The organism is [Haemophilus] ducreyi, assembly GCF_900109315.1.
Lineage (GTDB): Bacteria > Pseudomonadota > Gammaproteobacteria > Enterobacterales > Pasteurellaceae > Haemophilus_B > Haemophilus_B ducreyi.
In genome coordinates, this window is the sequence record NZ_FOJC01000004.1 from 1 (window position 1) to 57671 (window position 57671).

A 57671-nucleotide genomic window follows, 5' to 3' on the forward strand; every position below is an offset into this window, starting at 1 on the left:
CCAGAAGTGATTTATGAAAGAATCAAGGGGCAACAAGTAGAAGTAGATGACCCATCATCGTTGTATGCGAAAGTGAATAGAAACAGACGTTTAGATAACGTAGAAGGTTTTTATACACCGGAACAGTTACGGACAAGAAGTGACAAGTTAGCAGAGCAAGTGAGTCGTGTATCGACAACAGAGCCAGTGTATGCGGACTTGCGCTTCAAATCGGCGGAGGATGATTACGCACCGGCGCTACCGGCGAGACCTGAGCTAGGTAATGCGGCTGGCTTTAGAAAAGCGAAGGTAAAAGGTGAAGAGAGTGAATCTACATGGAGTCGTTTGAAACACTTATTTAGCAGAGACAGTAACAAAACGAAAGTAGAAGAGGTAGAAAATGAATATAAATCTCAAACTAATGGAGAAAATTCATTAGAAATTAAGACGATTGAACATATACCGACCCGCTTGAAAAATCTCGAGTCTCCACGTGAAGCGCAATCTGATTTAGGGGAGAATGCATTAATCTATGGTTTACAAAGAGGCAGACAAGCATTAATCAGTAAAGCGAATGCGGCAGATAAAGAAGGCAAAAATGCGATATTAGCAGACAGTTACATAGGCAAACTGAATCTTGGTTTTGAATTTGGAGAATTAACAAAATTTGCAAAACAAGTGAAAGATGGCAAAGTAACCGAGCAAGATATACAAGATATCGCTTCATTTAATGACGAAACAGCTAAATTAGCGCGAAGAAGCGAACCAAAAAATCGTATTAACGATGCTAATGTAGATGATAACCAACGAATTATTCGTGAGTTAATAAATAATGAAGCGGCAGTTGATGCATTAAAACGGATAGCTACGCTAAGTGACCAAGAAAAAGCGATGCACAGTACATTAAGAGCAAACGAAAAATTTGATATGGATGAACTAGAGGAGTCCCCTAACTATACTACTGCGGAAAATAAATCGATTCGTGATTATAAAGATACCCAGAAAGCATTAAATGATGCACGTATGGACTTCTTTACCGAGAAGACGAAATTTATCGCGAAAGAAACGCTAGAACGAGGAGGACAGCTTTACTTTGCATTAGATGGTTTAGTGACAAATAGCCCAGGTTTTAGAGCTGATACGCAGATTAATATGGATAAATTGAAAGATGTTTTTAATCCTAATCATGAACATTATGATTCAGTGACATCGAGAGAATTACGCTATCTCTATGAGAATTATAAAGATAATCCTAATTTAAAATTTACGCTGAAAGACCATGTAATTGCGAATCCGTTAAAAACATTGAAGACTTCTATATCAGAGTCTGACTTAAAGAGTTCTCCACGTAGAGCTAGACAAGAAGGTCCGAGCTTATTGCAGAGAGTAAGAAATTTATTTGATAAATCTTCTTCTAATAAGCGTTCTGAAAAGGATACAGAGCAAACAAGTGTAGGTTATCGTAATACTAATATCGATATAATTAACGATAAGACAAAAGGAGTAAATCATATAGTTGAGAATGGCGTAGAAGTAGCGCTTACCAATACTGACTATAAACCGCTAAAATTACCGAATGTGGAAGCAGCTTTTAAACAAACTAAATTAAAGGCTGAAAATATTGATCCTCATATAGAAGCAGTGAAAAAATTAGAAATTATTGCATCAAGTGCTAATTCGATACCTAAAGAGCATCTATTAAAGGCATTAATAGAAGTTACGGAAGGTAAAACAGATGAAGATATTAATGTTTATCAGAAATTATTTAATACTCGTCAAAATATTTCAAATGAAGTAGCACCTACATATTCCCTAAGGAATCTAGATGGTAAAGATGGTAAACAGATCTTACGATCCGTTGCTGAAATATATAAAAATCTTCCGTTAAGTGATACATATCAAGCGGTAAGAAATTATGTAAACAATAGGCTAATTGAAAAACTATCTTCTAACCGATTATTATTAGAACATTTAGCTAATTCGAAAATTTCTGGTAATGAATATGCGATCAAATATATATTTGATACAGTTAGCCGGGCTAAACAAGAGATCTTTGAGCAAGAATTAAATACCGAATTAGCACCAGTGTCTCTTGATATTATGAGAAGAAAAGCAGCAAATATTCTATCTTCAGAACATGGTTCTTACAAGGATGGTATGTTATCAATATATGATAAGCCCGTAAAAAGCGCATTTCATTCACGTTTAAAGAATAATGGTGAAGTTTTAAATACTATTGTGCATGAATTGACTCATCATGAACAGGATGCGTTAGCTAAAATAATTGATAATAAAGGTTATGATGCTAAATTATTCGATAAAAATAATATACTCTATATCACGGGGGGGTTAGGATACCCTAAGCAAGCGTTAGAGAGAGATGCATTTTTATCCGGTGATTCAGTCAGTGAAGCATTTATGAAAAAAGCAAAGGAATATCATGAACGTACTAAACAGGAGAGAAAAGATGCTAAAAAAGATGAGGCTAGAATAGCTAAACTATATAAGCAATGGGAGCAAGAAGAAGCTAATAAAAAATCTGCTTCATTAAATGGTTCTTCGCAATCATTAGATTCAAGATCTGAAGTAGAATTTAATAGAGTATCGCATAAGTCGGTTAGATAGACTTACTAAAGTCTCATGTTAGCTACTGAAAAAATGCCTAGCAGCGTAATGCTAGGCATTTTCTTTTTGTGTCAATCAGGTTCTTATAGAGCTTATTTTTCAGTTACAAAGATTTGATTTTAAGAATATCGTCCAATACTGTAAGAAAAATGAACTAGATAGAACGCTTTCAAATAAATAACGCCTTGATATACAAGGCTTTATTTAAAAATTGGAATAACTATAAATTAGTTAAAGTGATGATTTTCTATTCCCACTCAATAGTCGCAGGAGGTTTGCCTGACACGTCATATACGACGCGAGAAATGCCATTTACTTCATTGATGATGCGGTTTGAGATTTTACCTAGTAATTCATAGGGTAAATGTGCCCAATGAGCGGTCATAAAATCAATGGTTTCTACCGCACGTAGAGATACGACCCAGTCGTATTTGCGTCCATCCCCCATTACGCCTACAGATTTCACGGGTAAGAATACGGTAAATGCTTGGCTCACTTTGTAATACCAGCCTGATTTATAAAGTTCTTCAATAAAAATGGCATCTGCATTGCGTAATAAATCGCAGTATTCTTTTTTGATTTCACCTAGTACACGTACGCCTAAACCGGGCCCTGGGAAAGGGTGGCGGTTGAGCATTTCAGCAGGCAGGCCTAATGTGAGGCCAATTTTACGTACTTCATCTTTAAAAAGCTCACGTAATGGTTCGACTAAGCCAAGCCTCATGTAGTCTGGTAAGCCACCTACGTTATGATGTGATTTGATCACGTGTGCTTTGCCTGTTTTGCTTGCTGCTGATTCAATGACATCAGGGTAGATCGTGCCTTGTGCTAACCATTTTACGTCAGTGAGTTTTTTGGCTTCATCATCAAATATATCAATAAATACTTTACCAATAATTTTTCGTTTTGCTTCTGGATCATCAATACCTTTAAGCGCTTCTAAGAAACGTTCTTCCGCGTTAACGCGAATGATGTTTAAGCCAAATTTATCGCCAAACATTTCCATTACTTGATCGCCTTCATTTAAGCGGAGCAAGCCGTTATCGACAAATACGCAATGTAAATTTTTACCGATTGCGCGGTGTAATAGTAGGGCAGTGACTGATGAGTCTACGCCACCGGATAGTCCTAAAATAACTTGGTCATTGCCTACTTTTTGTTTAATTTTAGCAATGGCATCTTCAATAATATTTTCAGGTGTCCAGCTACGTGCACAACCACAAATATTTTCTACAAAATTAGTCAGCAATGCTAAACCGCTTTTTGTGTGTGTGACTTCAGGGTGGAATTGTACGCCGTAGAAACGTCGTTTTTCATCAGACATAGCTGCAATAGGGCAAGTTGGAGTTACTGCAGTAGTTTGAAAGCCTGTGGGTAGGCGTGTGACTTTATCGCCATGACTCATCCAAACATCTAATTTAGGTTGTGAAGTGGTTAAATCATCATTTAATTTTGCGAATAATTGATCTGCATGTTGTAATTCAACAGCGGCATAGCCAAATTCGCGCTGTTCAGAAGCTTCGGTTAAACCGCCTAATTGCATTGCCATAGTTTGCATACCATAGCAGATGCCTAATACGGGTACGCCTGCGTTAAAGACATATTCAGGTGCATGTGGGCTATTAGCTTCGGTGGTACTTTCAGGGCCGCCCGAAAGAATGATGCCGGTTGGGTTAAATTCGCGGATCTGTTTTTCTGTTACGTCCCATGCCAAAAGTTCACAGTAGACTCCAATTTCACGTATGCGACGTGCAATTAATTGCGTGTATTGTGAACCGAAATCTAAAATTAGGATTTTATGATTGTGAATGTTATTCATTTTGTTTTTCTGTTAATAAAATAGTGTAGGTGAATGTCTAAGGTTTCTTACTGATGGAGAGAATATAAAGCATAGTAAGAATGCGTTTATTACTTTAGTGAGCGGTCAAATTTGCAGAAAATTTGCAAAAATGACCGCTATTCTATCATTGATTATCCCATATGGTAGTTAGGGGCTTCTTTGGTAATAGTAACATCGTGAACATGGGATTCTTTGATTCCCGCACCGCTTATTCGTACGAATTGTGCTTTAGTGCGTAAATCTTCAATAGTTGCAGATCCAGTTAAGCCCATACAAGAACGCAAGCCACCCATTTGTTGATGGATAATTTCTTTTAAATAACCTTTGTAAGGAATACGTCCTTCAATACCTTCTGGCACAAGTTTATCGGCTGCATTATCTGATTGGAAATAGCGATCTGATGAACCTTTAGACATTGCGCCTAATGAGCCCATGCCTCGATAAGATTTAAATGCGCGGCCTTGATACAGTTCAATTTCACCGGGCGCTTCTTCTGTACCCGCAAACATTGAGCCAACCATTACACAGCTTGCGCCTGCTGCAATAGCTTTTGAAATATCGCCAGAATAACGGATACCTCCGTCAGCAATAATAGGGATATCACGATCTCTTAACGCTTCAGCCGCTTCAGCAATTGCAGTAATTTGTGGAACGCCCACGCCCGTTACAATTCGTGTAGTACAAATTGAACCCGGGCCGATACCTACTTTTACCGCGCTTGCACCGGCATCAGCTAAAGCAATTGCGCCTTCTGCAGTCGCAACATTACCAGCCACAATAGGAAGATCCGGATATTTGGCACGTGTTTCACGTACGCGTTGTAATACACCTTCTGAATGTCCGTGTGATGAATCAATTAATAATACATCTATACCGGCTTTAACTAGGGCGTCTATACGTTCTTCATTACCCGGCCCCGCGCCTACTGCTGCACCCACGCGTAATCGTCCAAATTCATCTTTACAAGCATTGGGTTTTTGTTCTGCTTTTTGGAAGTCTTTTACGGTGATCATACCTTTTAATTTAAATGCATCATCAACCATTAGTACTTTTTCTACCCGATGTTCATGCATTAAAGCTAAAATTTCTTCGCATTTGGTATTTTCTTTGACTGTAACTAAGCGGTCACGATGTGTCATTACTTTAGAAACCGTTTGGGTTAGGTCTTGTACAAAGCGCGTATCGCGTCCGGTAATAATCCCGACAAGATTATTTTCATTATCTACGACCGGATAGCCCGCAAAGCCATTTTTCTTCACAAGCTGTGCTAATTCAGCTAATGTTAATTCCGGTGACACGGTAACAGGTTCAGAAACGATACCGCTTTCAAATTTTTTTACTTTACGAACACGATCAGCTTGGTGTTCAATCGACATATTTTTGTGAATAAACCCAATGCCACCTTCTTGTGCTAATGAAATCGCTAATTTGGTTTCAGTAACAGTATCCATCGCTGCGGATAGTATTGGAATATTTAAACGGATTGTTTTTGTTAGTTGAGTAGAAAGGTCGGCAGTATTTGGAAGCACTGTAGAATGTGCTGGGACGAGTAAAACATCATCAAATGTGAGGGCTTCTTGTTTGATGCGTAACATTGCAATAATTCCTTAAAGCTGAGTAAATAGAACAAAAAGTGGTTTAGAAAAATTGCGAGCAGATTATACAGATGAATTTCAGGGTTGTAAATTTTTAAATTATATAATGAGCGCTTAACGGTCAAAATTTGAGATATTTTTACCTAAGTTCTCACCGATTAAAAAAATTTAACGTTCATTTGTTTTTTCGCTCTTGAAACAAGCCAAGGTGTCCTTATTTATGGTAAGATTAATTTTACATAAGTGTAGAAAGAGATTTTAATAATTTTATGGGCAAAAAAAGAAGTGCTAGCTCATCACGTTGGTTAGCTGAGCATTTTAAAGATCAGTTTGTGCAAAAAGCACATAAACAAAAATTACGTTCGCGCGCTTATTTTAAATTAGATGAAATTCAACAAAGTGATCGTTTATTTAGACCCGGTATGACCGTCGTTGATTTGGGGGCGGCCCCAGGCGGGTGGTCACAATATGCAGTTACTCAGATTGGTAATCAAGGGCGTATTATTGCTTGTGATATTTTAGATATGAATCCAATTGTCGGTGTGGATTTTTTGCAAGGTGATTTTCGTGAAGTAAGCGTATTAAATGCTTTACTTGCACGTGTTGGCGATGAAATGGTCGATGTGGTTATGTCGGATATGGCGCCCAATTTTAGTGGTATGCCTTCGGTAGATATTCCACGCGCAATGTATTTAGTTGAGCTGGCTTTAGATATGTGTCGCCAAGTTTTAGCACCTAAAGGCAGTTTTGTTGTCAAAGTTTTTCAAGGCGAAGGCTTTGATGACTATTTGCGTGATATTCGTTCAATGTTTACCACTGTGAAGGTGCGTAAACCTGAGGCTTCTCGTGATCGTTCACGTGAAGTATATATTGTTGCAACAGGCTATAAAGGCTAGATTTTTTTAATAAATAATAGAGGAAATTAACCTTGAACGATATGGTTAAAAATATTGTCCTTTGGGTAGTCGTAGCGATTGTGCTAATGACTGCATTTGAGGGGTTTAATTCAAATTTTAATAATAGTAATACTGTTTCTTATTCCACATTTTTAAATGATATTAAATCGAATCAGTTAAAAGAGGTGAATTTTAAACGTAACGATGAAACTATTTCGGTCATTAAAAACGATGGTACTGAATATAAAACCGTTATGCCGATGAATGATCAGTATTTATTATCCGATTTAGCTAAAACTAATGCGACAATTACTGGCCAACCTCAAGAGCGTCGTGGCGTATTATTTCAAATTTTTATTTCTTGGTTTCCGATGGTTATGCTGATTGGCTTCTGGCTATTTTATATGCGTCAGATGCAAGGCGGTGGTCGCGGTGCGATGGGATTTGGTAAGAGCAAAGCCAAAATGCTTACGCCTGAGCAAGTTAAAACGCGTTTCAGTGATGTTGCGGGTTGTGATGAAGCCAAAGAAGAGGTGAGTGAGGTAGTTGACTTTTTAACTGAACCAAGCAAATTCCAAAAATTAGGTGGACGTATCCCTAAAGGTATTTTAATGGTGGGGCCTCCAGGTACAGGTAAAACATTGTTAGCAAAAGCAATTGCGGGTGAAGCGGGCGTGCCGTTCTTTACTATGGCAGGTTCTGACTTTGTAGAAATGTTTGTGGGCGTTGGTGCTTCTCGCGTTCGCGATTTATTTGATCAAGCAAAGAAAAATGCGCCTTGTATTATTTTTATAGATGAAATTGATGCGGTAGGCCGTAAGCGTGGTGGCGCAGGCTTGAGTGGAGGCCACGATGAACGCGAACAAACGTTAAATCAAATGTTAGTTGAGATGGATGGTTTTGAGGGATCTGAAGGCGTTATTATTATTGCGGCAACTAACCGTGCAGATGTCCTTGATGATGCACTAACGCGCCCGGGTCGTTTTGACCGACAAGTGACCGTTGATTTGCCAAATGTAAAAGGTAGAGAGCAAATTTTAAAAGTCCACATGAAAAAAGTGCCACTTGCATCAAGTGTTGATCCAATGATTGTAGCGCGTGGTACGCCGGGCTATTCAGGTGCACAATTAGCCAATTTAGTGAATGAAGCGGCTTTATTTGCTGCACGTAAGAATAGAACCGTTGTTACGATGGATGATTTTGATAAAGCCCGTGATAAAATTAATATGGGGCCAGAACGTCGTTCTAATACGATGACGGAAAAAGAATTAATGAATACTGCTTATCATGAAGCGGGGCACGTGATTGTTGGTTATTTGATGCCAGAACATGACCCACTAAATAAGGTAACCATTGTCCCACGTGGGCAAGCGCTTGGATTTGCACAATTTTTACCAGAAGGTGACCGCGTGAGTGAAACCTTTACTAAGCTAGAAAGCCAACTTTCAACGTTGTTTGCTGGACGTATCGCGGAAGGGCTTATTTTTGGTGACGATAAAATTACCACCGGCGCTTCATCTGATATTCATCGAGCAACCCAAATTGCACGCGCTATGGTTACTCAATGGGGCTTTTCAAAAGAATTAGGACCGCTATTTTATCAAAATGAAGATGGTATGGGGGCGATTAAAGGGGTGTCAGAAGCTTCGCAAAAATTAATTGATCAGGAAATGCGGATTATTATTGATCGTAATTATGCTCGTGCTAAGCAAACTCTAGAAGAAAACATTGATATTTTGCATGCAATGAAAGATGCACTATTGAAATATGAAACATTAGATCGAAAACAAATTGATGATTTAATGCATCGTCGTCCTGTTGGCGAACCGGAAGGGTGGAATGATGATAAAGAAGAAAATTCTTCGAATGATTCTTCAGATGCTACATCAGCGAGCAATACACTTGAAGACGCTAAGCCTAATATAGATGCAGACGTTGCGGATAATCGGGTAGATGCTTAACTAAAAGCCATGATAATAGCCGAGATTTATCTCGGTTTTTTCTTTATATATTAGGTGGTTTTAATTGTGTTTAGATGATATAAATCAATTTAAGCGGTTAGCATATGCAAAAATTTTGCAGAATCTAACCGCTTTTTAATTTTAGTTTGCTAGAATAAAGTGCTTTATAATAAAGTGGGGTAAAAATAGGATAATATGAAAAATAAAATATTAGGCAGTGCATTAATGATTGCCGGCACAACGATTGGTGCGGGAATGCTTGCAATGCCATTAACTTCAGCAGGAATGGGCTTTGGCGCGACCTTGTTTTTGTTGATTAGTTTGTGGGGATTATTAGCTTACACTGGATTATTATTTATGGAAGTCTATCAAACTGCACCAAAACGTGATGTCGGTGTGGCTAGTTTAGCTGAGCAATATTTTGGTATTGTTGGACGTGTACTTGCGACTGCTACTTTATTAGTTTTACTTTATGCTTTATTAGCCGCCTATATTACAGGCGGTGGCTCATTATTATCCGGTATTTTGCCTGAAATGATGGATAGTCAATTAACCAACAAGATCGCTATCTTATTATTCACTACTTTATTAGGTACTTTTGTCGTGGTGGGTATTAAAGGGGTAGATGGATTAACTCGCGTGCTATTTATTGGCAAAATTATAGCGTTTTTACTTGTATTAGCAATGATGTTACCAAAAGCAAAAATTGAGAATCTATTTGCTATGCCACTGGATAACTTATTGGTTATTTCTGTGGTGCCAATTTTTTTCACATCATTTGGTTTCCACGTAATTATGGCAAGCATTAATAATTACTTAGAGGCGGATATCGGTAAAATTCGCATTGCAATTTATATTGGTACCGCTATTCCATTAATTGCTTACTTATTATGGCAATTAGCAACACATGGCGTATTAACGCAAGCCGAATTTGTTGAAATTTTAAAGTCAGATCCAAGCTTAAATGGTTTAGTAAAAGCAACTAGTCAAATTACAGGAAGTACATTTTTAGGTGAAATGTTACGTTTATTTTCTGCCTTAGCATTAATTACTTCATTTTTAGGCGTTGCTATGGGTATTTTTGAATGTATCGGCGATTTATTAAAACGGATTAATTTACCCACAAATCGTTTAATATTAACATTAGTAACCTTTATTCCTCCTTTATTATTTGCTTTATTTTATCCTAATGGTTTTATTGCAGCATTAGGTTATGCCGGTTTATTATTTGCTTTTTACGGAATGTTATTACCAATAGGACTTGCATGGCGATCACGTAAATTACACCCTAATTTACCTTATCGAGTATCGGGGGGTAATAGCGCATTGCTGATAGCATTATTAATGGGCATTATTATTATGATTATTCCATTTTTAATTCAATTTGGTTATCTACCAAAAGTAATGGGCTAATTCACACCTAAAGCGGTCTAAATCAGCAATATTTTTGCAAAATTCGACCGCTTTTATGTAGTTAACAATATGATCGTTTCCTTTAAAACTGAAATTCTTGCCTTTAATCAGCAACAAAAAAACGCTTTTACTACTGATAACGTTACTAAATTATTGCATCAACGAAGAGATTATTACGATCAATTATTAAATTCATTATGGCAACAATTTGGTTTCGCAGAACGTGATGATCTTGCATTAATTGCGGTGGGGGGCTATGGTCGGCGAGAAATGTTCCCATTGTCCGATTTAGATATTTTAGTTTTATCACAGCACCCCGTAGATGAAATCAGTCGTGCTAGATTAAATGAATTATTTAATATTTTATGGGATAGTAAATTACAAGTCGGAGCCAGTATTCGTTCAATCGCGCAGTGTATTGAAATTGGCCAACAAGAATTATCCGTTGCAAGCAATATGTATGAAGGGCGTTTACTGACAGGCAATAAGCAGTTATAGCATAGTTTAATTGAAAAGTTATATGCAGAAGATTTTTGGCCTATTGAAACGTTTTTTAAAGCAAAAATGGAAGAGCGTGCTGAACGTTATAGCCGCTATCATAATACTGGCTATAATTTAGAACCGGATATAAAACATAGCCCTGGTGGTTTACGTGATCTACATTTAATTTATTGGATCTCAATGTGACAATTTGGCACCTTTTCACTGGATACTCTACTCAATAAAGGGATTTTATTTGCTGAAGAATACCGCGAATTAAGCAAGGCACAAGCGGTACTGTTTAAAATGCGTTTTGCCTTACACTTACAGCTTAAACGTTATGATAACCGCCTATATTTTGATCGCCAGCTCTGTTTAAGCAAACAATTAGGTTATCAAGGAGAAGGTAATCAGCCGGTTGAAACAATGATGCGTCATTATTTTCAAGCGACACAATCGATTTCTCAATTAAGCCAATTATTAATAGATAACTTTCAATTATCGGATCGTAATCCGCATCATTTAGCTGAAAAACAAGCGCTTGATAGCTATTTTTATCTACAAGGCCATCAACTCAACTGCCAAAATCGTCGTTGTTTTACACAACAGCCTAGTACTATTCTAGATCTGTTTTATTATCTCACTGAATATCCTAACGTAAAAATTGATGCTAAAACATTGCGGTATTTACGGCTTGCATTGCAAAAACTCACGGAGCCGCTATGCCAAAATCCAATGGCGCGTAAACGTTTTATCGCACTTTTTTCACAGCCTAATGTTATTGCCAGAGCTATTGTACCCATGCATCAACTAGGCGTATTGTCAGCTTATTTTCCCCAATGGCAAGCTATTGTTGGCTTGATGCAATTTGATTTATTTCATCTTTATACGGTTGATGAACATACCATCAGAGTCATGCAAAAGCTTGAAAGCTTTTTGGCGCCGCAAACAGCAGAGGATTATCCACTTTGCTGTCAACTGTTTCAGCAATCCGATCATAAACCAATACTTTATTTAGCCGCATTATTTCACGATATTGCCAAAGGCCGAAAGGGTGAACATACGAATTTAGGTGCTGAAGAAATCTATCAGTTTGCTTTATTACATGATTTCTCAGCGCAACAAGCACAACAAATGGCGTGGTTAGTGCAACAGCATTTAACCATGTCGATTACTGCCCAACGGCGTGATATTCATGATTCATCTGTCGTCCAACATTTTGCAAAAATTGTAGGAAATTCGACCGCTTTAGCGGATTTAATGTGCCTAACAATTGCCGATATTTGTGCCACAAATGCTAATCTTTGGAATAATTGGAAGCGAACGCTATTTAGTCAGCTATATCAATTTACCTTGAAAGAACTAGATAGATCCCTAGATTATCAATATGTTAGCCAAGCACATCGTGCCGAAGCATTTGCATTGCTTAACGCGCATTTATCAATAATGGAACAACAAAAATTACACGCTTTTTGGCAACCTTGTCCCAAAAGTTATTTTTTACGTAACACCCCGACTCAACTAGTTTGGCATGCGCAAGCGTTTATTCAAAAAGCTGAAAATGAACCGCTTGTGTTAGTCAGCAATCAATATGCGCGTGGTGCTACTGAAATTTTTGTACATTGTAGCGACCAACCGCAACTATTCGCGCATATTGCACAAGTTCTTAGCCGCAAAAAAATTAGCATTCACGATGCACAGATTATGACGAGTAAAGATAAAAAAGTATTTGATAGTTTTATCGTGACTGAAGTGCATGGATCTGCATTAACCGAAAATCGTTGTCGTGAAATTAAACGCGCTTTATTAGAAATGCTTTTAAATAACAAAAGCAGAATATTTAAATTAATCAAAAAACCGGTGAAACACCAATCATTTAGCGCTAATACCAAAGTTTCTTTTCTGGTAGATACACAGCCACAGCAAACCTCATTTGAATTATTTACATTAGATAGAGAAGGGTTATTAGCTCAGGTAAGCGCGATTTTTAATCAATTAGATCTAGTGTTAATTAATGCAAAAATCACGACTATTGGTGAACGGGTAGAAGATTTATTTGTGGTAACCACCAAACAAAATACTGCACTAACAACGCAACAAAAGAAACAACTTAAATGTAGTTTATTAACTGAATTAGCGCATTAATGCTAAAAATAGCCCGCTTAGTTAACTAAACAAGCTATTTTTAGTCCATTATGACTTAAATAAGCCCGAAGATCCATCTGAGTAATTGCGTGGTTGATTATCTTCATCACCATTAGCATCATTTTTTAGTCGTTTAAAAAATTCAACTTGGTTTGACTCGGGTAATAACTGTTCGGAATTTTGTGCAAAATGAGTATAAAGTTTTTTATAATCTTCCGCTAAATTCGTCAACAAATTCGCTGATTGTTCAAAGTGTTGCTCAAGTTGCTGTTTTTGTTCTTCAATTTTTGCTTCAGCCGAAGCTAATTCGCTTTTTACCTGAATTTGTTGTTGAACATTTCCTTTAAAAAATCGCATAACTAATACACCACATAGTGTTCCGATAAGAAATGCTATACTGATTGAAAACCAAATTTCAGTTGTCCATTGTTTCATTATTAAACCTTTTATATTGTGTTAAATAGCTATTTTCTACCACGTTATCTTTCTTAAGAAAAGCATTCTTTCATAACAAAATAATAAAATTTGACATTCCACGCATTTTAGTGAAAAGACATAAAAAATGTTCGCCTTTTATTTCAAAAGCATGTATAATTTTACTACCCTGTTTTACTTGGATTTTCCCGCCAAGTAAGTTTGGTCAGATTTTGGCTCGAAGGGGTCGGATTCTACCGTCATATAGGTAATCCCTTATTTTATAATAAGCGGATTGGGTTATAACTTAAATATTGGTATTTAATTAATGAAAACTTTTGTAGCAAAACCAGAAACAGTAAAACGTGACTGGTATGTAGTAGATGCGACAGGTAAAACTTTAGGTCGTTTAGCTACTGAATTAGCAAGTCGCTTACGCGGTAAGCATAAAGCTGAATATACTCCACACGTAGATGCAGGTGATTACATCATCGTTATCAATGCAGAGAAAGTAGTAGTAACAGGCAAAAAAGAAACTGATAAAATCTATTACTGGCACACTGGCTATGTAGGTGGTATCAAAGATGCAACCTTCAAAGAAATGATTTCGCGTCGTCCAGAAGCAGTGATTGAGATCGCAGTAAAAGGTATGTTACCAAAAGGTCCTTTAGGTCGTGATATGTTCCGTAAATTAAAAGTTTATGCAGGTAACGCTCACAACCACGCTGCACAACAACCACAAGTTTTAGACATCTAATCACGGAGCATCGAAAATGACAGCAGCAAATCAAAACTACGGCACAGGTCGCCGCAAAAGCTCTTCAGCTCGTGTATTTATCAAACCGGGCAGCGGTAATATTACCATTAACCAACGTTCTTTAGAAGTTTACTTCGGTCGTGAAACTTCACGCATGGTCGTTCGTCAACCATTAGAACTCGTTGAGTTATTAGATAAATTAGATTTATACATTACTGTTAAAGGTGGTGGTATTTCTGGTCAAGCAGGTGCAATTCGTCATGGTATTACACGTGCATTAATGGAATACGATGAGACTTTACGTCCAGCATTACGCGCAGCGGGCTTTGTTACTCGTGATGCTCGTCGTGTTGAACGTAAAAAAGTGGGTTTACACAAAGCACGTCGTCGTCCACAATACTCAAAACGTTAATTTATACGTTTTTCGGTATATGAAAATATCATTAATAGAAGGCAGGAATATCCTGCCTTTTCTATTTGCTAAATTATCAATGTATTTTTAAATTTATTTAGGCCTTATTTATGCTTACGATAATTTCTCCAGCTAAAACATTAGATTTTGCTACAACCAGTCCCTCTTTTGCTTATTCTCAACCAGTATTGACCGCTCACAGCGAACAATTGATTAATTTGTGTAAACAGCTTACTCCCGCAACGTTAAGTTCATTAATGTCGATTAGCGATAAATTAGCTAGCCTTAATGTTGCGCGTTTTATAGAATGGCAATTAGCACACGATCAACAAAATTCAAAGCCCGCTTTATTTGCATTTAAAGGTGATGTTTATACCGGTTTAGATGCACAAACATTAACAGAGGCACAAGTTGAATATGCTCAAAACCATTTACGTATTTTATCCGGCCTTTATGGATTATTGAGACCATTAGACTTAATGCAACCTTATCGGTTAGAAATGGGCACTAAATTAGCTAATCATAAAGGTAAAGATCTTTATGCATTTTGGGATAATATCATTACTCACGAACTGCAAATGGCAATCGATAAACAAGCGGATAATATTTTGATTAATCTTGCATCGGATGAATATTTTAAAGCTTTAAAAATAGATCAATTACAGGCTAAGGTGATTAAGCCGATTTTTTTAGATGAGAAAAATGGGAAATTTAAACAGATTAGTTTTTATGCGAAAAAAGCACGTGGTATGATGGCACGCTTTATTTTAGTAACAAAACCAACCACGATTGAACAATTAAAAACATTTGATTATGGCGGTTATTGGTTTGATGAAAATGATTCAACATCAACGGAGCTTATTTTTAAACGAGAAGCACGCTAATGCGGTTATTATTAATCATATTTTGTTGTTTTTTAACCGCTTGCCAAATGCTTAAAAAAACATTTGTGGTACCGGAAAGTATCCCTTTTCAAGGGAAATCCTACTTTAAAGTTACGGATAATATGTTAGAGGGTATGCGCCATTTGCTTTTTTTACCGGCAGAGGGTAATCAACATCCTGAGAATTGGCATAATGCTATTTTTATTTTTTTAGATCAAAATAAAACCTCAACGATAATGCAAAGAATGGCATTGCGTAAAAAAGTATTTTCAAATCAACAAGATACCATTGCTCAAATAAAAATAATAGAAAATGAATTATATAGCGCGATAATTTATCCACCAACTGAACGTTTTAATGATATCTTATTAGAAGTTTCTCGTGGTCGTGATTCAGCCTGTGGTTTTGCGCAAATCCAAGTGGCAAATAAGCGGGCAATTTTAACAGAAAAAAATGCAAATTTAACCGCTTATCAAGCAGAATTAAATTCGCTAGCGCAACAACTTTCAACATTAGCTTGGCAAGTGGCTTGTCAATAAACACTAAACCGTATTATTAGGATTTTTATGGAACAACAATATGCAAAGTTAGTGAAGCGGGCGGCAAATGTCGCCATTATTGTTGCATGTTCATTAATTTTAATTAAAACATTCGCTTGGTGGAAAACCGGGTCTATTTCAATTTTAGCCTCAATGACGGACTCAATGGTTGATTTATTCGCGTCAATGACTAATATTTTGGTATTACGTTTTGCATTACAACCCGCAGATAAAACGCATACTTTTGGACACGGCAAGGCAGAATCATTGGTTGCCATTGCACAAAGTGCGTTCATTACGGGCACAGCCGTTTTTTTACTGTTACAAGGTATTCATAACCTGAATAACCCCGTGTTGATTGAAGATTCTCAATTAGGCGTTATAGTCAGTATTATTTCTATTGTATTTACCGCAGCTTTAGTATTTTATCAGAAGAAAGTGGTGAGTATTACACAGAGTCCTGCTATTCAAGCAGATTCATTGCATTATCAAACAGACTTATTTATGAATGCCGCTATTTTAGTGGCTATGTTATTAAATATATATGGATTCATTTATGCAGATGCTATTTTTGCAATTGGCATTGCACTTTATATTAGCATTAATGCCTTTAAAATGTTTTGGGAAGCCGTACAAGTGTTACTGGATAAAGCTTTACCAGAAGAAGATATTAATCAAATTTTAACCATTGTTGCTAACCAGCCACAAATTATCGGTATTCATGATTTATTAACGCGTCAGGCTGGCGCTGTACGCTTTATTCAACTGCATCTTGAATTAGAAGATCACCTTTCTTTACTAGAGGCTCACACGATTACTGACAATTTAGAACAAAAAATTCTTGCAGCTTTTCCACTTTCTGAAGTAATTATTCATCAAGAACCAACATCAATTGTTCAACAGGAGCTTGTTTTAGGACAAGTAAAAAACTATGTACCAAGTTATCGCTAATTTTTCATTTCAAAATTTTGAACATGACCCTGTTATATTGATAAATCAAATCATCAATCAATGGCTTTATAATGGACAAATTATTGGCCGTGAATTCTCGGTGACCTACCATACACAGCCTAGCGCGCATTTTCAAGTTCGCCTCGCTACGCCAGAACAAATAAGCTTAATGCCAGAATGGAATAACATTCAAGTGACGGAAGCCTTATCGCAAGCGGCAGAAAAAGGCATAGAATTTGAATCTTTTGAAATTATTGGTCGAGATTATCAAGCAGAACAAACATCTGAAAATAGCAACGCACGTTTTTATATTTTATATACCACCCATTTGGATAGCTGTTCGCCTTTGTATAATGGTGATGATTTTTGTCCAATTCCCTTATATAGGCTACTGCAAAAGGATCAATCATTAGCGCAAGCGCTCATTAAATGGCAAGAAAATTGGCAGGCTTGTGATCAATTGCAAATGAATGGAACAATTTTAGAACAGTCCGCATTAAATGAAATTAGTGAGATTGACAGCAATTTAGCTCAATTAGGCACTAAATTATGTAGAGAAGTTGAACGCGTTACACAAGTGCCAACGTATTACTATTTATATCGTTTAGGAACCGATGAAGCGGTTGAATATCAAAGAAAATGCAGTAGCTGTGGTGCAGAATGGCGTTTAACCGAACCATTACATCAAATTTTCCATTTTAAATGCGATAAATGCCGTTTAATATCAAATTTAAGTTGGCAATTACAAAAGTAATACGTTGTCACGCATTAGCTAATTTAAAGTGGGCATATTTCACCCACTTTCCTTATTCAGCCTATTCAACCCAACTAATAATATCTTCAGCAAGTTTGCGATATTTTGCTTTCATTTTTTGGGCACTATACCCAAATGTAACCATACACGAAACACCATATTCATTTGGATCAAATAATCCTTCATCCGCTAGAATTTGATGAACTGCATCATAATTAAACCCTTCGATTGGACAAGAATCAATGCCAATCATTGCAGCACCTGTCATCATATTCGCTAGTGCAATATAGGTTTGTTTGACACACCAATCAAATAATGTTCTTTCATTTTCTAATACTTTAATATCATTCATTTGGAATGATTTATAACGGGCAATCGTTTTTTCTAATTGTTCAGCAGTTAAGCCTCTTTTAGTCAGTGATGCACGGAAAAAATTACTATCATAGCGGGCATTTTTTTAGCTAAAATGATCACTAAATGGCTCATTTCGTCCATAGGATGTTTTATTCCCCAACTAAATGGCGCTATTTTAGCGCGTATAGTTGGATTCTGTAGTACGATAAATTTCCAAGGTTCTGAACCAACTGAGCTTGGCGATAATCGGGCTAGTTCTAAAATATATTGCATATCTTGTGGGCTAATTTTACGCGTAGCATCGTAATGGAGACACGCCGAACGAAAAGTAAAAGCATCTAATACTTGTTATTTTGAGATTTCAGACATAATTTCCTCGCTAAAATGTTAGGTTCAATATGTGAAATAATACGCCGTTAATGGAAGTAAATCTAATGCTTGAGCGATTAAAATACTGTTTATTTGATCATTCTAGAAAAAAAGTAGTTTTAAGTAATAAAATATCAGACCACATATAATATATTAAACCTTATTAAATCAACGCGTTATATTATCTTTACGTTTACTTTTTGTAGGCAAAGTATTATTATCTGTGCAATTTATTTTTGAGATAATTAGAGGAAAGAATGCAACATTTAGACAAATTGGTCGCGCAAGTGCTTGAGTCAATCAATACTGCGACTGATGTAGCGACCTTAGAAACATTAAAAGTAGAGTTTTTTGGTAAAAAAGGCCACTTTACTCAGTTAATGCAAGGCTTACGTGATATACCCGCTGAACAACGCCCTGCGGTTGGTCAGAAAATTAACGATGCTAAACAAATTGCACAAAATGCCTTAAATCAGAAAAAAGAAGCTTTAGAAAATGCTGAATTAAATGAAAAATTAGCAAAGGAAAGTATTGATGTTTCATTACCAGGCCGTAAAAGCGCATTAGGTGGTTTACATCCAGTATCTATCACGATTGACCGCGTGGTTAAATTCTTTTCAGAATTAGGTTTTACGGTTGCTAATGGTCCTGAGATTGAAAGTGATTATTATAATTTTGATGCATTAAATATCCCTACTCATCACCCCGCTAGAGCTGATCACGATACTTTTTGGTGTGATGCACAGCGTTTACTCCGTACACAAACCTCAGGCGTACAAATTCGTACAATGCAAACAACACAGCCACCTATCCGCATAGTTGCACCGGGCCGTGTATATCGTAATGATTACGATCAAACACATACGCCTATGTTCCATCAAATTGAGTTATTATATATTGATAAAAAAGCTAATTTTACTGAATTAAAAGGCTTAATTCACGATTTCTTAAACGCTTTTTTTGAAGAAGATTTACAAGTGCGTTTTCGTCCATCTTTTTTTCCGTTTACGGAACCCTCTGCAGAAGTTGATGTTATGCGCCAAAATGGTAAATGGTTAGAAGTATTAGGTTGTGGAATGGTTCACCCTAATGTCCTTCGCAACGTTGGCATTGATCCTGAAGAATACAGTGGTTTCGCAGTAGGAATGGGCGTCGAACGTTTAACCATGTTGCGATACAATGTCACGGATTTACGCGCATTCTTTGAAAATGATTTACGCTTTTTAAAGCAATTTAGATAAATAACGCAAGGTTATGATTAAAAGCGGTGGAAATTCACTAGTAGTTTGCAAATTTAAAAGGTATAAAATAAATGAAGTTTAATGAATCTTGGTTACGAGAATGGGTTGATCCTAAGGTATCTACAGCACAATTGTGTGATCAAATTACAATGTTAGGTTTAGAGGTTGATAGTGTAGAACCCATTTCCGGTGAGTTTAGCGGTGTAGTAGTGGCTGAAGTTGTTGAGTGTACACAACATCCAGACGCAGATAAATTACGCGTAACAAAAGTCAATGTCGGTGCAGAGCGTTTATTAAGTATTGTTTGTGGCGCGGCTAACTGTCATCAAGGGTTAAAAGTTGCTTGTGCTATAGAAGGTGCTATTTTACCGGGTAATTTTAAAATTAAAAAAACCAAACTACGTGGTCAGCTATCTGAAGGAATGTTATGTTCATTTTCAGAATTAGGCATTAAAGAGGATCAAAGTAGTGGCATCATTGAATTACCTGCTGATGCGCCTATCGGTGTTGATATTCGTGAGTATTTAAATTTAAATGATGTAGCAATTGAGGTTAGTTTAACACCGAATCGAGCGGACTGTTTAAGTATTGCCGGTATTGTACGTGAAGTGGCGGTGATTAATCAAATGGAAGTTAAATCACCGGTTATCAAACCGGTTCCTGCTACACTATCTGCGCCAATTGAAATTGATATACAAGCACCATCTGCTTGCCCTCATTATTTAGCACGAATGATTAAGAATGTTAATGTAAACACGACGTCACCATTATGGCTACAAGAAAAATTACGTCGTTGTGGCATTCGTTCGATTGATCCAATTGTCGATATTACAAATTTAAGTTTACTTGAATTAGGCCAGCCAATGCATGCTTTTGATGCCGAGAAGGTAAAGGCCCCTATTCAAGTCCGCCTAGCAAAAGATCAAGAGCAGTTAGTTTTATTAGATGGTACCACGGCGAAGTTACAAACGAATACATTAGTCATTGCTGATCAAAAAAATGTCCTTGCACTTGCTGGGATTATGGGCGGAGAAGCAAGCAAAGTAAATGCTGAAACAAAAGATATCATTTTAGAAGCGGCATTTTTTGCACCATTAGCGCTCACCGGCCGTGCACGTCAATATGGCTTACATACAGACGCCTCGCATCGTTTTGAACGTGGTGTAGACCCAACGCTTGCTCGTCAAGCAATGGAGCGCGCAACTGCATTGATCATAGAGATTTGTGGCGGTGAAGTCGCTGAAGTATGTGAAGCGATAAATACTGAATATTTACCAAAACAGCCGATCATTCGCTTACGTCGTACCAAATTAGATTCAGTGATAGGCCATTATATTGAAGATAGGCTAGTGACGGATATTTTAGTTCGCTTAGGGCTAAATGTGACATGCGAAAATGATGGCTGGATAGCCACTGTACCTAGTTGGCGTTTCGATCTTGAAATTGAAGAAGATCTAATTGAAGAAATTGCGCGCATTTATGGGTATAATCGTATTCCAAATAATGCATTATTAGCGCATTTAACGCTTAAAGGAAGCGCTCAGAAAGTATTAGAACCTAACCGGATTAAAACGGTTTTAGTTGATAATGACTATCAAGAAGTCGTGACTTATAGTTTTGTTGATCCTAAAATTCAACAATTGCTACATCCACAACAAGAAGCCTTAATTTTACCTAATCCAATTTCAAGCGAAATGTCCGCTATGCGCGTATCGCTATTAACGGGTTTGTTACAAACTGTGCTATATAACCAAAATCGCCAACAAAACCGTATTCGCATTTTCGAACAAGGGCTGCGTTTTATTCCTGATGCAAGCGCAGAATCAGCCGTTCGCCAAGAAGCTGTTTTTGCAGCCGTGATTGTCGGCGAAAAACATATTGCGAATTGGGAAGGTAAATCAAAAGCGGTTGATTTCTTTGATTTAAAAGGCGATTTAGAACAAATATTAGCGTTAACGGCAAATAAAGAATTAACATTTGTTGCAAAACAATTTCCGGCATTACATCCCGGTCAATCAGCAGCTATTATGCTAAATGAACAAGAAGTTGGTTTTATCGGCACGCTTCACCCAAGTATTGGGCAAAAATTAGGTATTAAAGGCACTCCAATTGTATTTGAGTTATTAGCTGATGTTGTTTCAGAACGTACGATTCCTGTTGCTAAGGAGATTTCTAAATTTCCAGCTAATAATCGTGATATAGCGATTGTTATTGATGAACATATTCCTGCACGTGAAGTTCTTGCTGCTTGTTATCATGCGGGCGGTGAACAACTCACAGCGGTTAATTTGTTTGATGTTTACCAAGGCGCAAATTTAGCGGTTGGTAAGAAAAGTTTAGCAATTAGTTTAACCATTCAAAATACAGAAAAAACGCTTACTGAAGAAGAAATTTCAGCTGTTATACAACTAGTCTTAGACGAATTAGCACAGCGTTTTCAAGCTTCTTTGAGAGATTAAAAATAAGGATATTTTATGACGCTCACTAAAGTTGAATTTACCGCAAGCCTCATATCCAAATATGGCTTTGATAAATCTGTTGCCAAACAATTTGTAGAGCAGTTTTTCGAAGAAATTAGGACCGCTTTAGCAAACGGACAAGAGGTTAAATTATCTGGATTCGGCAATTTTTCTCTTCGTAAGAAAAATGCTCGTCCGGGTAGAAATCCTAAAACAGGCGAAAGTGTTGCTGTTAGCGCCCGCAGAGTAGTGGTATTTAAACCGGGCCAAAAATTTAGAGAAAGAGTAGAAAACGTAAAAGTGAAGTCATAAAACAAAACATTCCATTGATATCATTAACTCAATGGAATGTTTTTTTATAAGTAAAGATATGCGTAAATTCAATAAAAAAATATTTCCTTTGTTAGCACTATTGAGCAGTGTATTTATATTATCTGCTTGCTCTAATAGTGAGTATGAAAATAGTGCATCACATAAAATCGCTAAGAGCCAATATATTAGTTTATCTGATTCACAAGCGGTTATTAGACAATTAACTCAGCAACAAAAAGAATGGCAAGGCACTCGTTATCGATTAGGTGGTAATAATAAAGCGGGGGTTGATTGTTCCGGCTTTATGCAAGTTACATTTCGTAGGCTATTTAATATTGATTTGCCACGCACTACAACAGATCAGCTAAAAAAAGGTAACAAGATTGCTCGTAATAAAATCAAAGCCGGTGATTTAGTCTTTTTTAAAACCGGTCGCGGCCCGAATGGTAAACATGTTGGCGTTTATGTAAAAGATGGGAAGTTTTTACACGCTTCAACAAAAGGTGGAGTAATTTACTCAAATATTAACTCAGCTTATTGGCGTAAAGCATTTTGGCAAGCCCGTCGGTTATAATAAAAATAGGGTATAGCACTTATTTTCTAGAAAAAAAGCAGATAAACTGAAATTAGATTTGCAAAATTGAATAAATTGACGTATTGTATCATCTATCAATAATAAGTGTTGTGTTAAACAACCCATTTCATAAATTTGCTTTCCGAGTAGCCCCTAATTCAGGGGTTTTTTTTATCTATCTTCTTAATTGTTTATGTTATTTTTGGAAATATGCTAATAAAGGATCGGGATTTTCAATATAGGAGATTAAGTCTTTTTTGTGCGGTTGGGCAATATAAGGAATTTGTCCTAGCAATGGAGCGGTAATTTTTTTACTTAATAATTCAATCAGTTCAGCATAATGGCGTAAGCACGGATTAATTCTATTTGCTACCCAACCTATTAGATTAACACCTTGTTGCTGAATAGCCTGAGCCGTTAATAATGCGTGGTTAACACACCCTTCTTTAATACCTACAACTAACACCGCAGGCATATTATTTTTGTGTACCCATTCAGCAAAGCTGAGATCTTTATTAATCGGCGTTAGCCAACCATAAGTGCCTTCTACCACTACATTAGTGGTAATTTTGTTGTAAATTGCTAAGATCTGTATCTAACTTTTCCTCTTGAATATGATGTACCGCATCAAGCGCGGCAAAAATTGGCGTGCTTGAGTGTGTAAATGTATAACTATTGATATCACGATATGCGACAGGTTGAGGGCAGCTGTCTAATATGATGAGCACATCTGAGTTATCTTCACTAGTATAGTCTGTTTGATTGGGTTCAGTTGTCAGATCATCATCGCCACCACATGCAATCGGCTTATAACCAACAGCGGAAAAATTATGCTGTGCTAAAATTTGAAGAATCGCTCGGGTAACAATGGTTTTTCCAACATTAGTATCTGTACCAGTAATGAATAACGAAGGCATCTTTTTTCTCTTAACAAAATAATTACAAAATTGTCTATATTTTAATGCTTTTTTTAAGGTGTAATGATGTTCTTGATCAAATTTCCTTGATAAATTCCTTGTTTTATCGCTGAACAAGCAATTAATGGACTATTCCATTCATACTGACTTGTCACTAAATCAATATTGAGGTGTTCAATACGCAAAATTTTATTTAACTTCAATTTTAACTGTTCAAACAATGCTTTTTTTACACTCAGTAAAGGCGAGCTCAACATAATTTTTGAGCTAGAAAAGATATTGATAAGGTTCATTAACAAATAGGCAAGATTATCCGTAATATGATCTAAAATAGCCAATGCTGCTGGATGATGATGATTAATTTTCTCACATAATAAATCCATTTTTTGCTGATAATGTTGCAATGTATTAGGTAGGTATTGGTCAATTAAACGGTAGATAGCCGGAAAGGTAATTTGATTATTTAATTGATAACGTGGAATGTCATCGCTATTTTGTGGAGCAGCTAGATCGCTTAACTCGCTGAATCTAGGCATTAACATTTTATCTACATTCATTTTTGATTGTTGATGTAATAATGTACCTCGTAATAATACGCTTAGATTTACACGTTCATCAAGTTGCAAAAAGATAACATTATTGTTACTAATTAAACTACCTAGGATCGATTCTGTTAATAACCATAATTGAAAATGTTCATTCAGTAAAATAGGACAACTGAATTGTTTTTTCAAGTAATTAACTAACTGACAATTAACCGCTACTTGCCCTATTTGGATAACTTGAGTGTGATCTGCACTTATCTGACCTAATACCGTAATCTAAATAGCTAAAATACGCTCTTCTTTCATAGGCGAATGCCAAAAAAGATCTTTTAAACAATCTATTAGATATTCTGCTAGTTGATCGTATAATTCAACGGTTAAAGGATAATGCTTAGTTTGAATAGTTTTGCCATTTAATTCACAGAGAAAAACATTAATTTCATTTGGTGAAATCGTTAAACAAAGTAACTGCCAATAGAAATTAGATACTGCTAGACCTACCGCTGGACGGCCTCGTGAACTACTATTTTGAATAGTTCGTTCTAAAATAAATTTATGATCAATAAGCGATTTTGTTAGATTAGTAATAGAAGCGGGCGCAAAACTAGAGAGTTTTGCTAAATCGGTCCGTGAAATGAGTTCAAATTGTTCTATTAGTAGGCGGTAAATTGTACCAAGGTGCTGAGTTTTATTATTAGAAATCATAGTATAATCCTTATTATACAGCCAATTAAAAAAGTATGGCAAATTAAGCTTTATTGGGTAAATTTAAATACTCCATAAGATAATTATTTTGCTTCAATTATGCTGAATAACAATGAATTTGTCTTTATTATGTGAATTAGTTCACATAATTAATTCACTATGTAAAGAAATTTATGAGAAAAGTAGAAAATGAACTCAAGGATTGATTATAAATGGATAGATACTAATGAGAAACTAGCCACGATTTGTCAGCAAGCAAGTGATAAAACGACTATAGCATTAGATACAGAATTTATTCGTACTCGATCTTATTATCCTAAATTCGGTTTAATTCAATTGTTTGATGGTGAACAAACTAGTTTGATTGATCCTACAACAATTAGTGATTTTTTGCCTTTTATTGATTTATTAGCAAACCCTAATATTGTAAAAGTATTACACGCGTGCAGTGAGGATCTGGAAATATTTCAACATCAGTTTAATCAAGCGCTTACTCCATTAATAGACACGCAAATTATGGCGGCTTTTAGTGGTCTTGGTCTATCGATCGGGTTTGCAAAGCTAGTGAATCATTATTTAAACATCGAATTAGATAAAGTCGCATCTCGCACTGACTGGCTAGCTCGTCCGTTAACTGAAACACAGTTACAGTATGCAGCCGCAGATGTATATTATTTATTACCTATTTATCAAAAATTGCAAGCAGAGCTTGCTCAAACTAACTGGCAAGAGGCGGTAAATCAAGAATGCCAACTTTTAGTGAATAAGCGTAATAAAACATTAGAATTGAATGATGCTTATAAAGAGATAAGCTATGCTTGGACTTTAACTAGACAGCAATTAGCTATTTTGAAATTATTAGCAAAATGGAGAATAGAAGAAGCCAGAAAACGCGATCTGGCCTTGAATTTTGTCATAAAAGAACAAAGTTTAATTGAAATTGCCAAATCACAACCTAAACATACATCACAATTATTAACTTTTATGCATCCAAATGAAGTACGTATTCATGGCACAAAAATATTATGGCTAGTTGAACAAGCTAAAATAATCTCAGAGCAAGATTATCCACCCTTAATTACACGTTTAGTTGATCAACCACATTATAAATATAATTTAAAAATAATGCAGAAAAAGATCTCTGAAATTAGACCGCCTGATTTACCACAAGAATTACTAGCAAGTAAACGGCAGTTAAATCAACTGTTGAAATGGTATCACAAAGGGCAGAGCCAACAATACTTACCTGAATTATTAAGCGGTTGGCGGGCTGAATTTGGCAAACAGATATTAAGCGCGCTCATAAAATAACGTATTTATTATCATTAGACCTAATTATACAAAAATCGTACAATTAGATTGTTGGCACACATTATCAAGCACAAAAAATGGAATATAAAAAATCAGCAAAAGCGCTAGATCAAATTGATTTAAACATTTTAAATGAGCTACAGCGTAACGGAAAAATATCAAATATAGAACTATCTAAACGTGTTGGTCTTTCACCAACGCCTTGTTTGGAACGCGTTAAACGTTTGGAAAAACAAAATGTGATTATGGGTTATCGAGCATTATTAAACCCAGCTTTGCTCGAAGCGCCATTATTAGTCTTAGTAGAAATCACGCTAGTACGCGGTAAACCAGATGTATTTGATGAATTTAATTATGCCATTAAGCAATTAGATGAAATTCAAGAATGTCACTTAGTCTCTGGTGATTTTGATTATTTACTGAAAATACGGGTAGCGGATATGGCAGAATATCGCAAATTACTAGATACAATCTTATTACGCTTGCCTGGCGTAAATGATACGCGTACTTATGTAGTCATGGAAGAAGTCAAGAAAACCAATTATCTATTATTAAAATAAGGAGTGACAGTGATCGAACGATTTAAATCAAATTTAAAAGGAAAGCAGAATTTAATCAACTTTGGATTTATTTTAATTGGCTTATTTGGTTGTTATTTACTGATTGCTTGGGCAAGTTATAGTCCTTTAGATAATGCGTGGAGTACAGCAAGCAGCGTAACTCATGATACTGTTTTGAATAAAACAGGTAAATTGGGCGCTTGGCTAATAGATTTACTCTATGCGTTTTTAGGTAACGTTGCTTTTGTCGTACCTTTTGTATTATTTAGTTTTGCCATATATGCATTGATCTTTCGTATCGCAGAACAATGGAAATGGCGAAACTTATTGCTACAGATAGGCAGTTTTATTTTATTATTGATAGGATTAAGTGGCATAGCCAGTGTTTTATTACCGAATTCTGCTTACTACCTAGCGGGTGGTTTTGTCGGTGGTATGTTACAAAGTTTATTGAATGGTATTATTGGCCAAGTTGGCTTGTTATTGCTTTCAACAGTATTAATGAGCATTGGTTTTTATTTCTGTTCTGGCCAACTACTTTTTTCATTAGGTATCCAATTTTACCAATGGCTTTTTATAAAAAAGCCTCAGTCGAATACGATATTAGATGCTGCTAATCTACACCTTAATGCACAAAATAATGAAACAACTAAATCAATTGTTGCAAGCCCATCTGAAAACGCTCACGTAGATCAATTAGTAACACACGAAAACGCAACGGAGCAACTTACTGATATTTCTGCATTTACTCGACCAACAATTCATGGTTTAAAATCGTCATCAACGTTAAACGCCGATGAAACTAAATATAATCAAGTTAATGCTCAACCATTAACTGATCCAATGATGTTTAAAATTGAAAAAAAGGTGATCTTACCTAAAATCAATATGCAACATCCTGAAAATGAATTAACAAACCTTTCAATGGAGCAAAATAGCATTGATAATCTAGAAATTAGATTACCAAAAGTGCATTTAAACACAGCGGTAACTAATCCAGAAATAAAAACGGTTGAGCATCACGTCCAAAATAGACCGCTTGAGATGCCGACACTGATACAGCCAGTGTTTGATCAACCAATAACCCCCACTATCACCCTGAATGTTGAGAATCAGCCATTAGACATAGAAAGTAATGAAGCACAATTGGCAGAAGAATTTGCAGCGGCTGAGAAGATGCGTTTAGCTAACATGGAGCAAAGAGCTAAAGCGGAAGGTTTAGAGGAAACATTTAATCAAATTATTACATCGCCAACGTTAACTGTATCCATTAACGAACCTAGTGAACAGCCAACGGAAAAAGATCTTAATCCAACACATCACGATAACGGCGCTAATTATCCTAAAGGTTATGGTAAAACATTATTACACCCATTATTACAACGAAATAATGTGGTTGAAAAACCAACGACACCGCTTCCTACACTAGAATTATTAGCCCAAAATCCGGTACAAACACAACAAATTACTGAGCAAGAAATTTTTGATACTTCCCACCGTTTAGAAAATGCATTAGCTAATTATAATGTCAAAGCCACGGTGGAAGATGTATTAGTCGGTCCGGTGGTCACCCGTTATGAAATTAAACCAGCGGCAGGCATAAAAGCGAACAAAGTAACCGCACTTGCAAATGACTTAGCACGTGAATTAATGTTTAAAGCCATTCGTATTACTGAAGTTGTGCCAGGTAAACCTTATATGGGGATTGAAACACCCAATACGCATCGCCAAACAGTTTGGTTACGTGATGTATTAGATAGTGAAGCTTTTCGTTACACTCAAGCAACATTACCGATGGCATTAGGTAAAGATATAAGCGGTCAACCTATCGTAGTGGATATGGCAAAAATGCCACATTTATTAGTAGCAGGGCAAACAGGTGGAGGTAAATCTGTTGGCATAAATACTATGATTCTCAGTTTACTTTTTAAACTAACGCCGGAACAAGTACGTTTTATTATGATTGATCCAAAGGTTGTTGAATTATCGGTATATAACGATATCCCACATTTGTTAACCCCTGTGGTAACTGATATGAAAAAAGCAGCAAATGCGCTACGATGGGCTGTTGAAGAAATGGAACGGCGTTATTTATTAATCAGCCATTTACAAGTCCGTAATATTGAAGGATATAACGATAAGATTGATCAGGCCAGCGCAATGAATTTTCCTATTCCTGATCCAACATGGCGACCTTCTGATAGCATCGGGCAATTACCCCCACCATTAACGAAATTAAGTTACATTGTATTAATCGTTGATGAATTTGCAGATTTAATCATGTCTGCCGGTAAAGAAGTAGAAGAATACATTATGCGAATTGCCCAAAAGGCACGTGCGGTTGGTATTCATTTAATTCTTGCCACTCAACGCCCCTCTACAGATGTTATTACAGGTGTAATTAAAGCCAATATTCCAAGCCGAATTGCATTTACTGTTGCCAGTCAAATTGACTCACGAACCATTTTAGATGCAGGTGGTGCAGAAGCATTATTAGGCCGAGGTGATATGTTATATTCTGCTTCAGGAAGCCCAGAAATTATGCGTATTCACGGAGCTTTCATGAGCGATGAGGAAGTACAACGAATAGCAGACAATTGGCGGGCAAGAGGTAAACCTCAATATTTAGATAGTGTGGTAGCTTCCCATGAAGATGAAAATGATAGCCGTACTAACACCATAACAGAACTCGACCCACTATTTGATGAAATCGTTGCTTACGTGATTGAAAGTGGCGTTACCTCAATTAGTGGCATTCAACGCCGTTTTTCGCTTGGTTTCAATCGTGCAGGAAGAATTATTGACCAAATGGAAGCTCAAGCGATTATTTCTGAACCCGGTAAAGGGGGAAAACGTGAAGTATTAGCGAGATAATACACATTCATTTTGCTTTACCAAGCGGTTAACTTTTCTTCAAATTTAGTCAATAAATGAAGAAAAGTTAACCGCTTGTTTTATTAAATCTTTTAATAGTTTAATTTCAATAGGTAATATTAAAGTTTTGAGCTAAAATTCTTTAATCTTCGCGAGGATAAAACCTACTATAGCAATAGGATTAGCCGCTTGTTTATTAAGTTAATTTTATATATTGTTAAATAACATTAATAATAAGAGAACATGTAATGCCTTATAAAAATGATGATCTTCGTATCACTAAAATTGAACAGCTATTACCCCCGATCGCTTTATTAGAGCGTTTTCCAGCCAGTGATGTTGCTGCGCATACTGTTGCTAGAGCAAGAGAAGCTATTCATAAAATTATTCACGGTGAAGACGATCGTTTATTAGTTGTTATTGTGCCTTGCTCAATTCATGATCCAGAATCTGCTCTAGATTATGCTAAACGAATTAAAGCATTACGTGATAATCCACAGATTAATCAAAACTTAGAGTTAGTAATGCGCGTTTATTTTGAAAAACCACGAACAACCGTTGGTTGGAAAGGGTTGATTAATGACCCCTATCTGAATGAAACTTATGCATTAAATGATGGTTTACGAATTGCACGAAAAGTACTGTCCGATATTAATGATTTAACCGTGCCTGCCGCGGGTGAGTTTTTAGATATGATCATTCCACAATATGTAGCCGATTTTATGAGTTGGGGAGCCATTGGAGCACGGACCGCTGAATCACAAGTTCATCGTGAGTTAGCCTCAGGTTTATCTTGTGCGGTAGGTTTCAAAAATGCCACTAATGGCAGTGTTAAAACCGCTTTAGATGCAATAAAATCTGCTGAAGTTTCACATCACTTCTTATCCGTGACCAAATTTGCTCATTCAGCTGTCATTTCTACCTCAGGTAATGAGGATTGTCACATTATTTTACGTGGTGGCGATAATGGCACAAATTATGATATTGCGTCCGTCAAAAAAGTGTGTGCAGATATTGAGAAAGCAGGGCGGCGTCCTCACGTAATGATTGACTTTAGTCATGCTAATAGCCAAAAACAATTTAAACGGCAAATGGAAGTTTGTACTAATGTATGCCAACAGATTGCAAATGGTTCATCATTAATTTCTGGCGTGATGATAGAAAGCCATTTAGTCGAAGGTCGGCAAGATCTTGTCGAGGGTGGTTTAGATAAATTAGTATATGGTCAAAGTGTTACAGATGCTTGTATTGGTTGGGAAGACAGCGAAACAGCACTGTTTGCCTTAGCTGAAGCGGTCGCATTACGCCGACAACGGACCAACAATAATGCTAATGATTTGGTTAATCATATAGTAAAATAGCCCGCTTATTTATTTTTGTTTATGGTACCTTCAAATGAATAAAACAATCCTTGCGCTTGACACGGCAACTGAAGCCTGTTCTGTTGCCTTATTACATAATGGCAACAGAACCACTTTAGATGAACTTAGTCCGAGAAGCCATACGCAACGCATTTTACCGATGGTAGATGAATTGCTTTCACAAGCCAATATTAGTATTAAACAGGTAGATGTATTAGCATTTGGGCGGGGGCCTGGTAGTTTTACAGGCGTTCGTGTTGGCGTAAGTGTAGCTCAAGGATTGGCGTTAGGTGCAAATTTGCCTGTTGTTGCTATTTCTAATTTATTGGCAATGGCACAAGCCGCTTATCAACAATTACGCGCAAATAATGTGATAGCCTTAATTGATGCAAGAATGAATGAAGTCTATTTCGCACAATATCAAAGAATCGGGGAACACTGGCATACTATAGTGGAAGAACAAGTTTGTTCACCTGAAACCGCTATAGCACAAATGCAAATTAATGATAATAGTGTAGTGGTAGGCACCGGTTGGGCAGCTTATCCGCAATTTTATACAGCAAAACTACCTCTTAGTGTGAGTGATATTAGCTTGCCTTCTGCAAAAGATATGCTAGAACTTGCGCTGAAAGCGGTTGAAAATGGCGAATTACAAACGGCATTAGATATTGAGCCTATTTACTTACGAAATGAAGTAACTTGGCAAAAATTACCCCACAAACGTTAACAACATTATAAGCGGTTATATTTTTACTAAAATAACCGCTTATTTAGTAATTTGCCTTAATTCACCTCGTTTTTCTTTATAGTGATAACGACAAACCGAAATATACTTATCATTCCCGCCAATCTGAATTTGCTCACCTGTTGTAACCGTTTCACCATTCTCGTTCACACGAATGACAAAATGCGCTTTTTTTCCACATTCACAAATTGTTTTTAACTCTTGCAATTCATCCGCCCAAGCTAATAAATACTGGCCCCCCTCAAATAACTCTTTTTGAAAATCAGTTCGTAGCCCATAACAAAGCACAGGAATGCCTAATTCATTAACCACATCCGTCAATTGATGAACTTGCTTTTTAGTTAGAAATTGCGCTTCATCAATCATAATACAGTGTAATGTTTTAGCCTTAATGGCTTGCTCAACTTGCTCTAGAAAGTTTGTATCTGTATAAAATAGTATTGCTTCTTGCGAGATACCAATACGTGAACAGACTTTGCCTATCCCATAACGGTCATCAATTGCCGCAGTATAAACTAACGTATTCATACCGCGCTCTTGATAATTATAAGAAGACTGAAGCAAAGTAGCCGATTTACCCGCATTCATTGCAGAATAATAAAAATAAAGTTTTGCCATATATTTTACACAAATAAAAAACGGCTAATTTTATTAGCCGTTTTGCTTGAACAAGCTATACATTATCAATTTGGCCTAAAAGTGAACGTAAACGTTCTTGGAAGTTCTGTTGTTCTACTTTTAATTGTTCGTGTTCTTGACGTAATCCATCTCTTTCTTGAGTAAGATTGTTATTTTTTTCTTTTAACTCTTCAACTTCTAATTGTAGCAATTGGATTGTTTCGACCGCTTGTTTAATTTTTTCTTCAAGTTGATCAATAATTGATAATGACATAATTTTTTCCTCTTAAAATAATACTTTATATACTGAAATATATCAGGAGTCGATACCAAGATTATACCTCACTCAAACCTTTATTTCATTTAAAAGTTAAATTTTTTCTTCATTTTTATTATTTTTAAGTAAATCGAGTTAATTTCTTGACTTTTATAGTATTTAAGCAGGGTTATCAATATCAATAAACTCAACCTCTAAAGCATAGTTTTTTACTAACCATTCACCTAATGCTTTTACACCATAACGTTCTGTTGCGTGATGGCCGCAAGCGAAGAAATAAATGCCTTGTTCACGGGCTGAATGCGTCGTTTGCTCTGAAATTTCACCCGAAATAAACGCATCAATGCCTTTATTGGCGGCTAAATCAATATAGTTTTGACCACCGCCTGTGCATAAAGCAACGGTTTTAATCACTTTTTGTGGATAACCCTCTACAAAATCACCACAAAAAATAGGCTTACGCACTAATGTTTTTTCAATTTGCCTTGCAAATTCACTGGCTAAAATAGCTTGTTTCAATTCGCCATAAACCGGAATGGAATTTGAACAATTCTCCAACGGCTGTAAATTAACAATACCCAATTTCTCAGCGAGTTGAGCATTATTACCTAATTCAGGATGAACATCTAACGGCAAATGATAGCTAAATAAATTAATATCATTCAATAATAACTGCTTTATCCGCTTGCTTTTCATTCCACGAATACAAGGCGATTCATTTTTCCAAAAATAGCCATGATGCACTAATATTGCATCCGCTTTCTTAGCAATTGCTTGTTCAATTAACGGCAATGAAGCAGTTACACCGGTGATAATGCGTTGAATATTGGTTTTACCTTCTACTTGTAAACCATTTGGGACAAAGTCTCTAATAGCATAACTATTTAATTTTTGATTAATAATCTGTTCTAGTTCTATATGGGTGAGTGCCATAATCTTTCCTTGTATTGAGAAAAAGCGGTCTATTTTTTGCAAAATAGTTCACAAAAATAGACCGATTTACCTAAAATGTATTAAATTATTCAAGCCAGAGTGGTAGTCTAATTTCAACTCTTAAACCACCAAGAATACTTTTCATTGCTTCAACACGACCTTTATGTTGTTGAGCAGCATTTGCTACAATCGCAAGGCCCAAACCTGTACCACCACTTTGACGGTCACGTGCTTCACCAACACGATAAAACGGCCGGAAAATTTGTTTATATTCTGATTCTGGTACACCTTCACCATCATCATCAACTGACATAACCAATTCTTTATCATCAATGTAAATCAGTACAGTGATACTTTGTTTAGCATACTTTTGCGCATTACGAATTAAATTTTCTAAAGCACTGGCAAGAATAATTTCATTACCGTTAATAAAATAGCCTTCTACATTATCAATTCGTTGCTCAATAAATAAGTCTATTTGATTCTGTTCTGCCTCAAACTTTGCATCTTCTAAAATATCATCCCAAATTTTATTAATTGAGAAGACTTCTCGCATTAGATGTTGATTAATTTGCTGACGTGAAAGAGAAAGCAAATCATGTACCATCGTATCTAGTTTCATAATTTGGTTATCAATACGCGTTAACTCTGCAGAATCTCCGTTACGTCGACGGATTAGCGCCGTTGCTAATTGTAAGCGCGCGAGTGGTGTTTTTAACTCATGCGAAATATCAGAAAGTAGTCGTTGTTGATATTCCGTCAACTCCTGTAACGAAGTAATCATTTGGTTAAAACTACGACCTACCTCTCTAAATTCATGAATACCTTCCGTTTCTAATTTTGGGTTAATCGCCAAATTACCTGTGGCTACCGCATTGGCACAGATTCGTAATTCTTTTACTGGGCGCGCAATTTTCCACGAAAGCCAAAGTAGAATAGGCACACTTACAATTAATACGATCATAAGCATTAGCCAAGGCGAGTCAAAAATTCTGTTAAAAAACTCTTCCTGAGGATCCACTATCTGTGCAAAATATTGCATATATTCGCGCTTATTAGACTTAACCAAAAAAGGACCGGAAATTTCTAAACTACCAAAGCGACGTTGTAATGGTTCAAGTGGTGTTTGTGCACGATAAAGGAAAACTTGGAATGATTGAATTCTATTAGAGTCAGCTCCCGCTCCAACGAAAATGCGAGTTTTGGGGTCGAATAAAATAATATTAAAGCCACTTTGAGTGGCTACAGAAAGGCGACGTTCAAAAATTTCATCTAAATTATATTGTAATTCTGTTTGACGGCTTTCTTGAATAAAAAATTCATGCTCACCTTTTTCTAAACGTGAGAATGAACGCGCATCGAAATTAGGAATGGCTAAGGTAATAGCTAACATAATAGCAAATGTTAAGCCAAAATAGGCAAAGAGTTGGTAAGCTAGATAATTTCTAACAGATTTTATCTTTTTTAAAAATTTAGGCATATATTAAATACTTTAAAAAGAGAAAATCCCCCGAACTTGCGAGGGATTCGTTCAATCGACAATTATTTCTCAGTCACTAATAAATAACCACGACCACGTAAAGTTTTAAACCATGGGAGGTTATCATTACGTTCAGGTAATTTTTTACGTAAATTTGAAATGTGCATATCAATTGCACGATCATATGGTGTTAAACGCTTACCTAATATTTCAAGGCTTAATAATTCACGTGAAAGAATTTGGCCAGGGTTATGCATTAACATCTGTAATAATGCAAATTCTGTACCGGTGAGATCTAAGTCTTGATCTTCAAAAATGGCTTGTTGCCGACCGGGGTGTAATTCAACACCGCCAAAAGACAGTTGTTTATTGCTATCTTCTGATGAATGGTTTGATGGCATGACTACATCACTTAAGTTAGGCGCGACTGTACGGCGTAAAATCGCCTTAATTCGAGCAACTAATTCACGGTCATTAAATGGTTTTGGTAAATAATCATCCGCACCAAGTTCTAAACCTAGCACGCGATCAATTTCATCATCTCGGGCACTTAACATCAGTACCGGAATAGCATATTTTTGACGTAATTGTTTCAATGTTTCGATGCCATTTAAAATGGGCATCATTACGTCTAAAAGAATAAGGTCATAACTTTGCAGTTCTAATTCTGTGAGTGCATCTTGACCATTATGCACGCAATGAATATGAAAACCTTCTAATGAAAGTAGTTCTGCGAGTAGTTCTGTTAATTCTAGGTCATCATCAACGAGTAAAATTCTAGGCATAATCAATTCCTAATTATTATATTTATAGCTTTATTCCCCATACTAGCTATAATTCACAAAATTGTCAAAATTTGCACATTGCCTCTTGGATCTTCACCTGATTCCAAATCATATCGAGTTCAATGAGAGAACATTTATTTAAATGTTTTCCTTGCTTTTTGACTGCGATTTCAATTTTTTTAAAACGCTTTTCGAATTTAACATTCGCATTGCGTAAACAGTTTTCAGCATCTATTTGATAATGACGGCAGAGGTTGACTGTTGCAAAAAGGAAATCTCCTAATTCTTCTTCAAGCTTCGCTACATTAGCGGGATAATTTTTCATTTCATCTTTAACTTCAAGTAGTTCTTCTTCTACTTTTGCTAATACATCTTGAGGATTATCCCAATCAAAGCCAACTTTAGCACAACGTTTTTGTAACTTATTAGCTCGACTTAGTGCAGGAAGTGCAAAAGGCAAGTCATCTAAAATAGATTCAAATTGTTCATATTTAGCTTCCGATGCTTTCATTTCTTCCCAATTTTTTAGCGCTTCCTCGCTATTTGCAGCATTTTTGTCACCAAAAACGTGAGGATGCCTATAAATGAGTTTATTTTGAACATCATTTAGTACATCAAAAAATGTAAAAGTTCCCTCCTCCTTTGCTAATTGACTAAGAAAAACAACTTGCAATAATAAGTCACCTAATTCTTCACGCAACGCGGTGCGATTTTGTGTATGAATAGCTTCAGCCACTTCATATGTTTCTTTTAATAAATGCGGTAACATTGAATCAAAAGTTTGCTCAATATCCCAAGCACAACCTGTTTCGGGATCTCGTAATTTTGCTACTGTGTTAATAAATTCATTGATTGTAGTCATTTGGCTTTTAATTCCCTTTAAAAAATATATAGAGTATTGTCGCAGTTTACTTGCTAGAATGGAACTAAAAACTTACAATTTAAACGCTCAAATTTTCAAATGAAATATAATTTAACTAGTTTTACTTAATAATAGTTTTTAATGAGAAAATAATATATGCCTGTTCAACAATTAACTAAAAAAAGATTAATTCAAATTATTATTATGTTATGTATTTTAATTGCCGCCTTTATTTATCGTAGTTATACACATAATTAATAGATAAGCAACTTCGAGCAGATATACTATAAAGTGTATTTAAAAAAGTAAGAATTTGTGCTTTAATATGAGCGATTTTTTGTCAAAAATAATAAGGTTTTAAAATGAGCTGGATTGAAAGAATTTTAGGTAGAACCGCTTCATCATCAAGCAGTAGCAAATCTAAAGTGCCAGAAGGTGTTTGGACAAAATGTACAAACTGCGAACAAGTTCTCTACAGTGAAGAATTAAAACGCAATATGCAAGTGTGTCCGAAATGTGACCATCATATGCGTTTTGATGCCCGTACACGTTTATTATCTTTATTAGATCAAGGGAGTGCAGAAGAAATTGCTGCTAATTTAGCACCTCAAGATATTTTGAAATTCAAAGATCTTAAAAAATATAAAGACCGTTTAACCGCTGCACAAAAACAAACAGGCGAGAAAGACGCTTTTATCACAATGTTTGGCACCTTGTATGAAATGCCGATTGTAGTAGCTTCATTTAATTTTGAGTTTATGGGCGGATCAATGGGGTCCGTTGTGGGGGCTAAATTTGTACGTGCTGCAGAAAAAGCATTGGCGGAGAATATCCCGTTCATCTGTTTTTCTGCTTCAGGTGGTGCGCGTATGCAAGAAGCATTATTCTCATTAATGCAAATGGCAAAAACAAGTGCGATTTTAGCTAAAATGCGCGAAAAAGGGGTGCCATTTATTTCAGTATTAACCGATCCAACGCTAGGCGGTGTTTCAGCTAGTTTAGCTATGTTAGGGGATATTAATATTGCTGAACCCAAAGCACTAATTGGCTTTGCCGGCCCACGAGTCATTGAGCAAACCGTACGTGAGAAATTACCAGAAGGTTTCCAACGCGCTGAATTTTTATTAGAGCATGGTGCAATTGATATGATTGTGCAACGTAAAGATATGCGTGATACTTTAGCTCGCTTGTGTGCCAAAATGACTAATCAACCTTCACCATTTAAAGTTGGTGAATTAATTATTGAAGAATAATGATTAAATTAATTGAGCCTAAAGCCACGGATTCTTTAGAAACGTGGCTTTCCTATTTAGAAAAAAGCCATTTTAAACCCATTGATATGGAGCTAACACGTATTAAAAGTGTTGCCACTTCGCTCAATCTTCTCCAGCCAGCGCCTTATGTAATCACTGTGGCGGGCACAAATGGTAAAGGTTCTACTTGTCGTTTACTTGAAGTTGCATTATTAAAAGTAGGCTATCGTGTAGGCATTTATTCTTCACCACATTTAATCCGCTATAATGAAAGGGTACGGATTCAAGGTGAATTATTAGCAGATGAACAACATATCCAATCGTTTACATATATTCAACAAAATAAGACCGCTTCATTAACCTATTTTGAATTTAGTACTCTCTCTGCCTTGCACTTATTCAAGCAGGCTAATTTAGATATCATTATTTTAGAAGTTGGGCTTGGTGGGCGTTTAGATGCCACGAATATTATCGATCCAAACTTGGCGGTCATTACCTCCATTGACATTGATCATATCGATTTTCTAGGTGATAACCGTGAAGCAATTGGCCGTGAAAAAGCGGGTATTTTTCGGCATAATATTCCGGTAATTATTGGCGAACCTAATTGTCCGGAAAGCATATTAGCGCACGCGGATGCATTAAATTGTCAAATAGTTAGGCGTGATGTAGATTGGTCATACTCACTGAAAAATAACCGCTTGTATTGGCAAAACTTTGATGGAGATAAATATGATTTACCTATGCCACAAATTCCCGTCCCTAACGCTGCTACAGCATTAGCCGCCTTAACAAGACTGCCGTTTACAATCAGCAAGCAAGCGATATATGAAGCCGTGCAAGAAGCACAGATGCCGGCTCGTTTTCAAATATTAACTGATCAGGCATTTAACCATTTTTCAGGAAAACCGCCGCTTGCTCAAGTGATTATTGATGTTGGGCATAACCCACACGCAGCGCGCTATTTAGCTGAACAATTAATGCGTTTGAAGCAAGCGGAGCAAAAAATTTATGTGGTTTTTAGCGCTTTAATTGATAAAGATTTAGCCGGTATTGTTACACCATTAGCAACACTCATTGATGAATGGCATTGTGCTGGTTTAGCCGGATATCGAGGACAATCAGGCGAACAATTGCATCAAAAATTAGTCAATATTCTACCTAAAGCTAGCGCTTATTGTTATCAAAATGTACCTCAAGCAGCGACTTATTTATTTGAAAAAGCGACTGAACAAGACATTATTTTGGTGTTTGGTTCTTTCCATACTATCGCAGATTTTTTAATTTGGTTGGACAAATAATTAATATGCTCTAAGCGGTTTTATTATAATTGTGTTTAATCACTTTAAAATTATTTATTGTTTAAATTTGCGATAAATTATTAAAAATTGCTTGCAATCTTTTTTTTATTGCCTATAATTAACCACATCAGACGCGGGGTGGAGCAGCTTGGTAGCTCGTCGGGCTCATAACCCGAAGGTCGTTGGTTCAAATCCAGCCCCCGCAACCAGTTTTAAGGCTCACAGTTTTGATGAAATTGTGAGTTTTGTTTTATATAGCATTTAGCATTTTCGATAACGATTGTTAAGTAAAATGTTGCATAAAACAAACCGCTTAAAGCCCCACGGTTATCCGTCTGGGCTTTTTTTGTGGCTGGTACATTCGTAATCGTATCAAAAGAGCTGGTTATAGCTCTTTTTTTATATCTAAAATCTGTAGTATGACCGTTCATGCTAAGTGTAAGAGGTAAATTCATTGGCAACTTTAGAACAAAAATTAACCGCACTCATATCAAATACCATTGAATATATGGGATATGAGCTAGTCGGCGTTGAATGTCAACATGCAGGACGTTTTTTAACTGTTCGTTTATATATTGATAAAGAAGGTGGCGTAACCATTGATGATTGTAGTGACGTAAGTCGTCAAGTGAGTGCCATTTTCGATGTTGAAGATCCAATTAGTGATAAATATAACTTAGAAGTTTCTTCGCCCGGTTTAGATCGTCCATTGTTTACATTAGCACACTATGCGCGTTTTGTCGGACGTGAAATGGTTATTCATTTACGTATCCCAATGTTTGATCGCCGTAAATGGCAAGGTAAACTTACTAAAGTTGATGGAGATCTAATTAGCTTAGAAATAGAAAATAATGGAGAACATCAATTCATATTCAGTAATATTCAAAAAGCAAATCTAATCCCAGTTTTTGATTTTTAAGAAGGTTAACAGAAAAATGAGTAAAGAAATTTTATTAGCCGCTGAAGCGGTATCTAATGAGAAATTATTACCAAAAGAGGCTATTTTTGAAGCACTTGAAACCGCATTAGCCATTTCTACCAAAAAGAAAAAAGGAATAGATATTGATATTCGTGTAGTCATTAACCGCAAAACAGGTGAATTTCAAACGTTCCGTCGTTGGTTGATTGTTGAACAAGTACATAATATGACGCGTGAAATCAGTTTGGCAGCGGCACAATATGAAGATCCAAATGTACCATTAGGTGATTTTGTTGAAGATGAAATAGAATCCATTCCATTCGATCGTATCACGATGCAAACTGCTCGTCAGGTAATTAGCACCAAAATTCGTGAAGCTGAACGTAATAAAGTCATTGAACAATTCCGTACGCAATTAAATTGCATTGTGACGGCAACCGTGAAAAAAGTAAATCGTGAGCAAATTATCTTAGATTTAGGCAATCAAGCAGAAGCGGTTATTGTTCGTGAAGATATGTTGCCACGCGAAAACTTCCGCCCAGGCGATCGCATTCGTGGTGTGTTATACGCAATTAAACCAGAGTCAAAAGGGCCACAACTATTTGTTACCCGTGCTAAACCGGTAATGTTAGAAGCATTATTCAAGTTAGAAGTGCCTGAAATAGGTGAAGAAGTAATTGAAATCAAAGGCGCATCACGTGATGCGGGCTCACGCTCAAAAATTGCAGTAAAATCAAATGACAAACGGATTGATCCTGTCGGTGCTTGTGTCGGTATGCGAGGTGCACGCGTACAAGCCATCAGTAATGAGCTAGGTGGCGAACGCGTTGATATTGTGTTATGGGATGATAATCCAGCGCAATTTGTGATTAATGCTATGTCGCCGGCAGAAGTCAGCCATATTGTGGTAGATGAAGATAAACGCGCAATGGATATTGCAGTAGAAACTAAAAATTTAGCCCAAGCCATTGGACGTAATGGGCAAAATGTTCGTTTAGCAACTCAATTAACTGGTTGGTCTTTAAACGTAATGACTACCGAAGATTTAAACGAGAAACATCAAGCTGAAGATAATAAAATCATTGATTTATTTGTTACATCATTACAAATTGATGAAGAATTTGCTCATCTCTTAGTTGATGAAGGCTTTTCAAGCCTAGAAGAAATTGCCTTTATCGCGGTCAATGAATTGGCAGATATTGATGGCATTGATGATGAAAATCTCGCAGAAGAATTGCAAACACGTGCTAAAGCTGCAATTACAGAAAAAGCATTAGCCGAAGAAGAAGCATTAAAACGGGCAGATATCGAAGATCGACTCTTAAATCTTGACGGCTTAGAACGCCATATTGCATTCAAATTAGCCGAAAAAGGCATTGTGTCATTAGAAGAATTGGCAGAGCAAGGAATTGATGATTTAGCCGATATCCAAGAATTATCAGCAGAAAAAGCGGGAGAATTAATTATGAATGCTCGCCAAATTTGTTGGTTTAGTTAATCGTTGTGGGAGATAAAAACAATGAGTGATAACGAAATTAAAAACGAAACACCTAAGAAATTAAGCTTACAACGCCGAACTAAAACAACCGTTGCAGATGGCAAAGTACAAGTAGAAGTACGTAAATCACGTAAAATTGATACTGCAGCGGCTAAGGCTGAACAAGCTAAATTAAAAGCTAAACAAGAAGCTGAAGCAAAAGCACAAACTGAAGCTAAAGCGCAAACAGAACAGGCTTGTACAACCAAAAAAACAATTCAACCGCCGATCATTCCAGGCAAGCAAAAAGCAATGCCAAAAACTGAAGCAAAAAAAGCAACGCCTAAAACAGAAAAAATTGTAGATGCTGAAAAAGAAGCTAAGCGAAAAGAAGAAGCGGAATTGCGTCGCAAACAAGAAGAATTAGCCAGCCAAAAAGCTGAAATGGAAGCAAAACGTGCTGCAGAAAATGCTCGTCGTTTAGCTGAAATTGCTCGTGAAGAAACGGTCGAAAATGGTGAAGAATTTGAAGATAATCGCTTTACTTCCACTTATGCTCGTGAAGCTGATCGTGATCATGACCGGCGCAGTGAAGGCAATCGTACTCGTGCAAAAGGCGGTGTAGCGAAAGCCAAAAAAGGCGGGCGAGAAGATGATAAAAATGAACGCAACTCAGATCGCCGTAATGCCAAAGATATAAAAGGCAAAAAAAGTAAGGGTAAAAAAGGTGCTTCACTACAACAAGCATTTACTAAACCAGTCCAAGCGGTTAAAACAGATGTTGTTATTGGTGAAACCATTACTGTTGCCGAGCTTGCCAATAAAATGGCGATTAAAGCAACTGAAATCATCAAAACGATGATGAAAATGGCTGAAATGGTAACGATTAACCAAGTTATTGATCAAGAAACTGCACAATTAGTGGCAGAAGAACTTGGCCATAAAGTGATTCTTCGTAAAGAAAATGAATTAGAAGAATCAGTGATGGAAGATCGCGATATTGATGCAGAGAAAGTAACTCGTGCACCGGTTGTGACCATTATGGGACACGTTGACCACGGTAAAACATCGTTATTAGATTATATCCGCAAAGCAAAAGTAGCAGCCGGTGAAGCGGGGGGGATTACTCAACACATTGGTGCATATCACGTTGAAACTGAGGACGGAAAAATGATCACGTTCTTAGACACACCGGGACACGCAGCCTTTACTTCAATGCGTGCACGGGGTGCCAAAGCCACTGACATTGTGGTTTTAGTTGTCGCGGCAGATGATGGGGTAATGCCACAAACAATAGAAGCGATTCAACATGCTAAAGCGGCCGGTGCACCATTAGTTGTAGCAGTCAATAAAATTGATAAACCTGAAGCAGATCCAAGTCGTGTGGAACAAGAATTACTCCAGTATGAAGTCGTTTCTGAAAAATTTGGTGGTGATGTACAATTTGTAGCCGTCTCTGCAAAAAAAGGAATGGGTATCGATGAGCTATTAGAAGCTATTATTTTGCAATCAGAAGTATTAGAACTGACCGCGGTCAAAAAAGGAATGGCAAGTGGCGTGGTAATTGAATCATATTTAGATAAAGGTCTAGGCCCCGTTGCAACAATCTTGGTTCAATCTGGTACCTTAAACAAAGGTGATATTGTCCTTTGTGGCTTTGAATATGGCCGCGTGCGTGCAATGCGTGATGAAAACGGTAAAGATATCAATTCAGCAGGTCCATCCATTCCAGTTGAAGTATTAGGCCTATCTGGCGTGCCATCCGCTGGAGATGAAGCGACCGTTGTTCGTGATGAGAAAAAGGCACGTGAAGTTGCCCTTTATCGTCAAGGCAAATACCGTGAAGTTAAGCTTGCGCGTCAGCAAAAAGCGAAACTTGAAAATATGTTTAGCAATATGACGGAAGGTGATGTTGCTGAATTAAATGTTATTGTTAAAGCGGACGTACAAGGTTCTGTGGAAGCAATTTGCCAAGCATTGGGTGAACTTTCTACTGAAGAAGTAAAAGTTAAAGTAGTAGGTTCTGGTGTCGGCGGAATTACAGAAACAGATGCAACCTTAGCCGCTGCGTCAAATGCGATTATGGTCGGCTTTAATGTACGTGCAGATGCCTCCGCACGTCGCGTAATTGAAAATGAAAACATTGATTTACGTTATTACTCAATCATTTATGAGCTATTAAATGAAATCAAAGCCGCAATGACGGGTATGTTACAACCTGAATTCAAACAAGAAATTATTGGTTTAGCTGAAGTGCGTGACATTTTCCGCCATCCTAAATTTGGCGCGATCGCAGGTTGTATGGTGACTGAGGGCATAATTAAGCGTAATAATCCAATCCGCGTATTGCGTGACAACGTTGTGATTTTTGAAGGTGAGTTAGATTCACTTCGTCGCTTTAAAGATGATGTGGCAGAAGTACGTAATGGTATGGAATGTGGTATCGGCGTGAAAAACTATAACGATGTAAAAGTCGGAGACCAAATCGAAGTCTTTGAAGTGGTTGAAATTAAACGCTCGATTTAATTGTGTAAAACACTCTTCACGTTCTAGTGGAGAGTATTATTTTATCATTAAGGAACAAATATGAGCAGAGAATTTAAACGTTCGGATCGTGTTGCACAAGAATTACAAAAAGAAATAGCGGTCATTTTACAGCGTGAAGTCAAAGATCCTCGGATTGGTATGGTTACCGTATCCGATGTTGAAGTGTCACGTGATTTAGCTTATGCAAAAATTTTTGTTACTTTCTTATTGGATAATGATCAAGATATTATTGCTCAAGGTATGAAAGGCTTAGAAAAAGCAGGCCCTTATATTCGCACTTTACTAGGTAAAGCCATGCGTTTACGTATCGTGCCCGAATTACGTTTTATTTATGATCAATCATTAGTTGAGGGTATGCGTATGTCAAATCTTGTTTCAAATGTAATTAAAAGCGATCAAGCAAAGCATAAAGAGGATTAATCAGTGGCTAGACCTAAAAAGAAAGGACGTGATATTCACGGTGTCTTTTTGTTAGATAAGCCACAGGGTATGTCTTCCAATGAAGTGTTGCAAAAAGTGAAACGATTTTACCAAGCCAATAAAGCAGGGCATACAGGTGCATTAGATCCATTAGCAACTGGTATGTTGCCTATTTGTTTAGGTGAAGCGACCAAATTTTCACAATTTTTACTTGATTCAGATAAGCGTTACATTGTTACTACAAAATTAGGCGAGCGAACAGATACTTCTGATGCCGAAGGAGAGCTTGTTGAAAGTCGGGAAGTTAGCCTTACTGAAAAGGATATCTTGGCAATTTTACCACAATTTACGGGTGATCTTTTACAAGTGCCCACGATGTTTTCTGCTTTAAAACATCAGGGTAAACCATTATATGAGTATGCTCGTCAAGGCATTACTATTGAGCGTGAGGCTCGCCCAATTACTATTTTTGAATTGAAATTTATTAGTTATGAAGCACCTTATTTAACATTAGACGTCCATTGTTCAAAAGGCACTTATATTCGAACTTTAATTGATGATTTGGGGGAGAAATTAGGCTGTGGTGCACACGTGGCAATATTAAGACGATTAGCCGTAGCTGATTATCCCGTTGATGCAATGATGAATTATGCGAGTTTGCAACATTTATCAGAAACAGAAGCGCTTGAAGTATTAGATGGATATCTTTTACCTGTTGATACCGCTGTGAGAAGATTTCCTAAAATTAGGCTAACCACTATGCAAACAAAAGCGATTGGTTTTGGACAACGCGTAAAATTTGATAATTTGGCACAAATTTATGGTATGGTGCGTTTGTATTCAGAAGCGGAGCTTTTTCTCGGTATCGCAGAAATAACAACAGATAATGTTATTCGACCTAATCGAATGGTAAACCTTTAATACATGACAATGTTAAGCGGTCTTTTTTCAAAAATAGTCCGCTTTTTATTTAAACAAAAATGCCCTCAATTAAGGAGGGCATTGTTTAATTAGATAATTAAATCTAAGCTTGAGTAGCTTGAATTGCCGTTAATGCAATAGTGTATACAATATCATCAACTAATGCTCCACGTGAAAGATCATTAACTGGTTTACGCATACCTTGTAGCATTGGACCAATAGAGACTAAATCAGCAGAACGTTGAACCGCTTTATACGTTGTATTACCTGTATTCAAATCAGGGAATATAAAGACAGTCGCTTTACCTGCTACTGGTGAATTAGGCGCTTTAGAACGTGCTACATCTTCCATCACCGCCGCATCATATTGTAATGGACCATCAATAATTAAATCTGGGCGCTTTTCTTGAGCAATACGAGTTGCTTCTTTTACTTTCTCAACATCAGCACCAGAGCCTGAACTACCTGTCGAATAAGAAATCATTGCGACACGTGGATCAATGCCAAATGCTTTTGCTGATTCTGCCGATTGAATCGCAATTTCAGCTAATTGTTCCGCTGTTGGATCTGGATTTACGGCACAGTCTCCATATACTAGCACTTGATCTGGTAATAGCATAAAGAAGATAGAAGAAACAATAGAGCTACCTGGTGCAGTTTTAATAATTTGCATTGGTGGACGGATCGTATTTGCGGTGGTATGTACTGCACCGGATACTAAGCCATCAACTTCTCCCGCTTCTAACATCATTGTACCCAGCACTACGGTATCCGTTAATTGCTCACGCGCGACTACTTCCGTCATACCTTTATTTTTACGTAATTCAACTAAACGAGAAACGTAGTTTTCACTCACATCTTCCGGATTAATAATGGTAATCCCTTTACCCAATACCACCCCTTGTGCTTCTGCAATACGTTGAACATCAACAGGATTCGCTAAAAGTACACATTCTGCAATGCCACGTTTCGCACATAAAGCAGCAGCTTTAATATTACGAGGCTCATCACCTTCAGGCAGTACAATACGTTTTTTCGCTTCGCGTGCATATTCTGTTAATTGATAACGGAAAGCAGCAGGAGAGAGGCGACGTACACGCGTTGCAACTTTAGATACTTCATCCACAAAGTGAGCATCAAATTGGCTTGCAACATATTCTTTAATTGCATCAATACGTCCTTTATCATCTACTGGCACTTCTAAGCTAACATTTTGTAGATTTAATGCAGTTTGCCAAGTATTTCCTTCAACACGGAATACAGGTAGGCCTGTTTCAAACGCTTGTTGACAAAGTTTGGCAACATTATGATCAATTTTATATCCACCGGTTAATAATATGGCACCAATTTCAATACCATTCATTACAGCTAAAGAAGCAGCAACTAATACTTCTGGGCGATCGGCAGAAGTAACCAATAAATTACCCGCTTTAAAGTAGTCAACCATATGCGGAATACTACGCGCACAAAATGAAACACCACGGATACGGCGAGTGTGTAAATCACCTTCATTAATAATGGCGGCATGTAAATGTTTGGCGACATCAATTGCACGAGTTGCAATTAAATCAGATTTCCATTTTATACAAGCCAATAAATTAATTGGGCTTTTAGCAAATAGTGCTTCTACTTCTGCAATATTTTGTGCACTATGTTGGAATGAATCAAAAATTTCCGTTAGATCTGGGCGAGTACGACCTGATTCATCTACAGGCGCATTAAATTTATTAATGATTACACCTAATAAGTTAGGATTATCACGACCACCAAACTCTGATGCAACCGCTTCTATACGTTCTTTTAATTGTACAGGTTTATCTGAACCGGGCGCTGCCACTAAAATAATTTCTGCATCTAATGCTTGTGCAACATCATAATTAATGCTGTTTGCGTATGAATTTTTACGCGTTGGGATTAACCCTTCAATAATAATCACTTCATTATTTTTAGACAATTGCTGGTAGCGCTCAACAATCTTTTCTAATAAAACATCTGCTTGATTTTGGCCAATTAATAATTCCGCTTCACTTAACAGAAGTGGCTCACCCACTTCTGTTGTTTGAGCAGCTTGAATAATTGAAGTAGAGCGGTCTAATTTATCTTCACCGCTAATCGGTTGAGCAATAGGTTTTAAAAAGCCAACTTTAATTCCTTTTTGTTCTAATGCATGAACTAATCCTAAGCTAACGCTTGTAAGACCAACATCAGTTGTGATTGGGATAAGAATAATCGTCCTAGACATTGTTTTTTCTTCCAATATAATCGAATACAAAACCTGCCCATAGACAGGTTTAATGCTATATAAAATATAAATTATTTAGTAATTGTTAAACGTGCAGTATCTTGCGCAATAACTAACTCTTCATTTGTTGCAATTACCATTGCAAGTGGAGAACCTTCAGCAGTAATTACGCCTTCATTACCAAAACGAGCCGCTAAGTTACGTGCATCATCAACTTGATAACCGAATAATTTTAAGTGATTTAATGTAATTTCACGCACGTGTGCTGAGTTCTCACCAATACCACCAGTAAATACAATAGCATCTAGACGTTCACCAATTACAGCCATATATGAACCTATATATTTTGCTAATCGATAGCAATATACTTCCATAGCACGATGAGCAGGCTCTTCAGTTTCATAGTTATCTTCCGCATAACGGCAATCGCTCGTAACTTCCGTTAAACCTAACAAACCTGACTTTTTAGTTAAAGTCGTATTGATTTCTTCAACAGACATGCCTAACGTATCATGCATATAGAAAATAATTGCAGGATCAATATCACCTGAACGCGTCCCCATCACTAAACCTTCTAATGGCGTTAACCCCATAGAAGTATCAATACATTCACCGTGACGAATTGCTGATACAGATCCACCGTTACCTAAGTGGCAAGTAATAACGTTAACTTTATCTTCTGCAACATTTAAGCGTTTTGCTGCTTCACGACTTACAAAATAATGACTTGTACCATGAGCACCATAACGACGAACACCATGTTCTTTATAGAATGAGTATGGTAAAGCATATAAATATGCTTGTTCTGGCATAGTTGTGTGGAATGCAGTATCAAATACCGCAACGTTTCTATCTTTTAATTCAGGGAAAATACGAAATGCTTCTTGAATACCAATTAAATGCGCAGGATTGTGAAGCGGTGCAAATTGAATGGCTTCTTCGATACCTTTTACCACTTCATCAGTAATCACTACAGAAGAAGTAAATTTCTCGCCACCGTGTACAATACGGTGACCAATAGCTCCAATACTTTGTTTTAATCCATCAGTAAGAATGTTAGAAACGATGAAGTTTAAAGCTTCAGTGTGTGCAGCACCCGCACCTAAATCTGCGTTGCCTTTTTCACCGTTAATTTTCCACTTAATACGCGCATCATCTAAATGAAAAGCTTCCGCTAAACCAGATAATTTTTCATCACCGTTTGTTGGATCTAAGATAGCAAATTTTAAAGATGAACTACCGCAATTAAGGATAAGGATTAAATTTTGAGACATGTCAAATACCTTTTTTTCTGTTTATGAAAGGATGATATAGACACACATCTTTGTGTGTGAATTCTTTTTAATATACGGAGTGTAAGGATACACTTTTCATCACTTAAAATAAATTTCTATCCAGAAATAATCAGGTAAAATTACTTAAAATTTGATTTATTTCACAAATTGCTGTTATATATTATTAAAATAAAGCTTGTTAAGCACAAATATCATAGAGTAGTGCGATTAACTAACAAGTTTTGCCTAATTTGATCAAAGTTAGTTTGACGCAATAACTTACCATCTTCAAATAACAGCTCTAATAAATCATCACTGAAATCATCCGCTGAAGTTAAACCATCAACGTAAGTATCACGAGAAAGGACTTTAACACGACCTTTTTGCGATTTTTTAAAACCATCATCGGTTTTAGGATTTTTAAAAATGGCTTTTTCTTCGCCATTAATAGTGATAGATGTCGCTTTAAGCGCAAAGCCCAACGTATCACGATTACGTTGATAGGTTTGTCCACCAACGCCAAACACAATGTTACTCGAAGCAAATCCTTTGGCTTGTAATCCTTCTAAGATCTTAAACATTTTTTCATAAGTAACACCATCACCATAAATCGCTCCAATATGTGGATTAATAACTTTATAACCTTTCCGATTAACTGTACCTCCAAAAATATCCCATAAACATTCAATGAGCCCTTTACGTTCATGCTCAGTATCAGCAGTTGGATCACCACAAATAATCGTAAAAAAGTTACCGCTATCTGGACGAATGACTAAGCGGGCATTTTCTGGCCTTGCTATAATTTCTTGCTTTAATAACGGCAAATTAACAGTAATGTTATGCCAAAAGTCTGTAGTATCTGACACAATTGACAACATATTATGCGGAAATTTTGCCATTAAATAACGAAATGTTGATAATTCATCCACACCATGTGAACTCATTACTGAATGCTCAGAAGCGGGTATAGACGTGCCAATTAGACTGCTTGAACCATAATACGCTTCAACAAAAGAGAGGGCAGGAATAGTGTCTGTACCTAAAAAAGAAGTTAAATGGCCAGCACCTGAAGTTTCTGCGGATTCTAAAGAACTCATACCACGCATTGAAAAATCATGCGACTGAAATGGTACGTGTTCTTGATTATCACAAGTTTCATTAGCAAATTTAATTAATGCTGTCCGATAAGCAAAAGCAATCGAGGCAGAAGTCATCGGCTGCCAAAGTGATACATGAATTAATGTTTCTAAATAGTTAGTAAGCCAAAAGAAATCAGAGTGTGTATTTTCAATCGTCATCACTGGAACTTTAATCGCCACCGTTTTTCCTTCAGGAATGGCTTTAATCCGGATAGGCAAATAACCCAACTCATGTAATTTTGCAATGTGTTCACCCGTATCCTCTAACTGTAAGGTTTTCTCAATAAATGCCGAGTATTCAGTCACAACATCATGTTTATCTCGAGAAAAAAAGTTATCATTAAAATAATGAATTAAATATTTAATGATAAAGGCTTGAAAACCAAATGACACCACTTGTGTTAAATAAGGCGCTTGTTCATTGCTACGAGGTGTAAATGTACTATAAATAATTTGTGAACATTCAGGATACATTATTCTATGAGATGTTTTGTAAAAATCGCATAATAATGATGGTATAGCACTAGCACGACTACTATAATTTAATAGGTTATCCATAATAATTTATTACCTTAAATCTCATACAGAAACTAAAGATTATTATATTTGTTGTTTATATAAAACAAAAGATTTTTTAACGGGCAAACCCCAAAATTAGCTCACTAAAATACCACAAAACAATTAATTCGCATAAGAATGATTGCAGATTATACAATTCGAAGTGCAGTAAAATCACCTCCTGCACGAGAATTTACACATAATCTGCTGTTATGCGACGTAGGTATTTAATATCTCATGGCTGATATAATTTTAAAAGACATCACTCCTCGCCACTTTTACGAAACAGTAAAACTCCTTAAAACGACGGATTATCACATTTATATTACATTGAATACGTTAGAAATTCGTTTCTCATATAATCATTTCGAAACCGCCGATATAACACAAATGCGCTTTGAGCAACTTGAACACGTTCGTGATTTCTTACAGCAGTTGGTTCACTCAAGTGTTCCTATTGATTTGGATGAGTTTTTAAATGCTTATCGTTATACTCCGAGACATAAGTCTTATAAACGAAAGTAACCTATCATTTAGGGGGTTATTTTCGCTTTTGAATTTGTTTAAAAAGCGAACCAAAAAAGTTCGGGAGTTCTGTTACACCCGAACTTTGATATCAAATTTGATACTAAATTCTATTTTTCAATCTTTGGATAATTCTTTTCCTTATTTCTACTTCCGTGATTTTATAAAGCTCTTTCACAGAAAAGCGTACAGTTTCTATTCCGCACTTTTCGAAAAAGGTGTCGCGCTCTTCATCTAAATGATGCTTATTTTTATGGCTACTTCCATCTAGTTCAACAATACATAATGTTTCGAAATTTTGATTGCATATTACAAAATCCACTCTTTTTTGATTTACTTTCCAAAATAGCTTTTTATTCTGATCATATTTGAAATGCTTAGGTTTAACAATGCATGAGAAGGGCACTTGCACTAAAGTGATATATTCAGGCACTGCACCCTTTATTTTAAAAAATAATTCTTTTTCCGTTCTATTAACTATTTGACATTTTCTAAAAAGTTTTCCATTCGGTAATGTATTCCTACTTTTACGTTTAAGAGATATTTTTATTACTACCCCAAAGATTAAAAATACAATCAAAAGGATTACCATGTTTTTAGGATCCATGTTTGTTTTTACTCTTTATATATTCTAAATAGTCCTCATCCTGAATGTGTTTAAGTCCTTTTTTAATTAGAATTTTTAGAATTTCCGTATCTTTTAAACTTGTTTTAGTCAGAATTACTGCTTTTACAGTTTCATCTTGTACTTTTTTCCACGTCATGTCATCTATGTGCTTACTAGGCATTTTTTTATTCCATTTTGAGATTTAGATCACAAATATTACTACCTCTTAGAAAATTAGAAATAATTTTATTGATAGCTAATATTATTAGAAATTAGAAACTAAGATTATTTTTTATTCTTTTTGTTTTTTATCATGAATTATCACATTGAATGGCTGACAATAGAACAAGATTTTGGATTCGAAATCCCTGAGTCCACACTTGCAACCATCTTTGATTTCGGCATGGGGTATACATTTAGATACAGGTGAAATGCAAGAAGGGATTAAAACAGGCAAATACAGACACAAAGGTAGCTTTTGTGATGAAGTTAGCATAAAAGTTTCTGGCTCAGTGATAAAAATGGAAGGCAACCCCAGTCGTTGGGGTAAAGTTGAGAATGTACTTGGCTTTACAGATGTCGATTCATGTGTCGCCTGTTTCAATAACATTTTATTTTCTTTGAATTTACCCCTGTTCACCCGTTGCACTGAGGTTTTCTATTTACAAGGTAAAGAGGGTGAAAAAGTTAAAAAGTTTTCTAACGGCGCAATTATTAAACGCCTGGACATCACAACAAATAAATCTGTCGGTAAAGGCAATGAGCGCACCTTTCTCAAGGCACTTTCGCAAATGCGTTATCGTAATTCTGTTGGAAGATTACACACAAACCACTGTACGGTAGATTGGTTAAGTGAAAAGGGTAATGCCAATTTAATTTACCCGAGTTGTTATATTAAACATGAAGAGATGAAGCTTCATTCTTACGACAAGATAAAAAACAAATTTGGGCAACAGGCTAAAGAGTTTCAATATTACCAAAGGGTATTTGATTACTGTTTAGAGAATGGAGTGATTAGATTTGAACAGAAGTTAAAGTCAAGGTATTTACAACGAGAGAATTTGTGTTATTGGGGTTTAAGTGATTTTTCAAAATTAAATGAAATTCAAGATGGGTTTATAAACATGTATAAAAAATTAAGCGTAAGTGAAGTGAAATTAGAAACCATTGCACAACAACTTGTTTCTCAAGGCGTGGTCGACACTTTACGTAAAGCCAATACCACTGCTTATTATGCAATGTTATGGGTCAATGGGCAGAATATTAGGTATCTCTGAGCGACAATACAAAACCCATAGAGCCAGATTACGTAAAATTGGTATTGACATTGCCAATCCTTGCGACATTGAAAAATTCCAGGCTGTTCGTGTTATTTCATGTGAACAGATTTTTGTTAAACCATTTAAAGCCCCTGATTTTTATCAATATCCAAGCAATATGCCTCAATTACGGCTAGTTGCTTAATTTATTATTTATCATTAAGGAGATTTATTTATGCGTACAGGCTTTTATATTGTTGGTAAATTGTTAGGCCAAAAGTCAACTAGTTTTACTCATCGTGAAACGGGTGAGGTTAAATACAAGCATACTATCGGCATTCAATTACAAGACCCAGATGGCTTTGGTGGCTATAACACCTTTACCCAAGATTTAAGAATTGATGAACGCTCAGTTAATCAAGGACTTTCTTCTAGCATTGAACGACTAAAAGGTAAAAATGTTATGGTGCTTGTGTTTCCACGTGAATGGGCAATGGAAGGTGGAAGAAAGGGTATCATTTATCACTTTGACGAAAACTCAGTGATTGAAGAAATCAAATGAGCGCCGAATTTATTATACAGGCAGAATTATATTCAACCTTGAACAATTGCCAACATGTCGAATTGAAATTACCACAAGCGGAACTCGCAAAACTTCAACTTGTGGCAACTTCAAAAAGCGAAACAATAAACTATTCTGATTACACTGAATTTTTTCTTGTTTCTTTTTCAATCACGCTTTCTTTTTGGTTGTTAGCTAAGGCCATTGGCATCATGCTAACAATTATCAAGAAGGCATAATTTAAGGAAATTATATCATGTTCAATAAAATTAAAAACACATTTACCGTATTAACCGCAGCAGCAACAGCTATCTTAGTTTCAGCAACAGCAAATGCAGAAGACTTATCTAGCATCACTGGCAAAATAAACCTAGAAAGTGCCTATACAGGCATTGTTGCCGTGGGTGCTGCAGTCGGTGGCTTTTTAGTTGTTGCATTGGGCGTTCGTTATGTTTTAGGTTTCTTAAAACGTGTTTAATTAACGAAGCCTTGAGCTAAAAAATGGCCCCGCCCGCAAGTGATGAGGACGGGGGCTGTTTTTTAAGTGAAAGGCGAAGGAATAACTATGACTTGGCAAATGGTATTTTTTCTTTGGGGTATATTATGTGCTTGCGTAGTCGTAACTGGCTTAAACGATTAACCTTATTTTCCTTTTTCTTCTGTTCTCCTTTAGCACATGCGATTGCACTTTGGTCACTTGTTGGTGCAACCTACAACCTTCCTTTGCATAAAGATGGTAGCTTTTCCACTACGTGTAAATTGTCATCCGCGAAGAAACTAACCGATGGAGATCCTTCTGCGCCGCGTGTTGATGTTAAAACGGTCATTGATGATTCAAGCTTAGTGATTAACTACGGTGATGGAGAGAGGAACTCTATTTGGGGAGTTGGCTTTTTTAAATATGCCGAAAAATTTGAGTTCAGTTCAAATTTATCTTCAAGCCAATCAGCTACGGCTAATGCCGCACTTAAAACGGCCTTAATGCAGGGCAGATGTGACATTGCTGAATCATTGCTTTCAGCAATGGTACAAGGAGATATTCATGCCACTGATGAGGAAGATAAGTATCTTGGGTTTAGCAATGGGTAGGATAAATGCATTATCCGTGATAATGGAGATTTTTTATGTAGGGTAAAAGGGCCTGCTTTAGATGTAATGCCGCGGAACAAGACTGCCAAATTGCGATAGGTAACGACAAGGAGCTTAACCTACAACAATATGCCCGTTCAGAGGGCAAAAAGGACATCGTTAAACCTGTAGGGGATTCGGGTACTGTATCTACCCCTTCCGGAGGCACCACCTTTCATGGAGAGGGGAGCGGCTCAGGAGGTGCGCACTCCACTCTAGGAGGCAATACTTCCGGGCATGGTAATAACCCTAAAGGTTCAGAAGAAGGGCGTGTGAATGGGCCAGAAGAAGGTAGTGCAAATGGGTCAAATTGGTCTCAAGGGGAGCGGATGCCCTTGCTAATACGAAGTTTGCTCAACCAGAATTAAAGGAGTTTGATTTAAAGTTTGCCTTTAGTCAGTTGAAACTAAAACTTGAAGATTTTGTACCCACGTTATCTATGCCTGCCGGGCATCGCCCTAAATTTACCATCCCCGTGTTTAATAAGCACATACATGTTAATGTACATTGTCGTATCTTTCAACAACATGGTGATAAATTATCTGCGGTATTCTTGTTTATTTGGGGCTTTCTTGCCATCCGAATTCTACTGTCTGCTTAGGAGTGATTATGGGCACTATCATTAAATTCTTAGCCAATGCTTTTTCAGGCGTTTTATCTTTTATTTTTAATACCCTTGTGGTTAAATTTTTTGTTTTTGGTTGTGTTTTTATTGCCGTCACTGAAATTGTTCCTATATTAATTGAAACTTTCCTGCCTAAACAGGTTCATTTAAGTACATTAATATCAAAAATCCCTCCAGGGATTGCGTACTTCCTTAACTTCTTCAAGGTTGAAGTTGGCATTCAATCTATGCTATCTGCTTACACCTCACGCTTTTTAATCAGACGCATTCCACTTGTTGGCTAGGGAGGTCATTTATGTCAATTACAGCCTATGTCGGCATTCCTGGTAGCGGTAAATCTTATGAAGTGGTCAACTCAGTCATTGTCGCGCACTTTAAAAAGGGGAGAAGAATCGTTACCAACATTGAGGGATTAGATGAAAGTAAACTGATTACTTTTTGTTTAGAGACAGATAAGCAACTGCAATTTGAACAGTTGGGGAAAATCATTCATGTCACGGATGAACAGTGTCAACACGCTGATTTTTTCCCATTCAAAGGCGCAACAGAAACCCTTTGCCAACCCGGTGATTTAATTTGTCTTGATGAAGTTTGGCGCATTTTCCCAAGTGAACATATTCAGTAAGAATCATCGCTCTTTTATTGCAGAGCATCGCCACTTCACCCATCCTGAAATGGGAGTTTGTTGTGATTTAGGGGTCATCAATCAATCGATTTCAGGCGTGCCTCGCTTTATTAAAGATAGGGTAGAAAGCACTTTTTTAATGAGTCGACTGTTAGCGCTAGGTATGCCAAAGCGTTATCGGGTTAACGTTTATACCGGTGCAAAAACCACTAAGACAAACTTAGTTACCCAATATCAAAATAAATATGACCCAAAGGTCTTTCAACTGTATAAAAGCTTTGATACCACAAACGGTAAACAAACGGCAGTGGATGACCGACAAAACTTTTTTAAATCAGGGCGATTTAAATTAATGGTAATCGCTGTAGTGGTCATGTTTTCGCTTTCTTATTATTTAATGCATTTTTAACACAATCAAAAGCCATTAATGCTACGCAAACCAATCCATCTCATGAGAACGGCGTACCTAAACCATCACCTGATAATGAGTTTGATGACCTGCTTAAACGAGCAAAACAACAAGACAGGCTCAAAATGAATAGCCCGCCTACTTATTCTAAACATTGGCGAATCACCGGTGAATTACATAAACAAGGTCATGATTTTGTGGTGTTGATGGATTTACAGGGCAATTTACGTTTAGAGCCCAAACGCTTTTTTAAGCATGAAGGTAGAGCATTGGAGGGGGTAATTAATGGTGAGTTTATTAGCTATTACACTGGCAAAGGAGAAGGTCTGAATAAGAATCTTATTTTTAATAAGTAGTGTTTTATTATCATTGCCCGTTTTTGCACAAGGCGTTGACTTTAAACTGGACGGTGTGCCTTTGCCGAAGGCGATTAGCATGATTTATGATGAAGTATTATAAAGGCCTTATATGCTTGACCCTGTATTAGTGAATGATAATCGACGAGTGAGCTTTAAGTAACTCAAGCACAAGACTTTATGCCGTTTGTGCAACGCTATTTTAATAACATGAACATTAAAATACACACCAAGAATGAGGTTGATTATATTCAACATGTTGAGCCTAGGGTGATTAAACAAAGTTATGTATATAATCCTGTTCACCGGGATGTTGCTTACTTGGCTGAGTTTCTGCAAGCAGATGGTCAGGTGTTTGCTCATGGTGATAAATTAGTATTTTATGGCACTCCTGCAGAAATTAGCCGCGCAAAGTCAGTGTTAACCTCTCTTGATACTGTCAGTAAAGAAGTGGTTGTGACGGGGTATGTTTTTGAGGTGCAAACACAAGAGAAGGAAGGTTCGGGCATAAATTTATTCGCAAAATTATTAAGCGGCAAGTTAGGTATAAACATTGGCATTAAACAGAGTTTTGAGAACTTTATTACCCTTAACATG

General features: G+C 36.6%; 49 protein-coding genes, 1 tRNA gene and 6 pseudogenes (1 of these 56 running past the window's edge). 39 read left to right on the forward strand and 17 right to left on the reverse strand.

The window, feature by feature from the left end; all coding sequences use genetic code 11:
• Positions 1-2604: hypothetical protein (locus BMX01_RS07820; RefSeq protein ID WP_159427899.1), on the forward strand; the 2604-nt coding region annotated here is incomplete at its 5' end.
• Positions 2605-2851: 247 nt separating this feature from the next.
• Here the strand turns inward: BMX01_RS07820 and guaA are convergent.
• Positions 2852-4423 (reverse strand): glutamine-hydrolyzing GMP synthase, encoded by a 1572-nt coding sequence (gene guaA, locus BMX01_RS03295; protein ID WP_064081921.1) that lies wholly within the window; start codon positions 4421-4423, stop codon positions 2852-2854.
• Between the two features lie 152 nt (positions 4424-4575).
• Positions 4576-6039, reverse strand: a complete 1464-nt coding sequence (guaB, locus tag BMX01_RS03300; RefSeq protein WP_064083279.1) for an IMP dehydrogenase — start codon at positions 6037-6039, stop codon at positions 4576-4578.
• A gap of 269 nt (positions 6040-6308) precedes the next feature.
• Between guaB and rlmE the strand changes: the two genes are divergently transcribed.
• The 4 genes and pseudogenes from rlmE to glnD all read left to right on the forward strand — a co-directional run bounded on the left by rlmE (position 6309) and on the right by glnD (position 12934).
• Positions 6309-6935: a 23S rRNA (uridine(2552)-2'-O)-methyltransferase RlmE gene (gene rlmE / locus BMX01_RS03305; protein WP_010945341.1), complete on the forward strand. Its 627-nt coding sequence runs from the start codon at positions 6309-6311 to the stop codon at positions 6933-6935.
• Between the two features lie 41 nt (positions 6936-6976).
• Positions 6977-8896 carry an ATP-dependent zinc metalloprotease FtsH gene (ftsH, locus tag BMX01_RS03310; RefSeq protein WP_064081919.1) on the forward strand — a complete coding sequence of 640 codons (1920 nt, stop codon included), beginning with the start codon at positions 6977-6979 and terminating at the stop codon, positions 8894-8896.
• A 195-nt stretch (positions 8897-9091) separates the two neighbouring features.
• On the forward strand, positions 9092-10309 hold the full coding sequence (locus BMX01_RS03315) for an aromatic amino acid transport family protein (protein ID WP_064081918.1): 1218 nt from the start codon (positions 9092-9094) through the stop codon (positions 10307-10309).
• A 69-nt stretch (positions 10310-10378) separates the two neighbouring features.
• Positions 10379-12934 (forward strand): annotated as a pseudogene (gene glnD, locus BMX01_RS03320) (bifunctional uridylyltransferase/uridylyl-removing protein GlnD).
• Between the two features lie 48 nt (positions 12935-12982).
• Here the strand turns inward: glnD and BMX01_RS03325 are convergent.
• Entirely contained in the window at positions 12983-13369 is a 387-nt protein-coding gene (locus BMX01_RS03325) for a Z-ring associated ZapG family protein (protein ID WP_064081917.1), read from the reverse strand.
• Between the two features lie 307 nt (positions 13370-13676).
• On the opposite strand from BMX01_RS03325, the gene rplM reads away from it, so the two are divergent.
• The 6 genes from rplM (at position 13677) to BMX01_RS03355 (ending at position 17645) form a co-directional block, all read left to right on the forward strand.
• Positions 13677-14105 (forward strand): 50S ribosomal protein L13, encoded by a 429-nt coding sequence (gene rplM, locus BMX01_RS03330; RefSeq protein WP_064081916.1) that lies wholly within the window; start codon positions 13677-13679, stop codon positions 14103-14105.
• A gap of 16 nt (positions 14106-14121) precedes the next feature.
• Positions 14122-14517 (forward strand): 30S ribosomal protein S9, encoded by a 396-nt coding sequence (rpsI, locus tag BMX01_RS03335; RefSeq protein WP_010945336.1) that lies wholly within the window; start codon positions 14122-14124, stop codon positions 14515-14517.
• Between the two features lie 110 nt (positions 14518-14627).
• Positions 14628-15401, forward strand: coding sequence for a peroxide stress protein YaaA (gene yaaA / locus BMX01_RS03340; protein ID WP_064081915.1), 774 nt, complete (start codon positions 14628-14630; stop codon positions 15399-15401).
• Positions 15401-15940 (forward strand): hypothetical protein, encoded by a 540-nt coding sequence (locus BMX01_RS03345; protein ID WP_064083280.1) that lies wholly within the window; start codon positions 15401-15403, stop codon positions 15938-15940. The genes yaaA and BMX01_RS03345 overlap by 1 nt, the downstream gene beginning before the upstream one ends.
• 27 nt (positions 15941-15967) lie before the next feature.
• Positions 15968-16891 carry a cation diffusion facilitator family transporter gene (locus BMX01_RS03350; protein WP_064083281.1) on the forward strand — a complete coding sequence of 308 codons (924 nt, stop codon included), beginning with the start codon at positions 15968-15970 and terminating at the stop codon, positions 16889-16891.
• Positions 16872-17645 carry a Zn-ribbon-containing protein gene (locus BMX01_RS03355; RefSeq protein WP_064083282.1) on the forward strand — a complete coding sequence of 258 codons (774 nt, stop codon included), beginning with the start codon at positions 16872-16874 and terminating at the stop codon, positions 17643-17645. The genes BMX01_RS03350 and BMX01_RS03355 overlap by 20 nt, the downstream gene beginning before the upstream one ends.
• Before the next feature lie 61 nt (positions 17646-17706).
• Here the strand turns inward: BMX01_RS03355 and BMX01_RS03360 are convergent.
• Positions 17707-18368: pseudogene (locus BMX01_RS03360) on the reverse strand (NAD(P)H-dependent oxidoreductase).
• Between the two features lie 257 nt (positions 18369-18625).
• Between BMX01_RS03360 and pheS the strand changes: the two are divergent.
• The 4 genes from pheS (at position 18626) to BMX01_RS03380 (ending at position 22954) form a co-directional block, all read left to right on the forward strand.
• On the forward strand, positions 18626-19609 hold the full coding sequence (gene pheS, locus BMX01_RS03365) for a phenylalanine--tRNA ligase subunit alpha (protein WP_064081911.1): 984 nt from the start codon (positions 18626-18628) through the stop codon (positions 19607-19609).
• A 71-nt stretch (positions 19610-19680) separates the two neighbouring features.
• Positions 19681-22068: a phenylalanine--tRNA ligase subunit beta gene (gene pheT / locus BMX01_RS03370; protein ID WP_064081910.1), complete on the forward strand. Its 2388-nt coding sequence runs from the start codon at positions 19681-19683 to the stop codon at positions 22066-22068.
• 15 nt (positions 22069-22083) lie between these two features.
• Positions 22084-22380, forward strand: coding sequence for an integration host factor subunit alpha (locus tag BMX01_RS03375; protein ID WP_064081909.1), 297 nt, complete (start codon positions 22084-22086; stop codon positions 22378-22380).
• A gap of 58 nt (positions 22381-22438) precedes the next feature.
• A complete protein-coding gene (locus tag BMX01_RS03380; protein ID WP_064081908.1) occupies positions 22439-22954 on the forward strand; it encodes an NlpC/P60 family protein in 516 nt (171 codons plus the stop codon).
• A 196-nt stretch (positions 22955-23150) separates the two neighbouring features.
• On the opposite strand, the pseudogene bioD reads toward BMX01_RS03380, so the two are convergent.
• Positions 23151-23871: pseudogene (bioD, locus tag BMX01_RS03385) on the reverse strand (dethiobiotin synthase).
• Between the two features lie 53 nt (positions 23872-23924).
• Positions 23925-25121: pseudogene (locus tag BMX01_RS03390) on the reverse strand (ROK family protein).
• A gap of 189 nt (positions 25122-25310) precedes the next feature.
• Here BMX01_RS03390 and rnd point away from each other — a divergent pair.
• From rnd to tsaB, 5 genes are all read left to right on the forward strand, one after another.
• A complete protein-coding gene (gene rnd, locus BMX01_RS03395) occupies positions 25311-26432 on the forward strand; it encodes a ribonuclease D (protein ID WP_064081907.1) in 1122 nt (373 codons plus the stop codon).
• Between the two features lie 77 nt (positions 26433-26509).
• Positions 26510-26992, forward strand: a complete 483-nt coding sequence (gene lrp, locus BMX01_RS03400) for a leucine-responsive transcriptional regulator Lrp (protein ID WP_064081906.1) — start codon at positions 26510-26512, stop codon at positions 26990-26992.
• Between the two features lie 9 nt (positions 26993-27001).
• A complete protein-coding gene (locus BMX01_RS03405; RefSeq protein WP_064083283.1) occupies positions 27002-29866 on the forward strand; it encodes a DNA translocase FtsK in 2865 nt (954 codons plus the stop codon).
• 248 nt (positions 29867-30114) lie between these two features.
• On the forward strand, positions 30115-31227 hold the full coding sequence (gene aroG / locus BMX01_RS03410; RefSeq protein ID WP_064081904.1) for a 3-deoxy-7-phosphoheptulonate synthase AroG: 1113 nt from the start codon (positions 30115-30117) through the stop codon (positions 31225-31227).
• Between the two features lie 34 nt (positions 31228-31261).
• Positions 31262-31954 (forward strand): tRNA (adenosine(37)-N6)-threonylcarbamoyltransferase complex dimerization subunit type 1 TsaB, encoded by a 693-nt coding sequence (tsaB, locus tag BMX01_RS03415; RefSeq protein ID WP_064081903.1) that lies wholly within the window; start codon positions 31262-31264, stop codon positions 31952-31954.
• Between the two features lie 39 nt (positions 31955-31993).
• Here tsaB and BMX01_RS03420 read toward each other — a convergent pair whose 3' ends face one another.
• From BMX01_RS03420 to mazG, 6 genes are all read right to left on the reverse strand, one after another.
• Positions 31994-32590: a thymidine kinase gene (locus BMX01_RS03420; protein ID WP_064081902.1), complete on the reverse strand. Its 597-nt coding sequence runs from the start codon at positions 32588-32590 to the stop codon at positions 31994-31996.
• Positions 32591-32645: 55 nt separating this feature from the next.
• Positions 32646-32864: a cell division protein ZapB gene (gene zapB / locus BMX01_RS03425; RefSeq protein WP_010945319.1), complete on the reverse strand. Its 219-nt coding sequence runs from the start codon at positions 32862-32864 to the stop codon at positions 32646-32648.
• A gap of 162 nt (positions 32865-33026) precedes the next feature.
• Positions 33027-33800 carry a Nif3-like dinuclear metal center hexameric protein gene (locus BMX01_RS03430; protein ID WP_064081901.1) on the reverse strand — a complete coding sequence of 258 codons (774 nt, stop codon included), beginning with the start codon at positions 33798-33800 and terminating at the stop codon, positions 33027-33029.
• Between the two features lie 85 nt (positions 33801-33885).
• Entirely contained in the window at positions 33886-35280 is a 1395-nt protein-coding gene (gene cpxA / locus BMX01_RS03435) for an envelope stress sensor histidine kinase CpxA (protein ID WP_064081900.1), read from the reverse strand.
• 62 nt (positions 35281-35342) lie between these two features.
• Positions 35343-36065, reverse strand: a complete 723-nt coding sequence (locus tag BMX01_RS03440) for a response regulator (RefSeq protein WP_064081899.1) — start codon at positions 36063-36065, stop codon at positions 35343-35345.
• A 64-nt stretch (positions 36066-36129) separates the two neighbouring features.
• On the reverse strand, positions 36130-36927 hold the full coding sequence (mazG, locus tag BMX01_RS03445) for a nucleoside triphosphate pyrophosphohydrolase (RefSeq protein ID WP_064081898.1): 798 nt from the start codon (positions 36925-36927) through the stop codon (positions 36130-36132).
• Between the two features lie 362 nt (positions 36928-37289).
• On the opposite strand from mazG, the gene accD reads away from it, so the two are divergent.
• From accD to BMX01_RS03460, 3 genes are all read left to right on the forward strand, one after another.
• Entirely contained in the window at positions 37290-38180 is an 891-nt protein-coding gene (gene accD, locus BMX01_RS03450; RefSeq protein WP_064081897.1) for an acetyl-CoA carboxylase, carboxyltransferase subunit beta, read from the forward strand.
• Positions 38180-39481 (forward strand): bifunctional tetrahydrofolate synthase/dihydrofolate synthase, encoded by a 1302-nt coding sequence (gene folC, locus BMX01_RS03455; protein WP_064081896.1) that lies wholly within the window; start codon positions 38180-38182, stop codon positions 39479-39481. The genes accD and folC overlap by 1 nt, the downstream gene beginning before the upstream one ends.
• Positions 39482-39613: 132 nt before the next feature.
• Positions 39614-39690 (forward strand) — tRNA-Met (locus tag BMX01_RS03460).
• A gap of 3 nt (positions 39691-39693) precedes the next feature.
• On the opposite strand, the gene BMX01_RS07790 is transcribed toward BMX01_RS03460, so the two are convergent.
• Positions 39694-39936 (reverse strand): hypothetical protein, encoded by a 243-nt coding sequence (locus tag BMX01_RS07790; RefSeq protein WP_064088476.1) that lies wholly within the window; start codon positions 39934-39936, stop codon positions 39694-39696.
• Between BMX01_RS07790 and rimP the strand changes: the two genes are divergently transcribed.
• Genes rimP through truB form a run of 5 tightly spaced genes read left to right on the forward strand, consistent with a single transcriptional unit; the run spans position 39936 to position 45765 of the window.
• Complete coding sequence (gene rimP, locus BMX01_RS03465) at positions 39936-40400, forward strand: ribosome maturation factor RimP (protein WP_064081895.1); 465 nt, start codon at positions 39936-39938, stop codon at positions 40398-40400. The genes BMX01_RS07790 and rimP overlap by 1 nt on opposite strands.
• Positions 40401-40416: 16 nt before the next feature.
• Positions 40417-41898: a transcription termination factor NusA gene (gene nusA, locus BMX01_RS03470; RefSeq protein WP_074647770.1), complete on the forward strand. Its 1482-nt coding sequence runs from the start codon at positions 40417-40419 to the stop codon at positions 41896-41898.
• Positions 41899-41919: 21 nt separating this feature from the next.
• Complete coding sequence (gene infB / locus BMX01_RS03475; protein ID WP_064081893.1) at positions 41920-44403, forward strand: translation initiation factor IF-2; 2484 nt, start codon at positions 41920-41922, stop codon at positions 44401-44403.
• Between the two features lie 60 nt (positions 44404-44463).
• Positions 44464-44844, forward strand: a complete 381-nt coding sequence (gene rbfA, locus BMX01_RS03480) for a 30S ribosome-binding factor RbfA (RefSeq protein ID WP_074647773.1) — start codon at positions 44464-44466, stop codon at positions 44842-44844.
• A 3-nt stretch (positions 44845-44847) separates the two neighbouring features.
• Complete coding sequence (truB, locus tag BMX01_RS03485; protein ID WP_064083286.1) at positions 44848-45765, forward strand: tRNA pseudouridine(55) synthase TruB; 918 nt, start codon at positions 44848-44850, stop codon at positions 45763-45765.
• A gap of 103 nt (positions 45766-45868) precedes the next feature.
• On the opposite strand, the gene pta is transcribed toward truB, so the two are convergent.
• The 3 genes from pta to BMX01_RS03500 form a co-directional block, all read right to left on the reverse strand.
• On the reverse strand, positions 45869-48007 hold the full coding sequence (gene pta / locus BMX01_RS03490; protein ID WP_074647776.1) for a phosphate acetyltransferase: 2139 nt from the start codon (positions 48005-48007) through the stop codon (positions 45869-45871).
• Between the two features lie 71 nt (positions 48008-48078).
• Positions 48079-49281 carry an acetate kinase gene (locus BMX01_RS03495; protein WP_064081889.1) on the reverse strand — a complete coding sequence of 401 codons (1203 nt, stop codon included), beginning with the start codon at positions 49279-49281 and terminating at the stop codon, positions 48079-48081.
• A 212-nt stretch (positions 49282-49493) separates the two neighbouring features.
• Positions 49494-50978, reverse strand: coding sequence for a nicotinate phosphoribosyltransferase (locus BMX01_RS03500; protein WP_064081888.1), 1485 nt, complete (start codon positions 50976-50978; stop codon positions 49494-49496).
• Positions 50979-51215: 237 nt separating this feature from the next.
• Here BMX01_RS03500 and BMX01_RS03505 point away from each other — a divergent pair, with 237 nt between their 5' ends.
• Positions 51216-51503 (forward strand): hypothetical protein, encoded by a 288-nt coding sequence (locus BMX01_RS03505; RefSeq protein ID WP_064081887.1) that lies wholly within the window; start codon positions 51216-51218, stop codon positions 51501-51503.
• Between the two features lie 103 nt (positions 51504-51606).
• On the opposite strand, the gene BMX01_RS03510 is transcribed toward BMX01_RS03505, so the two are convergent.
• Entirely contained in the window at positions 51607-52110 is a 504-nt protein-coding gene (locus BMX01_RS03510) for a DUF2726 domain-containing protein (protein WP_064081886.1), read from the reverse strand.
• Positions 52111-52423: 313 nt separating this feature from the next.
• On the opposite strand from BMX01_RS03510, the pseudogene BMX01_RS07920 reads away from it, so the two are divergent.
• The 10 genes and pseudogenes from BMX01_RS07920 to BMX01_RS03565 all read left to right on the forward strand — a co-directional run.
• Positions 52424-53574: pseudogene (locus BMX01_RS07920) on the forward strand (phage/plasmid replication domain-containing protein).
• A gap of 30 nt (positions 53575-53604) precedes the next feature.
• On the forward strand, positions 53605-53931 hold the full coding sequence (locus BMX01_RS03530) for a DNA-binding protein (RefSeq protein ID WP_010945296.1): 327 nt from the start codon (positions 53605-53607) through the stop codon (positions 53929-53931).
• Between the two features lie 256 nt (positions 53932-54187).
• A complete protein-coding gene (locus BMX01_RS03540; protein WP_064081884.1) occupies positions 54188-54409 on the forward strand; it encodes a major capsid protein in 222 nt (73 codons plus the stop codon).
• Positions 54410-54501: 92 nt separating this feature from the next.
• Complete coding sequence (locus tag BMX01_RS03545) at positions 54502-55020, forward strand: hypothetical protein (protein ID WP_064081883.1); 519 nt, start codon at positions 54502-54504, stop codon at positions 55018-55020.
• A gap of 349 nt (positions 55021-55369) precedes the next feature.
• Entirely contained in the window at positions 55370-55660 is a 291-nt protein-coding gene (locus BMX01_RS03550; protein ID WP_064081882.1) for a hypothetical protein, read from the forward strand.
• A gap of 8 nt (positions 55661-55668) precedes the next feature.
• Complete coding sequence (locus tag BMX01_RS03555) at positions 55669-55968, forward strand: DUF2523 family protein (RefSeq protein ID WP_064081881.1); 300 nt, start codon at positions 55669-55671, stop codon at positions 55966-55968.
• 11 nt (positions 55969-55979) lie between these two features.
• Entirely contained in the window at positions 55980-56309 is a 330-nt protein-coding gene (locus BMX01_RS07985; protein WP_250636742.1) for a zonular occludens toxin domain-containing protein, read from the forward strand.
• Positions 56293-56718, forward strand: coding sequence for a zonular occludens toxin domain-containing protein (locus tag BMX01_RS07990; RefSeq protein ID WP_250636741.1), 426 nt, complete (start codon positions 56293-56295; stop codon positions 56716-56718). The genes BMX01_RS07985 and BMX01_RS07990 overlap by 17 nt, the downstream gene beginning before the upstream one ends.
• A 125-nt stretch (positions 56719-56843) precedes the next feature.
• A complete protein-coding gene (locus BMX01_RS07925; protein WP_078179325.1) occupies positions 56844-57074 on the forward strand; it encodes a hypothetical protein in 231 nt (76 codons plus the stop codon).
• Positions 57049-57671, forward strand: a pseudogene (locus BMX01_RS03565) (type II secretion system protein GspD) (it continues 495 nt past the right edge of the window). The gene BMX01_RS07925 and the pseudogene BMX01_RS03565 overlap by 26 nt, the downstream one beginning before the upstream one ends.

Bases quoted from the DNA above. Each gene is read 5' to 3' on its own strand.
- guaA (WP_064081921.1), bottom strand. From the start codon at position 4,423: ATGAATAACATTCACAATCATAAAATCCTAATTTTAGATTTCGGTTCA.
- guaB (WP_064083279.1), bottom strand. From the start codon at position 6,039: ATGTTACGCATCAAACAAGAAGCCCTCACATTTGATGATGTTTTACTC.
- rlmE (WP_010945341.1), top strand. From the start codon at position 6,309: ATGGGCAAAAAAAGAAGTGCTAGCTCATCACGTTGGTTAGCTGAGCAT.
- ftsH (WP_064081919.1), top strand. From the start codon at position 6,977: ATGGTTAAAAATATTGTCCTTTGGGTAGTCGTAGCGATTGTGCTAATG.
- BMX01_RS03315 (WP_064081918.1), top strand. From the start codon at position 9,092: ATGAAAAATAAAATATTAGGCAGTGCATTAATGATTGCCGGCACAACG.
- BMX01_RS03325 (WP_064081917.1), bottom strand. From the start codon at position 13,369: ATGAAACAATGGACAACTGAAATTTGGTTTTCAATCAGTATAGCATTT.
- rplM (WP_064081916.1), top strand. From the start codon at position 13,677: ATGAAAACTTTTGTAGCAAAACCAGAAACAGTAAAACGTGACTGGTAT.
- rpsI (WP_010945336.1), top strand. From the start codon at position 14,122: ATGACAGCAGCAAATCAAAACTACGGCACAGGTCGCCGCAAAAGCTCT.
- yaaA (WP_064081915.1), top strand. From the start codon at position 14,628: ATGCTTACGATAATTTCTCCAGCTAAAACATTAGATTTTGCTACAACC.
- BMX01_RS03345 (WP_064083280.1), top strand. From the start codon at position 15,401: ATGCGGTTATTATTAATCATATTTTGTTGTTTTTTAACCGCTTGCCAA.
- BMX01_RS03350 (WP_064083281.1), top strand. From the start codon at position 15,968: ATGGAACAACAATATGCAAAGTTAGTGAAGCGGGCGGCAAATGTCGCC.
- BMX01_RS03355 (WP_064083282.1), top strand. From the start codon at position 16,872: ATGTACCAAGTTATCGCTAATTTTTCATTTCAAAATTTTGAACATGAC.
- pheS (WP_064081911.1), top strand. From the start codon at position 18,626: ATGCAACATTTAGACAAATTGGTCGCGCAAGTGCTTGAGTCAATCAAT.
- pheT (WP_064081910.1), top strand. From the start codon at position 19,681: ATGAAGTTTAATGAATCTTGGTTACGAGAATGGGTTGATCCTAAGGTA.
- BMX01_RS03375 (WP_064081909.1), top strand. From the start codon at position 22,084: ATGACGCTCACTAAAGTTGAATTTACCGCAAGCCTCATATCCAAATAT.
- BMX01_RS03380 (WP_064081908.1), top strand. From the start codon at position 22,439: ATGCGTAAATTCAATAAAAAAATATTTCCTTTGTTAGCACTATTGAGC.
- rnd (WP_064081907.1), top strand. From the start codon at position 25,311: ATGAACTCAAGGATTGATTATAAATGGATAGATACTAATGAGAAACTA.
- lrp (WP_064081906.1), top strand. From the start codon at position 26,510: ATGGAATATAAAAAATCAGCAAAAGCGCTAGATCAAATTGATTTAAAC.
- aroG (WP_064081904.1), top strand. From the start codon at position 30,115: ATGCCTTATAAAAATGATGATCTTCGTATCACTAAAATTGAACAGCTA.
- tsaB (WP_064081903.1), top strand. From the start codon at position 31,262: ATGAATAAAACAATCCTTGCGCTTGACACGGCAACTGAAGCCTGTTCT.
- BMX01_RS03420 (WP_064081902.1), bottom strand. From the start codon at position 32,590: ATGGCAAAACTTTATTTTTATTATTCTGCAATGAATGCGGGTAAATCG.
- zapB (WP_010945319.1), bottom strand. From the start codon at position 32,864: ATGTCATTATCAATTATTGATCAACTTGAAGAAAAAATTAAACAAGCG.
- BMX01_RS03430 (WP_064081901.1), bottom strand. From the start codon at position 33,800: ATGGCACTCACCCATATAGAACTAGAACAGATTATTAATCAAAAATTA.
- cpxA (WP_064081900.1), bottom strand. From the start codon at position 35,280: ATGCCTAAATTTTTAAAAAAGATAAAATCTGTTAGAAATTATCTAGCT.
- BMX01_RS03440 (WP_064081899.1), bottom strand. From the start codon at position 36,065: ATGCCTAGAATTTTACTCGTTGATGATGACCTAGAATTAACAGAACTA.
- mazG (WP_064081898.1), bottom strand. From the start codon at position 36,927: ATGACTACAATCAATGAATTTATTAACACAGTAGCAAAATTACGAGAT.
- accD (WP_064081897.1), top strand. From the start codon at position 37,290: ATGAGCTGGATTGAAAGAATTTTAGGTAGAACCGCTTCATCATCAAGC.
- folC (WP_064081896.1), top strand. From the start codon at position 38,180: ATGATTAAATTAATTGAGCCTAAAGCCACGGATTCTTTAGAAACGTGG.
- BMX01_RS07790 (WP_064088476.1), bottom strand. From the start codon at position 39,936: ATGAATTTACCTCTTACACTTAGCATGAACGGTCATACTACAGATTTT.
- nusA (WP_074647770.1), top strand. From the start codon at position 40,417: ATGAGTAAAGAAATTTTATTAGCCGCTGAAGCGGTATCTAATGAGAAA.
- infB (WP_064081893.1), top strand. From the start codon at position 41,920: ATGAGTGATAACGAAATTAAAAACGAAACACCTAAGAAATTAAGCTTA.
- rbfA (WP_074647773.1), top strand. From the start codon at position 44,464: ATGAGCAGAGAATTTAAACGTTCGGATCGTGTTGCACAAGAATTACAA.
- pta (WP_074647776.1), bottom strand. From the start codon at position 48,007: ATGTCTAGGACGATTATTCTTATCCCAATCACAACTGATGTTGGTCTT.
- BMX01_RS03495 (WP_064081889.1), bottom strand. From the start codon at position 49,281: ATGTCTCAAAATTTAATCCTTATCCTTAATTGCGGTAGTTCATCTTTA.
- BMX01_RS03500 (WP_064081888.1), bottom strand. From the start codon at position 50,978: ATGGATAACCTATTAAATTATAGTAGTCGTGCTAGTGCTATACCATCA.
- BMX01_RS03505 (WP_064081887.1), top strand. From the start codon at position 51,216: ATGGCTGATATAATTTTAAAAGACATCACTCCTCGCCACTTTTACGAA.
- BMX01_RS03510 (WP_064081886.1), bottom strand. From the start codon at position 52,110: ATGGATCCTAAAAACATGGTAATCCTTTTGATTGTATTTTTAATCTTT.
- BMX01_RS03530 (WP_010945296.1), top strand. From the start codon at position 53,605: ATGCGTACAGGCTTTTATATTGTTGGTAAATTGTTAGGCCAAAAGTCA.
- BMX01_RS03540 (WP_064081884.1), top strand. From the start codon at position 54,188: ATGTTCAATAAAATTAAAAACACATTTACCGTATTAACCGCAGCAGCA.
- BMX01_RS03555 (WP_064081881.1), top strand. From the start codon at position 55,669: ATGGGCACTATCATTAAATTCTTAGCCAATGCTTTTTCAGGCGTTTTA.
- BMX01_RS07985 (WP_250636742.1), top strand. From the start codon at position 55,980: ATGTCAATTACAGCCTATGTCGGCATTCCTGGTAGCGGTAAATCTTAT.
- BMX01_RS07925 (WP_078179325.1), top strand. From the start codon at position 56,844: ATGAATAGCCCGCCTACTTATTCTAAACATTGGCGAATCACCGGTGAA.